Origin of the sequence: Dethiothermospora halolimnae, assembly GCF_037577855.1 — a bacterium.
GTDB classification, from domain to species: domain Bacteria; phylum Bacillota; class Clostridia; order Tissierellales; family VENL01; genus Dethiothermospora; species Dethiothermospora halolimnae.
In genome coordinates this window covers 1-55,270 of the sequence record NZ_JBAKFX010000023.1, presented here as the reverse complement: position 1 = coordinate 55,270, position 55,270 = coordinate 1, and the positions used below count along the sequence as shown (strand labels likewise).

Below are 55,270 nucleotides of genomic sequence, written 5' to 3'. Positions count from 1 at the left end.
AAATTTCATGTCTGCTCTCCTCGTATTTTATTTGTATATTTTAAAGATTCGACATAAAATCTAAAATTCCTTTTTGAGATTTTTTCCATTTCATTTTAATAATTATTTTTCATGCGATAGCCCTGATTCTATAATTGGTGTATAAGCTTTAACATCTAATTTTTATCCATTACTGATGAATTTTATCTAAAATTATAATTGATCAACTACTAGTTATTGGTTATTAGACTGTTAATTTTTTACTATAACTAATACGAATTTTAAAGCATCAAAAAACTACCCTTTTATTTTTTTGGGTAGTTTTTTTCATTCTTTTATCTATCATCTTTCCTCTGGTCTACATGGTTCCAAAGCCTGAAGTCCCTTCTAAATCTCAACAACTTCATACTCATCCTTACCTACAAACACAATAAGGGCTTGCTTTGTATGTTCCCTATCCTTAAACTCCCTACTATCTACATACCCTTTAAGCTGTTTTAATCCTTCTTTCTTTACTTCTTCTAACTTATTTCTTTCACTTTTCTTTATATATTTAAGTTCTATTATCCATTCATAATTAACTTCAGGCATTCTTATATCCTTTTCTAAATAAATATCTATATATCCATTTTCCACTTCCCGTTCACTTATTGGTTTATATACTTTGCTATTTACTAAATATGCAAATAATATTACCTTTATATATCTTTCGTCAAAGTTCATTAAATCCCTATTTGATAATGGTTTTATTACATTTTTATGGATATAATCGATATATGATTTTATATTACCATCATATGCCATATCCTCTATACTAAGTCTAAGGGCTTTTGTCTCAAGTTTTATATTATGATTTTTTTTAAGACTATTCTCTATATACTCCCAGAATATAGTTTTGACTACATAGTTAGGCACCTTAAGAAGTAATCTTGTTCTCTCTTGTCTATCTATTGTAAGTAACCCCATATAAAATAATAGTGACACGAAATAATCCTCATCATACATCCTATCAAAGGAAAATCTTGTTACTATATCAGCAACTATTCCCTCATTTACTATTATTTCATCCAACACTTTTCTATTCTCTTCATTGGAAACTAGCCTATTTAGCCTTCCATAGTCGGTCTTTACATTTTCATCTATAAGTTCTTCTGGATATTCACCAAAAGTTTTATATTGATTAAAAAAATATAGCACCATATCTGGATTATATATCCTATTTTTGCTGTGCTTATTAAATAGATATCCATTATAATTTTTTCTTAATTCTTCTCTATTTTTAGATACATCCTGTATCTGTAACTTTGATATTGTTTCATCAACTTCCCTATCTGTAAATCCCATCATTTCATTTAAATTTCTATCCATTGTAGTATTTGAAGCTATATTAAATCCACTAGTTAGATCATCTAGCATAATAGGGGATATCCCTGTTATAAATATTCTGTCTATAACACTTTTTGTTCCTATCTTTACAGTTTCATAAAAATCCCTTACAAATCCCGATGCTCTTATTATATCTTTGTAAAAGTGACTATCACCCATGGCTATAATATCATTTGCAAAATGATCGTACTCGTCTATTATTAGATATATTTTTTTATCTATCTTTTGAATTTCAGTTGTTAATGTCCCTAGTATTGCCCCTACATCATTCACTTCTTTTATTTCTTTTTCTACTTTTATTATATCGTCAAAATACTGTTTATACTTATATAAAAAACGTATGATTGCTTCTCTTAACTTACTTTTAAATGAATACTCTAAAGTCTCTTTATTACTTGTATTAAGCCCTGAAAAATCAAGTTCCAACATAAAATAACTATTCTTAAGTACAGTAGGATTTTTACTAATATATAGATCTTTAAATATATCATTAAACTCATCACTATAATTCATATCATAATAGTAGGAAAGTGTAGATAAAAATAAACTCTTCCCAAATCTTCTAGGTCTTATAAAAAACATATACTTACTATCATAATCCTCTAGCATCTCTATGTATTTTGTCTTATCTACATACAAATAGCCTTGCTCCCTTAATGTTTTAAAATCCGAAATTCCATATGGTATTCTCATTTTTTCACCTCTTTATATATTATTGCCTCATGATAGGTGTTTTAAAAACAGTCTTAGTTTTATTATATCATAGTGGAATTTAATTTTAAGTAAGTTTGTCTTAAGAGGTATTTGTCAAGTAAGTTATCTAATTTAATTTCAAAAGGAAATTTGGTATGAAATCTATATATCTACTTTAACCCCTAATGCTCGGCACTTCTCCAAAGCTTCTGGGTGTCCATCCATTGCAGCCTTTTTATACCATTCTTTGACCTTTTCAGTGTCTTTTTCTACAACAACGCCTTCAGCATAAAATAACTCTGCAAGGTTATTCTGAGCATCTCTATCGCCATGTTTTGCAGCACGTTCTGTCCAATAGAAAGATTTTTCTAAGTCCTTATCAACACCAATCCCCTCATAATAGAAGTATCCAACTTGACATTCGGCCAGTGGATACCCCTTTTCAGCCAACTTTAGATGACCTTCAAAGCATTTTTCATACTCTTTGGTCAGGAAATATTTCTCAATCAGTTCATTGCACTCATCAAACTCTTTACATGGTTTGTAATAATTTTCTGACATATTATTTCCCCTTTCCTTTAAATCTTTTAATATCATAGTTCTAGTATTTTGTTACAGTCTGCAAGCTTTTAGAGATATGGTACAATATCCCTCCATACGACTCTTAATATGTCATTACCATATTCCTCATAATGACCTGTAATAGTAATCACAGCATCATAATCCTCTAATATTATGCAATATTGTCCATACATACCAGAAGCTCGGTAGCTATTTGGTAATGTACATTTCCATATTTGATAACCATATCCTTGTTGTGACTCGGGATCTAATTTATTTGACGTATCTATCCAGTTTGTGTGCATTCTTTCAACATAATCCGCTGAAATAATCTGATGATTCTGATATATCCCCTTATTAAGTAATAGTACTCCAATTCTAGAAAATTCTTCGGTCTTTAAATATAATCCACCTGAACAGGCAGTATATCCTTTTTCACAAGTATGCCACTGGGGATTTATAATTCCCATCTTATCAAATAATCTAGTTTTCAAATATTCTAATAAAATCTCTCCACTTACTTTATAAATTATTCTTCCTAGCATATAACTGCATAAGTCTTCATAAAAGAATTTTTTTCCAGGTTCTTCTACAACCTCTGTTGTAAAGAATAGCTCTCCACGGTCCATTTCATTATACTTTTCATAGTCCTCACTTAAATGTCCTGATGTCATTTGTAGTAAATGTACAACTTTAATTAACTCTGAGTCTTTGCTTGCAATTGATTTGAACTCTGGGAAAAAATCCAATACAAAATCATCAACCGATAACAAACCTTCTGATTCAGCAATTCCAATAGCTACCCCAACAAATGTTTTAGATGCTGAATATAAGTTTTCCCTATCATCGCTTCTAAATCTATGCTCTGCAATTGTCTTTCCATGTTGATAAACATGAATACCATATACACCAAACTTTCGCTCTAAAACAGAGAGTCTAAAATTTGTTAAAATCCCCATTTGGCACCTCCTGTATTTTATATCTTTGTAAGTATTGTTCCTTCTCTCTATACATAATTTTTTAAACATCCCCATCAGAAATGTTTGTTAGTTAAAGTCCGAAACTAACCCCCTTAAATAGTTACTATATAAAAATCTTCTAATTTTTTAATAAAAAAGCTTTTATGCTAAAATAATTCTTATATAAAATAAAAATTATTACTTAAACCAATTTAATATTTCCTCTACTACTTCATTAGGTTTATCCCAATGAAGCAAATGCCCTGCTCCCTCAATCTTCTTTACCTTAGAACCCGTATTATTCTTGAAATTTTCAGATAAATTCTCTCTGTACTCATTCATAGACTCTGGCAGGGTACTTCGTAATAAATAAATCGAATTTGGAAGATTGTCATAAATAGAATTTGGTGGATAAAGATACATTGATTTTATAGCACCTGTTGCAGTAAAACCATTGGCATGATATTTATACATACCTTCTTCCACCCTTATTAAATCCTTGGCAGCTTCTTCTAATAAACAGGACCATCTAATATAGTTACTCTTTTCCACATCAATATGCTCTTGCAAAGTATCAAAGCAGTATTCATCAAAGTCCTTAAGATAATAATCAATTTCCCTTTGTAATGAATCTATATTTCCAGATATTGAAGTCTGATAAGCATAAAACTCAGTCTTCAAATAATATCCACCATCTAATAACATAGTCTTAATGACTTTTGATGGGTAAGTAGATAGATAGTGAAGGCCAATGTCTGCCCCCCAAGAATGTGCCAATAAATAGAATCTACATTCTGTTAGTTCGGAAATAATTTTGTTAACCCATCTAGTCATATTAGGCATTTCATAATCTTCTACTTTTAAAAATTGAGGTGTCTTCCCATGTCCTGGTAAATTTATTGAAATAATATGATATTCATTTTTCAATAACTGTGCTAACTCAATAAAACTTAGACTTGTACTTCCTAAACCATGTAAACATATAATTGTTGGGTTTTCTGTATTTCCCCACTCATGGATTCTTGCTTTAACCCCTTCTTTGTCTATATAAATCTCTTTCATATTCTCCTCCTCAAAAACATTTTTAATATTTATTATTTGTAAATAAAATACCAATTTTTTTCTTTAATTCCTGTATGTTGATATTTGCATTCATTGTTATTAATTAAGAGGCTATTTTATAGAATTTTAGCTAATTACTTAATCCCTGACTGTAGCTTTTGTCTTCTATGTCAACGGATTAATGACAATTTATCTCGGAAAATTTTATTATGTATGTTTTTTTCTTCCTTTTAATTGTATCATATTATAATATGTTTAACATGTATATTTAGTTGTTCAATATCTCATCTAATTGACTTTTAATATTACCTAAATCTATTTTTTATACATGGGTGTATCTTTCAGTTGTTTTGAGCTTCTATCCCCAATTAGTTCTTAAATATATCTTAAATCCGTACTATCTTTTAATAATTGGGTAGCAACTGAATGGCTAAACACAAAATAATCCCTTATTATTTATAGGAGGTTATCTTTTATATTTAATTCCATTTAACTGTGGTCAATGTCCTAAATGCTTTTTATAGGATATTGGAATCTGTATGTTATATGTAGCAGAAGCTAAAATCCTAACTTATTTAAAGCCTTTTCAATTGATTTAACTTCATTGTGAATCCAAAGATTTGCTTCTTTACTTTTTACTGGTGCAAGATAACATCCGGACATTGCACATAACCTATTTAATATCATGTAAAGATTGATAGCTCTTTCATCTAATGGAATATCATACTCACTAATAAATGCATCTTGCTCCTCCTTTGTGATATTTAAATACGGTGGATAAATCAAATGAGCTACATCAGACATAGGATCCCACCACATAAAATCTGCTAGTGCACTAAATCCTCCAACGGAATACTCTTCATTTTCTCTAATCATATATATACTCCAAGGAAATGGACTTATATGAATAAGAGAAGTAGGACGTTGTTTTAAATAAGATAAATTTTCATCCCATGCTAGACATATTCTTTCAAAAACATTATCACTAATAATATTACTTTCTACTAAATGCTTATTACTGCCACCATAAATTTCAGCATTTCTATAAAAATCAGCAGGATGAATTGGATATTTCTTTTTATGAATGTCACCATCCCATACCCCCGACCATTTATTTTTGATGTTATGAATTAGAGAATATGCTTGTCCTAATGATTTGTATAATTTTTCCCGTTCATTTTTGGAGGCTTTTTTATATTCATCACAAAATCTAGTTCCTCTTTGAGATTCTGAAAGTATATACTTAAATCCATACTTATCTTCATTTTCAGAAAAAGAAAGAATTTTAGGCTGTTTTATTCCTGTAGAATTGATTAGTTCTGTAGCTTTAACCTGATTTAATATAGTTGAAGAATCTGTCCAGTCTGGATTAATACCAATTTTTAACAAAAGCCTTCCTCCATCAGTTAGGTAAATTCGATGTGACTGCATAACCCAAACATTAGGCTCATCAATGTGAGAAATATTATTCTTAATTCCTGCCTCAAGTAAAATTCTCTTTATAACTTCCTTGTCTATTTTCTTAATATTTGGTCTTAGAATCATATTTTCCATAATTTTTTCTCTAGTAAACATAACTTAACTCCTTTTTAAATTATTTTATTTAAGCCTATATAGTGGAATAATACGGATCAGCTACTAATTATACTATTTGCCTATTCTTTTTGTCGTATATCACAACGGTTGCAATTGAAACAAGAATAATCACAGCATTTGCAGCAATGGTTCCCGCCCAAATCATAGTCATGGTGCCAAAGATGGGGGATGCCGCATTGAACATGGTGTGGAATAATACACACATAAACACACGGCCTTTTCCTGATATTTTGTAGATTGCACCGTTAAAAAACCGAAATGCTATGAGTTGAACTGCAAACATCCAAAAGTTAATGAGTCCCTCTCCGTGATTTGTCCCCGGAATGAAGAAGAGAGGTATATGCCATGAAGTCCAAATGATTCCAACCAAAACAGAAGATAAAACAAAGCCATATTTTTTGTCAAGCTCAGGCTGCAATATATACATCCAGCCAGCTTCCTCCAAACCACCGATAATCAGGCCACCAGGCAGGGAAAGGAAAAACGTATAAAATGGAAGCACCATCTCCGTGGGGCCTGAAACTACAATATGTACCAAAAAATACAGTGTAAGCCCTGCAACAACGAACAAATATATATGCAACGAAAAGTCACTTTCCCAACTAGTGATTGGTATAACCATTAGTAATTTAGTATACTTAGCCACTTGCAAGTCCTTCATAATTATTTATCCCTTCTAGTATCAAGATAAGACATTATTATCTCTTCGAAAAAGTTCAACAATATACTTATCAAAATTGTTATAATCAAGATAGATTTTAGCATGTAAATTTTCTCTTATATCAAAAGGCGATAGAAGATGATATCCGCTCTTAATTAAACAATCGCCTTTTTCAGTTTTATAAACGCATTCAATGCGAGCTGTTACATAACTTCCGATCCTAACCCAATGGGTAGGAATTATACTTACCACAGAGCCATCATAACAAATGCCCTCTCTTTTCAAGATTTCAAGTTTCCGTCTATTATAAATGCTTTTAATTTTAAGTCCAACACCAAAAATAATCCACAAAGCACCATTTAATATGAATGCCCAACTTCCGTCTATAATTAAAAATATTACTCCTATTAAGAAAAATGGAATACCAAATAAGAATAAAAAAAACTTATATAGCCTTTTCCAAGGCCTCTCTACAATTTTCACCCAAGCACCTCCTATATATACCTGTTGATTCTACCTGTCAATACATAGATTTTTATGACAACTAACGTTCTTGGGGTTTCTCGTCGTTCTATAATCCTATCCCAACTATGTTATTTTTTCTATCTAAGCAATGATATCCTCATGTCCCAATTAAAATATTAATTTCTTTTAGTACAATGCCCCACCTGCTATAATTTTTTGTTTCAAAATCTTTATACCAATTTATGATTTCCAAAGCTTCTTCACGTTATTTTAAAGGTTCTTGATCATAGAGATATTTGCAAACATCCTTAATTCTTATATAAAATAAAAATTATCACTTAAGCCAATTTAATATTTCCTCTACTACTTCATTAGGTTTAACCCCATTAGATGCATTTAATCCAAATATAAAAATATATTTTACTTCATCTATCTCGTAATGAATTTTAATAATATTGTAATTCATAAAATATTTTTGGTATTGAGTTCTATATCTTTTAAATTTATAACTACATCTTTCATTTTTTTCTAATTTATCATTCATAATACTATTATTCTCAGTACTATAGGGAGCAGTAGAAGCTTCCTCTTCTTTGACCTAAATGCTGATGGATGTTGGGAACACTTCGTTATGCAATGGCAGATTGGACTCTTGACTTAATCATACATTAATATTAAGCTATCCCAACGTCTTTTAATATCTGCATAGTTTTATATTGTTTAAAATCCTTAGATAAATTTAATTCTTCAAGATCATATGTTAAATTAACTTTTCTGTTAAGCTTAATTAATTTTAAATTCAATAATACATCCTCTTTATAATCCAATAACTTTCTCTTAATTCTCTCATTTGTAACATCAGTAATATTATGATATATACTATTTAAATTTCCGTACCCATTAAACAGTTTTTGTGCTGTTTTTATACCTATACCTGGAATTCCTAAAATATTATCTGACTTTAACCCAGATAGCTGTGTAAATGGATTCATATCATCTGATAAACTTGACCAATCCTTAAATCTATTAGCATTATAATTGGAATCCATTTGCTGGCGAAATGAACCTAACTCGCTATCAAATACTACAAGAACCTTTTCAGGTCGAAAATAAGATATTGTTTTCAAAAGTGTTCCTGTGAATCCAACAATCCCGTGAATTAATTAGTCATTTTTTCCACGTATTTTAGCAGGTATTCCAAAAAAACATTCTAAACAATATACTAAATCCATCTATTAATAAAATATCGCATTTCATCCTACCTTCCTCCTTTTATTGAACCCCAAGTTTATTTTTTCTACTGTTGTATAACGTCCAGTGAACTTACGACGTGGGCATACTTCCTTGTCCCTGTCCATGTCGTAAGTTCACTGTTAGCGACGGAATCAATGGAAGTTACCAATAGTCATTAATTAAAATCGTTAGCATATAATACTCTATTTGTAGTAATGAATATCTTAAAGCCTTAACTAAATCTACTGTAGATAAAATGTAAAGTCATAATAAATAGACAAATTGAGATTTGCTAAATAAATTTCCCATAGCTTTGTTTTACTTCGACTACATGATCAAACCCACATACTATACGGATCTATTTTCCCCTATGATTGATAAAATAAAGTTTATAATTCCAAGCTCAACCACAAAGCAGGACGGACTCCGCCGCTGTTATCTCCTGTTGAAGAGTGAATTGTGTTGCTATTGTATCGGAAAGTACCGTTTCCCTGAATGCCTACATTGCCGTCACCGTGGATATATGCGGCTCTTCTATTGTCACGCCCGGGCGACCGAAGCCACCACCACCATACACGCCCATCGAATGTCGATTTTCTCTTATTGTTGTTTTTATCCTTCCTTTGAAACCAGTATCGTTGTTTGGGACTGGGATTTTCAAGGTTTTTACTGCTGTCACCGAAATATTTGCACACTACTTCTTCAATACTTAGCAGAAATATGTAATCCTGAGTATCTTCTCCTCCACTTGAACCGTACCACTGATTGTCGTGGTTTTTGTTTAATACTGGAATGATTCTTGACTGTTCGGTCACGGTGAATTTGTTATAAAACTCACCGTTAAGATATTTCCTCAGCGAGCAGTCAGCCCATGTCACACCCCCCGGGCAATTATTATAGGAATGTTGTTCGATCATATATTCAGTTATAATCAAAGCTGCATTGCCTTGTATATCAAGAATGCGCCAATCATAACTGCCAAATGGCAGGATTGAGCCGATATTAAATTCCCCCATTTTCTTCCTCCTCGTATAATATAGATTTTCTGTAGTTCTGTTTTAATGTTCCTAGGTAGACAATGAACCATGCCCCCAGATCCAGAGACGACCATGGATGGGAGTACCTCTACCGTTCCTATTGAACTATTTACTAAACAAAATAGGAATAATACGAATCAACTACTAATTATGCTTATATTATTCCCCTGTTCTTTTTGTCGTATATCACAACGGTTGCAATTGAAACAAGAATAATCACAGCATTTGCAGCAATGGTTCCCGCCCAAGTCATAGTCATGGTACCAAAGATGGGGGATGCCGCATTGAACATGGTGTGGAATAATACACACATAAACACACGACCTTTTCCTGATATTTTGTAGATTGCACCGTTGAAAAACCGAAATGCTATGAGTTGAACTGCAAACATCCAAAAGTTAATGAGTCCCTCTCCGTGATTTGTCCCCGGAATGAAGAAGAGAGGTATATGCCATGAAGTCCAAATGATTCCAACCAAAACAGAAGATAAAACAAAGCCATATTTTTTGTCAAGCTCAGGCTGCAATATATACATCCAGCCAGCTTCCTCCAAACCACCGATAATAAGGCTAACAGGCAGGGAAAGGAAAAACGTATAAAATGGAAGCACCATCTCCGTGGGGCCTGAAACTACAATATGTACCAAAAAATACAGTGCAAGTCCTGCAACAACGTACAAATATATAGATACGTTATTTGGGGCATAAAAAACAGTTTTCAGCCATTCCTTAAAATCTGCTATTTTTTTATTTTTCTTAAGAACAATATATGAAGCAATAGCGGGAGACAAAATATAAATTGCAAAAGGAATATTCATCCCGAATTGCTGTAACGAATGGACCCAATTATGAACCGAATATCCAAATTGCCCAAGAACAATCAACGCACCTGACACAAGGTAGGCTATGAAAAATGTCAGCATCGTAAATTGTACTATTATTTTTTTGTCTGTCACGATTTTTTCACCTCACATTTTGAAGTATACATTAAATTTTAACGGATCAGCTACACTCTATGTTGGGACATTTTATTATATCTGTTTTTTTCTTCCTTTTGATTATACCATATTATACATTATTTTACACACATGTATTTAGCCGTTGAAAATCTTAAACATAAACAAAGACGCCATTTGTGATCCCATAAATATATGTAAGGCTTCTTTTAGAAGACCTATTATGCAAAGACTATATTTTCAATAAGCTGGGGGATTACGAATCCCCCAGTAACTAATTTTTATTATGAATACCCAGTAACTAAATTTTATTATGAATACCCCAGTAACTAAATTTTACTGTTGCACTATACTGTATGACTTTAAAATCCTCCTGAATATATTCAGGATCTACATAGAAAATTATATGGCTCTTTCTATATAAATAAAAAAAACTACCCTTTTATTTTTTAGAGTAGTTTTTCATTCTCTTATCTATCATCTTTCCTCTGCTCTACTATGGTTCCAAAGCCTGAAGTCCCTTCTAAATCTCAACAACTTCATACTCATCCTTACCTATAAACACAATAAGGGCTTGCTTTATATTTTCCCTATCCTTAAACCCTCTACTATCTATATATCTTTTAAGCTGTTTTAATCCTTCTTTTTTTACTTTTTCTAACTTACTTTTTTCGCCTTTCTTTATATATTTAAGTTCTATTATCCATTCATAATTAACATCAGGCATTCTTATATCCTTTTCTAAATAAATATCTATATATCCATTTTCCACTTCCCGTTCACTTATTGGTTTATATACTTTGCTATTTACTAAATATGCAAATAATATTACCTTTATATATCTTTCATCAAAGTTCATTAAATCCCTATTTGATAGTGATTTTATTACATTTTTATGAACATAATCTATATATGATTTTATATTACCATCATATGCCATATCCTCTATACTAAGTCTAAGGGCTTTTGTCTCAAGTTTTATATTATGATTTTCTTTAAGACTATTCTCTATATACTCCCAAAATATAGTTTTGACTACATAGTTAGGCACCTTAAGAAGTAATCTTGTTCTTTCTTGTCTATCTATTGTAAGTAGTCCCATATAAAATAACAGTGACACGAAATAATCCTCATCATACATCCTATCAAAGGAAAATCTTGTTACTATATCAGCAACTATTCCCTCATTTACTATTATTTCATCCAACACTTTTCTATTCTCTTCATTGGAAACTAGCCTATTTAGTCTTCCATAATCAGTCTTTACATTTTCATCTATAAGTTCTTCTGGATATTCACCAAAAGTTCTATATTGATTAAAAAAGTACAACACCATATCTGGATTATACATCCTATTTTTACTATGTTTATTAAATAGATATCCATTATAATTTTTTCTTAATTCTTCTCTATCTTTAGATACATCCTGTATCTGTAGCTTTGATATTATTTCATCAACTTCCCTATCTGTAAATCCCATCATTTCATTTAGATTTCTATCCATTGTAGTATTTGAAGCTATATTAAATCCACTGGTTAGATCATCTAGCATAATAGGGGATATCCCTGTTATAAATATTCTATCTACTACGCTTTCTGTACCTATCTTTACAGTTTCATAAAAATCCCTCACAAATCCTGATGCCCTTACTACATCCTTATAAAAGCGACTTTCTCCCATAGCTATAATGTCATTTGCAAAATGGTCATACTCATCTACTATTAAATATATCTTCTTATTGGTTCTCTTAACTTCTATTATCAATGTATTTAATATGCCACCTACATCTTCTATTTCATTTATTCTCTCTTCTATATTTGAAATATTATCAAAGTACCTTTTATACTTATGTAAAAATTCTATAATAGAACTCCTCAACCTCATTTTAAATGATTCTTCCAGTTCTTCCTTACTATTGGTATTAAGTGCTGAAAAATTAAATTGTAACATAAAATAACTATTCTTAAGTACAGTAGGATTTTTACTAATATATAAGTCTTTAAATATATCAGTAAACTCATCACTATAATTCATATCATAGTAATAGGAAAGTGTAGACAAAAATAAGCTTTTTCCAAATCTTCTAGGTCGTATAAAAAACATATACTTACTGTCATAATCCTCTAGCATCTCTATATATTTTGTCTTATCTACATATAAATAGCCCTGTTCCCTTAAAGTTTTAAAATCCGAAATCCCATATGGTATCCTCATTTTTTCACCCCTTTATATATTATTGCCTTATGGTAGGTGTTTTAAAAAACAGTCTTAGTTTTAATAAAAGAATCTTGTCAAAGATAAGGTCCTTTTTATCTTCTCTTAGACTCAAACTAAAACTTGATTTTATTATATCATAGTAGAATTTGATTTTAACTTATAACACTTCAAATAAAGGATGTGCAAAAAATGATATTAATACTATTATACAGACTGGTACTTTCTTCATGTAGTCCCCTTTTTAGTTCCCTAAAAATTAATTTTTGGGCAAGTGGATTCTAGCCGCTTTTTATATTACAAGGTATTTCCTCAAATTCTTTCCAACCCCATATTATTAAATCCATACTCTATCAATAATTGTATAGCTTCCGATCCATAAGCTCTTATCTCTATTACAGATCTTTGCAATCCTTAGTCCAATGCTACATAACTGATTTTCCTAATCTACATCTTGTAATGCTAAATCTCCTGCTAAACTTTTATAGTAAAGAAAAAAAGAATATATCTTACATTTATCATTTAATTCTTCTTTTCCCAAATATAACATACAAAAATGGAGCTATTATGCTTGGCAATAAACCTATCCATACCGATATTTCAGTGAATCTTACAAATACTTGATGAATAACCGAATATAATCTTACTGGAATAAATAGCCATAGAAGAATAGATGGATATTGTCCCATAGATACTAATAATTGTTCAAAAGCTACGATCACAATATAGTATAAAGCAACAATAATTGCAGATTTTGCAATATCAGTTTTATCCATATCACGAAAACAAAATATCCCTGTGATTAAAAAAAGAACAACTGCAACTATAATATTCATCCAAAGGATTGTATTTCCCATTTCTAGTGTCCATACATTTGTCCCTTTTACTATAAAATATATATAAGCTGATGTTATAATAGAAATAATAATACCTGTTAAAATCGAAACTAAAGGAACACGCCAAACTTTACTTTTAATCAAACTTTTCATATTTATCTCCTTTCAAAATATAAATAAATTAAACACTATCAAACAACTCAACAATATAAAAAAATTTTATAAAATCTTCTACTATATCCCACAATTTTGTCATATTTCACTTCCAAAATTCCAACTTATTTTTCCTCCCCAAATATAATTAATCCTTACCTCACATTATTAAAGAAAGTCACTCTAATATAAATCCTACAGTTGATGGCATATCATTCCAAACATCTCCATCTGGACGGTAGTACCTTCTTATGACAGAACAATCTGTTTTAGTGTAGTCGATCACAAAAACCTGTCCTGTTTCTATAAGCATAGTACGGCAGTTCAACAAACAAATGTCTCATATCTTGGTTAGTGTAGTATTTATACCATAAATTAAATTCTTTATTTAGGATTTTCTCTACACCATGTGCTTTCCCATATAGGTAAACCTAACCTTTTTTATCGACTAATTGTCTAATTCTCTTTTTAGTTTTTTTCCTTAATTCACTATTTCCTATAGCACTACCACAGGGGATTCCTATCGCCATACCTAAGATTCGATTCATAAGTCTCCTCCCTAAAATAAATAAAATTGAAAAAATTTCAACATGATAATCCTCCCCCAGAGACTTTTCTATTTTCTTCATCAACTTAATATTTAACTATTTTTTCTCAAACTCTTTAGTGTATCTTTTTTCTTCCTTAGAAATAATAATCATAATTTTTAATTTTATCCATTATATCATATTGGAGTATTTACTGTCTATTTAAGTACAACTTATCCATTGTTTTCAATTCCCTTTTATAGTACACTGAATGTAAATACATATACTAAGGGGGAAGGTTATGTCAATTGATAGTAAAAGAGCATTTAAACTTTTAGAAAAAATTGGTTTTATACGAACCAGTGGTTCAGAAGAAGAGTTAAGAGCTGCAAAGATTCTATTAGAAGAAATATCTTCAATAGGATGTCAGGGATATATGGAGGATTTTAAAGCTCCCTCTTCTAAAATCACAAAAGCCACACTAAAGGTAGTTGAACCATATGAAAAAGAGTATGAGATTACACCATATAACTACTCAATCGGTACACCTAAAGGGGGCATAACTACAGATTTTGTATACATAGAAGATGGACATGATGCAAATTTAGTTGATATCAAAGGAAAATTCGTGCTTATAAACAAACGTCCAGACCTTAAACTTTATAAAAAGCTTATAGAGGCTGGTATTGCTGGTTATATAACTATGAGTGGTACTGCAATAGATGAAGAAGATAAAACCGATATAGCTGTATCTAGAGTTGATAAAAAATATACACAATATGGTAAAATACCGGCTGTAAATATGCGCACAAAAGATTGCTTTGACATGGTTAAGAACAAAACTACCAAAATCAAAGTAGAAATAATTATTGAAGATATAGAATTGACTTCTCAAAATGTTGTTGTAACCTTAGAAGGTTCTAAATATCCTGATGAGATAATATCCTTCGGAGCCCATTATGACAGTGTGCCCTTCAGTACAGGTGTATATGACAATGGTGCTGGTTCAGTTATTATAATGGAACTGCTAAGACATTTTAAGGAAAACCCACCAATGAGAACTCTAAAGTTTATGTGGTATGGCTCTGAAGAAGTTGGGCTTCTTGGTAGCAAAGCTTATTTAAAAGCTCATAAAGAGGAACTAAAAAAACATCTGTTGATGATTAATGTAGATGTTGCAGCCTCTGTACTTGGAAGGGAAATGGCTCTAGTCACTGCCGAAGAAAATGTGGTTGATTATGTTGGTCATATGGCTAAGATTAAGGGCTTACCACTTAATGTAAAGCAAAGCATATACTCCAGTGATTCTACAGCTTTTGCTGACAAGGGAATTCCTTCTATTACATTCTGTCGTTTTGCTCCTAAAGGGGGAGCATTTATCCATACCCGTAATGATGTTCTTGATTTTTTAAGTACTGAAGCGTTGGAAAAAACTACTATTATAACTAAAGAGTTTAGTGAATCAGTTATAAACTCAGTAGTATTTCCCTTTGAAAAAAAGATTCCAGATAACATGAAGAAGGACTTAGATAAATACTTTAATAAAGAACCTGATAAAGAGGATTCGGATGAAAATAAGAAATAGTCAAAATAAGGGGTTATCTAAAAATATATAGCCCCTTATTTCTATGTACTTATAATACTTTTATATTTTTCATACAAATTTAACTCATCCTCTTACGCCAACCTACATTGGCTTCATACTTACAAAATAGTACTCTTTACTTCTGTCTGAACAAGTAGAATGGACGCTTTGACTTTTATTACCTAATGTTTCCTTTGTGCCAATTCAATGTTGTCAGTGGCATAAATTTTAAATAATGTTTATTCGTTCTTTTCCAATTCCCTCATGGATGTGTGACCACATTATCATGGTCTTTCGCCTGTAATATAAAATATTATTCAAACTTGATTTTTAAGACTAAAGCAGCCTCTGCTACTTCTAGAGTTTTTTCAATATTGCTATAAGAGATAAAACCATCATTAACTTTTGTTCCAGCTAACCCCCAAATAATAATCTCTTTGTCATCTTGAGTCTTAATTTGTTTATTTAAATTTATAGCATTATAATTTAGATTTATTGGTAAATCAAATTTTTCGGTTGTCATTGCATTTTCAACAATTAGCTTTAACCGATATTTATCATTCTCTAATCTCTTAGCCGATACACTAATATCACTATCAAAAGAGTCTTCTATTCCCTTAAAACTTATACCGTCATATTCTTCAGTTACTTTACCTTTTTCCCATAGTTCATAGATAGCTCTAAAGTTTTTCTTATTGCCTTTGTACGATACTTCAACACAACCTGTTAATAAATCCAAATGTGGCTCTATTTTTTTTAATTCTCCCTCAAATAATGTGCTCGGTGATATTTCTACTATATTCTCCATATTATTATTAGAGCAATTTGTTAATGTAGGCAAACATAATAATAGTATCAGTAAATATATTATCCTCTTCATACTTACATTACCCCCTTATAATCTTAACAATAAAACAATAGGTTTGGTTCCATATTAATTTTATATAATGTGAAAATTATGTCATCTAAACTTCCTAGGATATTATAACGGTCTAATTACAACAGTCTAAAACAATTTTTATTATGTCTATACCTCAAAGGAATTCTCCTTGGTGGAGCTTCGCTCCCGGTGAAGAAATCTTGTCAATCTATTGTTAGCTGATGTTGTGAGCGAAAATAAGCATTCACACTAGTTGTTATCACTTTGCCTCTTTACATAGTGAAGTTCTGCAAATTCATTAAACCTCCGAATACTTTTTAGTTCTAACTCTATTTCCATATTCTGTTTATTGAATAAGGGAATTCCTTTACCAATAATGGTAGGTGCAATTGTAATTATGAACTCATCCACAAGATTTTCTTTAACAAAATTGGATAGTAAGTCTCCTCCACCAACAATCCAAATGTTCTGACCTTCAGCATCTTTTAACATATCTACAAATTCAACTATGTTACCGTCAACAAACTCTACATTATTATTAGGTTCTTGTGTTGACTTAGTGAATACATAGCACTTCTTATTCTTATAGGGGAAATTCTCTTTCTCTACGTTCATGATCCAATCATAGGTTCTTCTACCAAGAACTATTGTATCTATAGTGTCATAGAACTCCGAATACCCATTATCTCCTTCTCCTTCCACCTTAAATAACCAATCTAATGAATCATCTTCAGTAGCTATATACCCATCCAAACTTGTAGCTATATAAACTATCACTTTTCTTCTCATTGTAAATACCTCCTCGATGTTTTAATAAACAGCTCATAATGTCACTTAACGTTTTTAGGCTTCTCATCGTCCTATTTGTTTTTTGTAGGATGTTGAGAAGCCTATGTTAGCCGAAGCTATTTCTAAAACCTAATTCATTCTTTGCCTTATTTCTTCTACTTTTTCTTTTTCTATTCCTTCTTCCTTAGCACTACTTATCATATTTGCCCTTTCATGTAATGCTTTTTCTCTAGCCTTATACATTTCTAAAGTTTTTGGATCACTACTTAGATATTCTAATCTTTCTTCAGCCCTTTTAATATCTTTATCCATATCCATCAACTCCTTTAAAGTTTCATCAGATATATCATTCCTTAATCGAGACTAATATGTTAGCTGTTGTATGTTTCTCATTAATTTTAATCTTTAACCATTTCAACTTCCATAGTTTTTAGATTAATTATAATACCCATTTCTATTAACAAATCTAGTCCTATCAAGCCATTAATTTCACCTGATGGATCTATAACTCCAAAATCTATGTTTATATTTTCAATCTTAGATTCACCAAACTTAATTAAATCAACTGATTTCTCATATGCGTTATGAATACTTCCTTCAACTCCATAATACGAAATGATTTTATCATCTTTCTCTGCAAATATACCTATATCTTCAACTATATCTGGACTTATCATAGTTTCTGCTGCACCTGTATCTATAACAACATTATCTATAGTTTTATATTGCTCATTATACTCAATCTCTATTGAAGTATATAATAAGCCATCTCTATATTCTATTATCATGAAATTATTCCTCTATATCCTTTTATATTTCTTAATTCAATCATAATCTTCTTGTTTGCAGTATGATATACAACTACATCATCCTTAGATCTTACTAATTCTTTTGTAGCTTGTTTGTTATCTTCAAAGGATTGGATAACTGCCATTTCATCTACAATCTTATAACTACCTTCAACATGAGCTTCTAAAATCTTGATTTTGACAAATTTATTAGGGTATAGTTTTCTTACTTCTTGCCATTTCATACCTAACCCTCCTCATTTTATTATTATTTTTATTATATCATAAAGTAGGACTTTTAAATTTTTTAGTGTTTTTATTCTGCATATGATATCTAACGTCTCGTATTTCCGACGTTTCTGAACCGGACCCCCAAAGCCCTTCTCTCTGGCGGTGCTTCAGCACCCGGTGAAGAAATGTGCGTAGCGAACGGAAATATATTGTTATAAGAACTGGTATGCTCCATGACTCAGAACTGACTTTGTCGAACCCCAAAAAAGAACTACATTCCTAACTTCAATATAATAATATATTCAATGCTCAAACACAGATTAACTATTATTTTCAGTTAATAAGTTGTTAAATGATAAGTGTCTATAATATATAGGGGTAATTTATTTCAAATTATTCAATCATTAATTTAATATAAGTTTGACCATCATCAGCAACAAATTCATTATTATAAACATGCTTCCCGATAATTTCTCTTATCTTTTTAATGTCTTCAATATCCGGTGAAGCAAATTCTTGATAACATAGTGTATCACTTTTGTCATTTATCTCTTCATAAAAATCAGAAACATGTACCAAAAATTCATCTAAAATATCTTCTAAAGGATATTGAGAAATAAGCTTAGGTGATGTGCCTTCATTAAATTCTGGTTCTTGTTCAAAAGATAATGACGTTACGTAGTAATCTGGCTCAACTCTAGAGGTCATCATATTTCCATAAACATACATACCATTTTCTATTGAATCATACATATTCTTAAATAAATATATCCCTTCTTCAATAAATGTATATCTATCCTTATTGTCATACTTTTGAGCCTTATAATTTGATATATTTTTCATTTTTTAAATCTCCTTTTTTGTACTTTTTAAATTCGTCTACAAAATCTGATTATTGCATTACCTCATAGTTTTTCTGTCTAGTCACGCTTTCACATAATAGACCTGCTTTATCTACTTAGTTCCACCTCTTCGTGATACCCACACACTCCATTTCACATAACGTTTTGAGGCTTAGCGACGTCGGACTATCCCCAGAAACTACTTTCCGATGTCTGCTAAGCCTCTGTTACACGATGTATTATTACTACATTCTGATTCTCAACTTAATTGTAATTAAATCATTTAATGCTTAATCTTTCAAAATCTAAAATAACTTTATTTTCAACCATGAAGTCTACTCCTAAAATACATTCAAATCCATAGTTTTCTTTAGTCATTCCTAATTGTAATGTAAAATTATTTAGTAAATATTCTCCAACTGTCAAGTTTTCTACATTCTGTTCATAGCATAATTCACTTTCTCCTCCAACTCCATACATTCGTCTTGCCTTGCCTTTCAGAGGGTCAATAACTAGTCCAATATCTTGTACTGAATCAACATCAAGTATAGTATTTGATGATCCTGTATCTATTAAAACATTTCTTAACATCTTTTCTTTGTTATTATACTTAATTTTCACTTCTACAGTAGGTAGTCCATCTATCATTTTAATATTCATTGAGGATTCCTCCTTCTGATCCCCGTGAATTTATCTTCTACTACCTCAATTTTTTCATTTGAAGTATGAAATATATAAAGTTCTCTTCCTGGGTTCGCTAAGTGTAACTCTTTATATCCTTTCCATGCATTTGTAGAATTGGTGTGTTCTGAAATAACTGCCATATCTTCAATTTTTCTTTTGTTATTATGTGAGCTAGCCTTTAATGCTTCAACTAACACCCATTGATTAGGATGTTGATTCCTTACCTCTTGCCATTTCAATCTACTCACCTCCGAAATATCTATACATAAATTATATAATAAAACAGATTTTAACTAAAGTAAGAAGTTAAACCTACTGTATTGTAATATGTTGTGTAACGTATCTTGTAGTTCAGATGTTTTACATGTTCTAGTAAAATGTATGAACTATAATGTTAGACGATGAAAAAATATTCCTATACCACTAAATTTTTTATGAAAACATTTTACAAAACTTCATTATGTAAATTATTTATTATTTATGTTTTTAAAACCTACAGTTTCTGATATAATATTAGTATCAGTAATAGAAAGGTTGTTGGTTTTATGAATAACATAGAGAATTTATTAAAGCAAATATTAGATAATCAAACAGAAATAAAAAATGATATAAAAGAAGTAAAATCAGATATTAAATCTGTTGTAGATCAGACTGCTGATTTAACTGAATTTAGAACGCATACAAATCAAAATTTTACTGATATTAAAGATACTCTTAAATTTTTACTTCATAAAGAAATAGAAACAGAAAAAGAAATTTTTAAACTAAAACAAGTTAAGTCGAATTTATAATTTAGAGCTTTTTTAGCTCTTTTTTTATTTTAAAATCTGTTAAATAGCTTATTTAATGACTTATAATAAGTAAACACAATTTAAATATAAATTCGATTACTTTTAACTAATCCTAACGATTATAGAACATTTTTGTCATTAAGAAAACAGAATCTTTAACACAAGCTTATTTTTTAACTTCACATAAAATATTTTCATTTTATTTTTATAGTTTAATAATTATAATGTTGTATTTCACTATGTTTTTAAATCTTTTTTGTTGTCTAACGTTTCTAGTATATTGCGACGGTTCACATGTCTTTCGTGAACTGTTGGAAATGCTATGTTAGACGAAGTTGAGCCCGGTTTTATTCAATAGTTTTATTTAATCCAATTTTTAAGTATTCAGCCTTAAAGAAATACTCTGAAATATACTCTAAAGCAAGAACATAACCACAGCGATTTATATAATTCTGAACTGACTCTGATCTATATATCAAGTTTCCATGTGCTACATCATTTCGGAATTTAACAATTTCCTTAATATGCTCTTTTATATCACTATTCTCATCGATGATTACACTAATTTTTTTATCCTTAGCAAACTTGACCAACTTCCTTTTTAAATTAATCATATTCTTAAATTCTCTAGTAACATTCTTTAAATCCCCTTTATGTGAAGATTCATCATAAGCTTCACAAAAGTATTTGTTTAGCAATTGTTCATATGTTTGTTTTATTTCATCCTTAAACTGATTAGTTATTTTAGTTTCCCAATATTTTGTAGATATCTTCTCCATAATTTTAGTGAAATTTAACAAAGCATCTTCATAAAAGTTATATTTATAAATAAAATATATTCCCATTGATAGTAGTCGACAACATTGTTCAAAATCTGTTCGATCCGTTTGGTCTAAATCATTAAACTTTTCATTAAATTCTCTGATTCGTTTTCCATTACCTGTTTTCGGCAAATACTCAACATGTTTAATCTCTTCTACTTCTTTGTACGAATCATAACCCACTAAATGCGTTTCAAAATAAAATCCATATAAATATGACATAATCGCATTAGCTCGCTTTATTTTTTTTATTGCCAATTCACCTATAGTAATGTCACTATCTGCTTCTTCTTGAGCAGTTATATATACAGAAGCTTGGATATACTTTCCAAATTCGTCCCAATGATAATTTGAATAATAACAATCACATATTTTGAAGCATGCTTTTTTAGAAAGTGAAAGTTTAAAATCAAAAAAATCCATTCCTAAATCCAATTCTACAGTTATAACTTTCATTTCTTTTCCTCCTAATTCAATTTTGTCTAACTACTTAATCCCCGACTGTCGCTTTTTTACTCTATGTTAACGAATTAGCGACACTTTATGTCGGGAAAATTTTATTATGTCTGTTTTTTTCTTCCTTTTAATTGTACCATATTATGCAACATTTGACATGTATATTTAGCTGTTCAATATCTTATCTAATGAGCTTTTAATGTTACCTAAATTTGTTTTTGATACATGAGTGTATATCTCAGTTGTTTTTGAGCTTTTATGTCCAAGTAGTTCTTGAATATATCTTAAATCAGTACCAGCTTCTAACAAGTGGGTGGCAAATGAATGTCTAAGGGCATGTATAGAAACATTTTTATTTATTTTTGCATTTTCACATGCATTTTTAAATACTCTTTGAATAGTTCTCTCGGTTATATGTTTTCCTTTATTTCCTCCTGGAAACAACCATTCTTTAGGCTTATAAATCTTTGCATATTCTCTCAAAATATTTAGTGCTGCCTCTGAAAGCATAGTGTATCTATCTTTTTTTCCCTTGCCTTGTACTATATGAATCAACATCCTACCGCTATCAATATCATTTATCTTTAAGCTAGCTACTTCAGAAACCCTAAGACCTGATGCATATACTATGTATAACATGGCTTTATGCTTCAAGTTCTTTATATTATTCAGTATACTTTTTACTTCTATTTCACTTAATATATTTGGGAGTTTCCTTTCTTTTTTAGGACGGGGAATATTATATAGTATCTTCCCTTTATTTAATATTTCTTTATAATAGATTTTTAATGAGCTTATGGTTTGATTTACGAATGCATGGGAGTTACTTTTATCTTGTAGTAAATGAAACATATATTTTTCAACATGCTCTTTAGTCAAGTCCTCTGTTTTTACATCATAATACTGTAAAAACCTTTTTAAATGCCCTACATATGATTTTTTAGTTTTTTCACTATAACCTTTTAATGTTAAAAATCTATACATTTTATTTTTTTCCTTATCTGTATCTACTTTATATAAACTGTTGAAATCTATTAGTGTAAACTTAAAAACTTTTTCCCAATCTATATCTTCATTAATAAATAATTTTACTAATTTATTCAAACTTTTTGCCTTATATGGTATGCTCCAATACTTTTCTTCTCCATTCCAAACTCTCCCATTTACTTTTCTTATCTTCTTAACCTTTTCTTTGTCGTATTTGAATTTTATTATTATCCTTTTGTCTATAATTTTTATATCCATATTCATCCTCTTTTCCTTTGTTTTAGGTGTTCGGAAGAAAACGATAAGTCAAAGATGCAAAATAGACTAGCATACTGACTTATTATTTTCTTCCGAATGCCTTATTACTATTATTACAATTTATGCGAACATATATTCCCTTTGCCGCCACAAAACCTTTGATATACTCTAAAAAAACTACCCTTATATACAAGGATAGTTTTTAAACATTGTCAATTTTTATAATTATAAATACTCTATAGCCTCTATCAATTCCATATTTCTAGAACTCTTTACAAGTTCCCTTAGTGTTGCCAAATGTCCCGCTCCGTATATAACCAGTACTCTATCATCTTCCTGTGCTATAGCCTGCAAATTAGAAAAAATACGTATATTCCTTTCATACCACTTAGATAAAACATCTGCTCCGCAATAATTATCCCCTGCCCCTAATTTACAGAAGTCTATATATACTTTATGTTGTTCTTCTATCTCTTTAGGTTCATTTAAATTTTTTAGTATTTCTCCTATAGTTAAGTTATTGTGCATATAATTTGTTTCTTTCTCATGTTCTTTCATCTTTCCATTAAAATGCTCCATAAATTCTTGCTTATTATTATTTGCATACTCAAATGCCTTTTCAAAGGGGATCATACCAACTACATCAATGGGGTATATTTTGTTATGATTAAGACTTTTAGCCAACTTAAACCCAAGTTGTTCCACTTCAGATCTATGGTCAGTAATTCCTTTTCTATCTTCATCACTAAGTAAATCTCCGTTACACCACTTGTCATAATTATTATTTAATACTTCACTATTTTCAACCTGTACTTCTACAGCTATTTTATTAGGCTTAAACTTTCTTAGTTTATCTAAAACTTCCTCTAGCTCTTGTTGAGATTCATCACTCATAATATCCTTTGGCTTCTCTTTAACAGCATGTAAATCATTTTCCTTAAAGTGATATGTACCTAGTATCATTACTTTAGCTTTTTCATCATATACCATACTATTTCTTTTTTCCACTATTAAATCCCCCCTTGATTTATTTGTACTTATTATATCATAATAACATGGGCCTTAGGTCTTCTTATAGAAGACCTATTATGCTAAAGACTGTATTTTTCAATAAGCTGGGGGATTACGAATCCCCTAGCAACAATAAAAATTACGTATCCCTAAGCAACAATAAAAGTTACCAATCCATAAGCAATAACAGAATTTATTAGTTCCCTAAACAATAACAGAATTTATTAGTCCTCTCAGCGATAACAGAATTTATGAGTTCTCTCTATAATAGGAGGGTTTATAAATCTACCTCTATAATGAATAACCATGGGTCTATAGGGTAAAAGATTAATATAGGGCAAATACTTAGTAAAATTCATTAAAAATAAGGAGTGATGTTTTGAGTTTTAACGATGCCTATAAAAAGAAAATAGAAGGTCAAATAGACCAAGCTCGAGGAAAGATTAATGAGTTAAAAGGAAAGGCCAAGGAAGCGCAGGCAGACAGTGACCTTAAGGTTGAATATGAAAAAATGATAAAGGAACTTGAAACTAGAAAAGATTTAGCTGAAGAAAAATTGGACAAGTTAAAAGATAAAGGTGAAAAATCCTGGGACGATATTAAGGAAAGTCTAGATAAAGCATCCGATGATTTAAAAGAAACTATAAATAATTCTATTTCTAGATTTAAATAAAACAAAAGCGGCTTTTGCCACTTTTGTTTTATTTTTTTATACTCTCCTTTTTATCCTCAAAGAATACATTAAAGCTACTATCTATGTTTTTCTTTTGGATATATCTAGAGTTATAATCTTTTAATAATTCTAAAAACTTAGGACTTAATAGTAAAAGAGCCACAACATTAGCAAAAATAGGTAGAGCTGTAGACATATCAGCAAATAACCAAACTTGGATTCCTGGCATACCATAATAGGCGGCTATTACCACCATAAGAAATCCTGGCAAAGGGTAGAACCACTTATATACAGTTAATATTTTTTCTTTCTTTTTAGATTTTTTACCTAGCATATATCTTAATAAAACTTCTATCTGTGCATAAATACCTGATACTGTGGTTAAGCCAAATAAAAATATCCCTATGGTTAGTATCACTCGACCTACTTCCCCTAAACCTGATTCAAAGGCACTTAAGGTGAGAGCTGCTCCATCTAGTCCTGAACTCCATTCCCCGGTAACCATTATTACCAAAGCTGTAATGGTAAGTATAACTATTGTATCCATAAACACTTCAAAAACACCTAATAAACCTTGTTTTACAGGATGATCAGTCCTAGCAGATGCATGAACCATTGGAGATGATCCCCATCCTGCTTCATTACTGAATACTGCCCTTGACATTCCTACTTTTATAGCCTTAGCAACCGTTGCCCCTACAAATCCACCGGTGGCCGCTGTACCATTAAATGCACTATCAAATATTATTCTTATTGATTCAGGTACCATATTTATATTTTTAAATATAATAAATAGTCCCCCTGCCATATAAAAAATAACCATAAATGGCACTAACTTAGCTGCATATTTTGCCAAGGAGCTTAATCCTCCAGCTATGATCATGTATAAAAGTATGGTAAATATTCCACTTACTAAAACAATATTAAAATTAAATGTAGTGGAAATTGCTTCTGATATGGTATAGTTTTGAACTGTAAGAAAAAAGCCTGTAGCAAATCCAGATATAAAAATGAAGTTTAAAACTTTAGATAACTTTTTAAGTTTTCTTTCTTTTCCTAATCCCCTAGATATATAATAAGTTGGGCCACCATAGGCCTCATCTTTATTGTCTTTAGATCTATAGTGAACAGCCAGTGTTATTTCCGCCATTTTTATAATGGGACCTAAAAGTCCAGCAATCCATAGCCAAAATATAGCTCCCGGCCCTCCAAAGGCTATAGCTGTAGCAACTCCACCTATATTTCCAACTCCAATTGTTGCACCTAAAGCTACACTTAGAGCTTCAAATGGAGATATAACTCCGTCCCCTTTTTCCCCATCAACTTTTAAGTTTTTAAATGTAGTCTTTATTGAATGTTTAAACTTTCTAAATTGATAAAATTTAGTCTTTAAAGTCAAATATATTCCTGTAGTCAATATTAAAATCACCAATGGTATTCCCCATAAATAATCATAAACTATAGTTTGTAGCAAATTCACAAATACTCCCCCTTATTAATTTGCACAATAAATTGATTATTCTGAATTTTTAACGGAAGATGTTTTAGTCTGTATAGAGTTTTACTAAAACTCTATACAGACTTGTTCAATTAAAATCTTAATGATAGACAACTTAAACCACCATCTAATTTTCTATATTCTGATGTATCCACTGTAATTACATCATAGCCTGCATCTTCTATGGCTTTTTTAGTTTTTTCGTATCCCTTAGGAACTAAAACCTTATCATTTACCCATATACTATTTGCCGCATATTGTTCATTTTCATCTATTAATATTTTATTGAAGTCTTTAAAGTCTGGATGCTCTATAAATTCACCAGATACTAACATATTATTATTTTCTAGATATGCAACCCCAGTTTTTAAGTGTAGAAATTCTTTCATTTCAACTGCAGACCCTGTTAAACCATATTTTTTAAGAATAGCTATAAACTGATCTATTCCCTCTTGATTGGTTCTATCGGAAAGCCCCACATAAAAATGGTCCCCAACCATCATTACATCTCCACCTTCTAGGGTCCCTGGTGCCTTTATAAATTCAATTTTATCCTTATCATAGAATTTTTCAATTACATTTATAATTTCTTTTTCCTCTCCCTTTCTGCTTTCAGCTCCAGGATTTGTTATTATTGCGCACTTTTTATTAAGAACAGCTACATCCTCTACAAAACAAGAATCTGGATATCTTTCGTCTAAATCTAGTCTTGTCACTTCTACTCCACAAGACTTTAAAGCATTAATATAATTTTCATGTTGCTTCAAAGCCAAATCATAATCAGGTTTTCCTAATTCAGGAGCTGATGTAATACCATCAGCCATACTTTTACTTGGTTTTCTAACTATAACATTCTTAAACATTTTAACCCCTCCATTTTGTATACAATATATTATATATTATACTTTATATATTATATTGTATATTACTGCCATATTTTAGTCAACCTTTTTTCTGAATTTTTAAATAAGTTTATCAAGATTTTTATCTTTTAAACTTTTCTATTTATAGTATAATAATTATAAGGAGGCAGAATATGACCAATTATTTATCTTTAAAAGACCACGTATATAATTTTATACAGGAGAAGGTCAATGATGGCACTTTATCACCAAATGAGAAAATTAGTGAGCAAATGATATGTGAAAAATTAGAAATCAGTAGAACTCCAGTGAGAGAGGCTTTAATCCAACTAGCTACTGAGGGATATTTAGAAAAGTTACCTAGAAGGGGTTTTATAGTAAAACCCATCGATGAAAAAAAAGCAAAGGAACTCTATACCCTTATCGGTACATTAGATTCTTTAGCAGCATTTTTATCTATGGATTTTATAACTACAGAAGATATAAGTATTATGGAAAGAAAAGTTAATGATATTGATGAAGCTATATCAAAAGAAGATTATGAGTTGTATAATAAATTGCAAACTGAATTTCATAATGTTTATATAAATAAGTGTGATAACGAAGAACTTATAAGAGTTGTAAATCAACTAAGAAGGAATTTTATAAAACATTCTTATTCCATGGATGAAAATAACAGAGAAAAAAGTATATATGAAATACTAAAAAAAACCAATACCGAACATAAGACTATAATAGACTTATTTAAATCTAAAAACAAACAAGAATTAGAGAATTACATAAAAAATGTACATTGGGATATTTCCCTAGCTAGCTTAGAAAAACTCTAATATTCTTTCATAAATTAAGGGATTGGAAAAATCCAATCCCTTAATTTATATTTCTTCTTTTTTAATTTTAGATGTAGCGTGGAATTCATTCCACGGTTTCCTTATCTATTCTTTATTATTTATTCTCTATTCTCTGCCTTTAAAACCTAGTATCTCAAAATAGCCCCATAAGGCTTATCCCCTGGTATATTCTCAGCTTCTAGTACATATACATCTCCATCCCTTAACATTGTATGAACTGCTGAAAAGTCCAGTAGGTCTTCCGATTTTTCTTCTTCTTTTATATTTAAATTAACACTATTGGTCTTCTCTTTATATATGCCCCACTGCTTGATACCTTTAGCAACAAATAATGAATCTATCCTTCCATTATATGCAGCGGGGACAATCTTTTCTATATCATTTGACGTATAATCAGTTTTGGATAAATCATTATACTTATTAATAATCTCCTCTTGTTTTTCTTTAAAGTGGTCCTTTACAATGTTCCACCCCTCTTGATGCAATGTCTCAGAGTCTAAGTTATCAGGATTCCCTTCTATTCCTTCATCTAATAAATAGGGATAACTGTTGGCATCTTTATATATAGGTATCATATAATCAACGGCTGCAACTATTAAAGGACATCGTTGGTCTTTAATCATGTCATATACACCATCATCGATCTTGTGGAAATATCTTAAGATGTTTTTCTTTTTATCATCATCACCGGCACCGTTACCATGATAAATATTTGATCCATTACCTCCGCTATGGGACTGAAGCTGTTTTTCAGGATCATCATGCCATAATGCCTCATCAATACTCTCTGGCACATCTTCTAGTTCCACTTCTTCAACACTATAATGGGTACAATTTAAAAGCCTAACTTTATTCTGACTTAGGGCTAAAATATAAAATTCACCGTCTCCACTTAACAAGGACATAAGAGGTTTTATGTGAAATCTATTACTTACAACTACCATTTCATCAAAACTTATTGGGAGTTTATAATAGTAAAAATTATTTTCAGAAAGGAAAATAGCTAGTCCTTCTCTTTGATGACTCCAAAATTTATGATCATCTAAAAACTTTTTTGCTGGACTTAATATCTTATCTATATCTTTGGGACTAAAATCTTTGCCTTCCAATTCCCTTCTGGCTTCACTAATTAAGTTTTTCAGTCTAATTCTCCCCTTATCCACATCGAAATCTGCCACTTCCGTTGGTAAATAAATAGAAATAGAAACCCCATCATTATTATTAATTAACTTCTCAAAATCGTCTCTTGTTACTAAATCCATTAAATTCCTCCTCAAAGTAATAGTTTTATTAAAAATATCTATTATCTTATAAAAGTGTCTATATTAATGGATTACCCGGAGATTATAGTTCTAAACGATTAGGGCAGTCTTTAGGTATTTATAACCTTCCTATAAAAAATGTGTATTTATTTAATTGACAACATATAATAAATACTATATAATTATCGATAAAAATATATGATTTAAAATTTCGATGATGAGAGAAGTATTCATTTTGATTTTCTAACAGCGAATGGGAGTAGAGTGAGAGTCCCATAAGAAATAAAATGGAGAAAAGGGCCTCTGAGAAGTTATCTGAGCGGAAACGTAAAGATAAACCATTAACTGGGTTAAAGTTATTAAGGGGACTATTATTTAGTCAATTTGAGTGGTACCGCGGATTTATACCCGTCTCATATTTTTTATGAGACGGGTTTTTTATATTTATTTGCTTGTTGAAGGTAATTTCCCAATGAATTCGAAGCTACTTACTTCAATGGACAGTTGACAATGGACAATTAAGGTGGAAATAGGCAAAGTCCATTTGAAATATAATATTTTACGAACAGAGTGAGTAAAATCACCTTCAACTGTCAATTGTCCATTGTCAACTGTCAATTCAAAGAAGTAAAAGGGAGTTCATTCTCCAGTATAATAATATAAAGATTCAATATGAATTACAATAAATTAATTAGGAGGTATATGTATGAAAAAAGTTATTGATAAAATAAATGATTTAGTTAAAGACAAATTTGAAAAATGTGGTTATGATAGAAAGTATGGTTTTGTTACGGTATCAAACCGCCCTGACCTATGTCAATTCCAATGTAATGGAGCTTTAGCTGCTGCTAAGGAATACAAAAAATCCCCTAGGGACATTGCAAATGATGTTTTCGGTGAGCTTAAGGACATTGAAATCTTTCAAGATATTTCAATCGCAGGTCCAGGGTTTATAAATATAAACATTACCGATGAATTCCTAACAAACTATATAAATGATATGTATGGTGACAAAAAACTAGGTACTTCTGAAAATGAAGATCCTATGACTATAATGATAGACTATGGTGGGGCCAATGTTGCTAAGCCCCTTCATGTAGGTCACCTTCGTGCCGCAATAATAGGTGAAAGTATTAAAAGAATCTCAAGATATTTAGGTCACAAAGTTATAGGAGATGTTCATTTAGGTGACTGGGGTCTTCAAATAGGTATGGTTATATCAGAAGTTAAAAGAAGAAATCCTGATTTACCATATTTTGATGAAAACTTTAATGGAGAGTATCCAGAAAAAGCTCCCTTTACTATAGATGAACTTGAAGAGATATACCCAGCTGCAAGTAAATTAGCTAAAAGTAACGAGGATGCTATGAAAGAAGCTAGGGAAGCTACTTCTAAACTTCAAAAAGGCCATAGAGGTTATTTAGCTCTTTGGAAACATATACTAAATGTTTCTGTAGCTGACCTTAAAAAGAACTATGGGGATTTAAACGTAGAGTTTGATTTATGGAAGGGTGAAAGTGATTGTCGCCATTATCTAGATGAAATGATTACTTACTTAAAGGATAATAATTATACTGAAGAAAGTGAAGGTGCTTTAGTTATAGATGTAGCTAAAGAAGATGATAAACAACCTATCCCGCCTTTTATGGTATTAAAATCCGATGGTGCTACCCTATATAGTACCACTGACCTTGCTACCATATGGGAAAGGGTTAACGATTATGACCCCAATGAAATTATATATGTTGTTGATAAAAGACAGGGACTTCACTTTGAGCAGGTATTTAGATGTGCTAAAAAAACAAAAATCGTTAATGAAGACCTTAAGTTTGACTTTATTGGTTTCGGTACAATGAATGGTAAAGACGGAAAGCCTTTCAAGACAAGGGAAGGTGGGGTTATGAGACTTAGAGACTTAATAGATATCATCAAAGATAATGTTAAAGACAAACTTAGAAATAACGATTCCTTCACTGCTGAAGAAATGGATGAAATAGCAAGAAAGGTTGGTTTATCAGCCCTTAAATTTGGTGATTTATCAAACCAAGTTACTAAGGATTATGTTTTCGATATGGATAAATTCTCATCCTTTGAAGGAAAAACAGGACCATATATCCTTTACACTGTAGTTAGAATTAAGTCTATATTAAGAAAAGTAGATGTTGATAAGACAAGTAACATTATTAACCCCCATAGTGATATAGAAAGGGATTTAATGTTAAGTTTATCAAAGTTCAACGAAGTAGTTGAATCAGCATTTATTGATAAAGCTCCAAATAAGATGTGTGAATACATTTATGAAGTGGCAAATCAGTTTAATAAATTCTATCACAATAATAAGATGATAACAGAAGAAAATATGGAAAAGAAAATGTCTTGGATAAATCTTAGTAACTTAACTAAAGATGTTTTAGAAACTGGACTTGATTTATTAGGTATTGAAGCTCCTGATAGGATGTAATAAAAATATATGATTTAAAATTTCGATGACGAGAAAAATATCCATTTTAATTTTCTAACAGCGAGTGGGAATAGAGTGGAAGTCCCATAAGAAATAAAATGGAGAAAAGGGCCTCTGAGAATTTACCTGAGCCAATGTGTAAGGGTAAACCATTAACTGGGTTAAAGTTATTAAGGGGACTATTATTTAGTCAATTTGAGTGGTACCGCGGAATTATACCCGTCTCATATTTTTTATGAGACGGGTTTTTTATATTTATTTGCTTGTTGAAGGTAATTTCCCAATGAATTCGAAGCTACTTACTTCAATTTACAATTGACAGTTGACAATGGACAATTAAGGTACAAATGGGCAAAGCCCATTTGAAATATAATATTTTATGAACAGAGTGAGTAAAATCACCTTCAACTGTCAATTGTCCATTGTCAACTGTCAATTCAAACAAGTAAAAGGGAATTCATTCCCTGGTATAATAAAAGATTCTATGTAAAGTTAATAATTAATTAGGAGGTATATTATGAAAAAGGTTATTGATAAGATTAATGATTTAGTTAAAGACAAATTTGAAAAATATGGTTATGATAGAAAATATGGTTTTGTAACTGTATCAAACCGCCCTGACCTATGTCAGTTTCAATGTAATGGAGCTTTAGCTGCTGCTAAAGAATACAAAAAATCCCCTAGGGATATTGCAAATGATGTTCTTAGTGAGATTAAGGACATTCAAATCTTTCAAGATATTTCAATTGCTGGCCCAGGTTTTATAAACATTAACATTACTGATGATTTCCTAACAAATTATATTAACAATATATATAGTGATAAAAAACTAGGAATTACTGAAAGCCAGAACCCTATGACTATAATGATAGATTATGGAGGAGCTAATGTTGCTAAACCCCTTCATGTGGGTCACCTTCGTCCTGCAATAATAGGTGAAAGTCTCAAAAGGACTTCAAGATACCTAGGTCATAGGGTTATAGGAGATGTTCATCTAGGTGACTGGGGTCTTCAAATGGGTATGGTAATTTCAGAGGTTAAAAGAAGAAATCCTGATCTACCATATTTCGATGAAAACTTTAATGGAGAGTATCCAGAGGAAGCTCCCTTTACTATAGATGAACTTGAAGAAATATACCCAGCTGCAAGTAAATTAGCTAAAAGTAACGGGGATGCTATGAAAGAAGCCAGGGAAGCTACTTCTAAGCTTCAAAAAGGCAATAGAGGTTATTTAGCTCTTTGGAAACATATATTAAATGTTTCTGTAAAAGACCTTAAAAAGAATTATAGTGATTTAAATGTAGAGTTTGATTTATGGAAAGGAGAAAGTGATTGCCAACAATATATAGATGAAATGATCGGCTATCTAAAGGACAATAATTATACTGAAGAAAGTGAAGGTACTTTAGTTATAGATGTTGCTAAAGAAGATGATAACCAGCCCATGCCACCTTTTATGGTATTAAAATCCGATGGTTCTACCCTATATAGTACCACTGACCTTGCTACCATATGGGAAAGGGTCAAAGATTATAGTCCCGATGAAATCATATATGTAGTGGATAAAAGACAGGGACTCCACTTTGAACAGGTTTTCAGATGTGCTAAGAAGACAAAAATTGTTGATGAAAATCTGAAATTTTATTTTCTAAGTAATGGTACCATAAATGGTAAAGATGGAAAGCCCTTTAAGACAAGGGACGGAGGAGTTATGAGACTTAGAACCTTGATAGATACCATTACAAACCATGTAAGAAATAAACTAAAAAATAATAATTCCTTAAGTTCCGAAGAAATGAATGACATAGCAAAAAAAGTTGGTTTATCGGCCCTTAAATTTGGTGATTTATCAAATCAAATTACCAAGGATTATATCTTTGATATGGCTAAATTTTCATCCTTTGAAGGTAAAACAGGTCCCTATATTTTATATACTGTTGTCAGAATTAAGTCTATATTAAGAAAAGTGGATGTTGATAAAACTAGTGACATTATTAACCCCCATAGTGATATAGAGAGGGATTTAATGTTAAGTCTGTCAAAGTTCAACGAAGTGGTGGAGTCAGCATTTATTGATAAAGCTCCAAATAAGATGTGTGAATACATTTATGAAGTGGCAAATCAATTTAATAAATTCTATCACAACACTAAGATGATAACAGAAGAAAATATGGAAAAGAAAATGTCTTGGATAAATCTTAGTAACTTAACTAAAGATGTTTTAGAAACTGGACTTGATTTATTAGGTATTGAAGCTCCTGATAGGATGTAGTAAGTTGGGGATTACAAGTCCCCCAACACTAAAATTAGGCGATTATCAACGCATTTAGACCAAAATTTACTAATTTCCAATAGCTTGACAGTTAAATAAAAGCTGGTAAAACAATTAATTGTTTTACCAGCTTTTATTTTTTTATAACATACTTTTATTCCAGTAACACATAATAAATATGTAGTTTATTTTTATCACTATAAAACTACTAAGGAGGATGTTATGACCGAAAATAAAAAAAGAACGGCCCTTTATGATATCCATCTTCAAAGTGGAGGAAAAATTATAGATTTTGCTGGATGGGCATTACCTATCCAATATGAAGGGCTAATTGCAGAGCATGAGGCAGTTAGAAATAATGTTGGTATCTTTGATGTATCCCATATGGGAGAAGTAGAGGTAAAGGGAGCTGATGCCCTGCCCTTTATACAGCATCTAATAACCAATGATGCTTCCACTCTAGAAGATAATCAAGTTTTATATAGCTTAATGTGTTATGACGATGGAGGCATAGTGGATGATTTATTGGTATATAAATTTTCAAATAAATATTTCTATCTAGTAATAAATGCCGGTAACGTAGATAAGGATTATAAATGGATGATAGCTAATAAAGAAGGTTTTGATGTATCAATAGAAAATATATCAGATGACATGGGTCAATTGGCTTTACAGGGACCATTGGCAGAAAAAACCCTTCAGAAACTTACTGATACCGATTTGTCAAAAATAAAGTTTTTTTATTGTGATAGAAATGTGGATATATCAGGAGTTAAATGCCTTGTATCCAGAACTGGTTATACCGGTGAAGATGGGTTTGAAATATATACTAATGAGGAGTCCATAGATAAATTATGGAATAACATTATGGATGCAGGAAAAGAATATGGCATAAAACCTGCTGGTTTAGGTGCAAGGGATACCCTTAGATTTGAAGCTACTTTACCCCTATATGGCCATGAGATTTCTGAAGTTATAACTCCACTGGAGGCTGGTCTAGGATTTTTCGTTAAGTTAGACAAAGACCATTTTGTAGGAAAAGAGGCGCTAGTGAAACAGAAAGAACAAGGGGTTCCAAGAAAAATAGTGGGATTTGAAATGAAGGAAAGGGGTATCCCACGGGAAGGTTATGATGTGGCAATTGATGATAATAAAATAGGTTTTGTCACAACAGGATATTTTTCCCCAACCCTTAAAAAGAATATAGGACTGGCGATAATAGACTCTAAGTATGCAAAGTTAGATACCGAAATATCTATCTTAATAAGAAATAAACCTAAAAAAGCAGTAATTATAAGTAAAAGATTCTATCAGAAAAAATATAAAAAATAACAGGGAGGAAGTAATATGAATATAAAAAAAGATTTACTATACAAACAGTCCCACGAATGGTTAAAGGTAGAGGATAATGAAGCCTATATAGGAATAAGTGAGTATGCACAAAATTCAATGGGTGATATAGTATTTGTGGATTTACCCGACGAGGATGACGAGTTTAAAGCCAAAGAAGATTTTGCTGTAGTAGAATCAGTTAAAGCGGCTTCTGACCTTTATATGCCCGTGGATGGTAAAATACTAGAGGTAAATGAAGAAGTTATGGACGATCCAGCCCTTATTAACTCAAGCCCCTATGATAGCTGGTTAGTGAAAATAGAAATACAGGATAAAAGTCAATTAGATACATTGTTATCTGGTGAGGATTATGAAAAATATTTAAATGAGGAAATGGATGATATAGGCTATGAATCTAAAGAAGACTAAATCATTTCCTTATATACCCAATACCCATGATGATTTAGATGAAATGCTTAAAGAAATAGGAGCAAAGTCTATTAATGAATTATTCGATGATATTCCTAATAATCTAAAACTAAAAAAAGATTTAGATATTGGTGAGTCATTATCAGAGCTTGAAGTCTTAAACTATATGAAACATCTAAGTAATAAAAATAATAATATCAATAATCTAACCTGTTTTTTAGGTGCAGGAGCCTATGATCATTATATTCCGTCGGTTATAGACCATGTTATATCTAGATCAGAGTTTTATACATCATATACACCATACCAACCGGAAATAAGCCAAGGAACTCTTCAAACTATTTTTGAGTTCCAAACTCTAATCTGTAATTTAACCGGAATGGATGCTGCAAATGCGTCAGTTTATGATGGCGCCACAGCCATTGCTGAAGCTATAATTATGGCTTCATTGGACACAAGAAAACAACAAATAATTATATCAAATACAGTTAATCCTGAATATATAAGTGTTGTGAAAACTTATGCTAAGGCATTAAATTTAGAGCTAATAGTAGTGTCAGAAAAGGATGGGGTTACAGATTTGGAAGAACTTGATAGCAAAGTGGGTGATGAGATAGCAGCTGTTATAGTTCAAAGTCCAAATTTCTTCGGCATTATAGAAAATGTATCTGATATTGAAAAAATTACCCATAGGGGTAAAAAAACTAAGCTAATAATGAGTGTTGACCCTATATCCCTAGGTATATTAAAATCTCCAAGGGAATTAGGGGCAGATATAGTCGTAGGTGAAGGTCAATCTCTAGGAAATAGTTTAAGTTTTGGAGGTCCATATTTAGGTTTTATGGCCACAACAAAAAAATTAATGCGTAGACTTCCAGGAAGAATTGTGGGAAAAACAGAGGATTTAGATGGAAATAGAGCTTTTGTTTTAACATTACAAGCTAGAGAACAACATATAAGAAGAGAACGGGCTTCTTCAAATATCTGTTCAAACCAAGCATTAAATGCATTAGCAGCAACAGTCTACTTAACAACTTTAGGTAAAAAAGGCCTTAAAGAAGTTGCATTGCAATGTGCTAAAAAAGCCCAATATGCCTTTAATATACTAACTAAGTCTGAAAAATATAAACCCACATTTACAAAACCATTTTTCAAAGAATTTGCCATAACAAGCAATGTAAATGAAGAAAAAATAAAAGAAACCCTACTTGATAATAATATCTTAGGAGGATTTCATTTGGGAAAAACTTACCCACAATATAAAAACTCTTTATTATATTGTATAACTGAAAAAAGATCAAAAAATGAGATTGATAATCTAGCAGAAATATTGGAGGGAATAAAATGAAAGAATATAACAAATTAATTTTTGAACTATCTAAACCTAATCGAATAGCCCTTTCCCTTCCTAAATGTGATATTGAAGATATGGATATCTCAGATGCTATACCTAAAGATTTATTAAGGAATAAAGAATTGGATTTACCAGAGGTTAGTCAAGGGGACCTCATGAGACACTTTACACTATTATCAAATAAAAACTATGGTGTGGATACAGGTTTCTATCCCTTAGGTTCCTGTACTATGAAGTATAACCCGAAAATAAATGAGGATGTAGCTAGACTAGAGGGTTTTTCCCACATACATCCCCTTCAACCGGAGGAGACTGTACAAGGTGCCTTAGAACTTATGTCTGAACTAAACAACAAGTTAGCTGAAATAACTGGAATGGAGAAAATGTCCCTTCAACCTGCAGCAGGTGCCCAAGGGGAATTAACTGGTCTATTAATCATAAAGTCATATCATGAAAATAGAGGAGACCACAAAAGAAACAAAATAATAATTCCCGATTCAGCCCATGGAACTAACCCTGCCAGTGCTAGAGAAGTGGGATTTGATGTTGTTGAGGTTAAGTCAAATAGAAAGGGATTAGTGGATGTTGAAAAGTTAGAGGAACTATTAGATGATGAAATTGCTGGTTTAATGCTAACCAATCCAAATACCCTAGGTTTATTTGAAAGGGATATAGAAAAAATAGCTGATTTAGTCCATAGGGCAGGTGGATTACTGTATTATGATGGAGCCAATATGAATGCAATAATGGGAATTACAAGACCTGGAGATATGGGATTTGATATAGTACATCTAAATCTTCATAAAACCTTTACAACTCCCCATGGTGGAGGAGGTCCTGGTAGTGGCCCCATTGGTGTGAGAAAAGACTTAGTTGACTTTTTACCAGTTCCAATAATAGAAAAAAATAATAATAAGTATATACTAAACTATGATAAACCTAAATCTGTAGGGAAAATTAAGAGTTTCTATGGTCACTTTGGAACCCTTGTAAGAACCCTTACCTATATACTTACAATGGGGGCAGAAGGATTAAAAAGTGTAAGTGAAACGGCGGTTCTTAATGCAAATTATCTTATGTCTAAACTTAAAGATTATTATCATCTACCTATCGATAATCTTTGTAAACATGAATTTGTCTTAAGTGGATTAAAAGAAAATAGTCTAGTTATATCAACCCTTGATATAGCCAAGAGATTATTGGATTTAGGATATCATCCACCGACAATATATTTTCCACTAATAATAAGTGAAGCTATCATGATAGAACCTACGGAAACCGAAAGTAAAGAAACCCTTGATGCCTTTATTGATGCAATGATACAAATAGCTAAAGAAGCCAAAGAAAACCCCGATATATTAAAATCTGCCCCTTTGACTACTCCAATAAAAAGGGTTAATGAAGCTAAGGCTGCAAGAAGTCCTATTTTAAAATGGGATGAAAATGATATGAAGCTATAAATATGAATAGGAGGATAAGTATATGTTATTTCCACAAAATAATGATATAGAAACTGCTTTAATTAACAGTATTATGGCATCTATCGAACAAAGAAAAAAAGATGCCTGTAATACCTGAAACATGGCAGGTGTCCTTGCACCCCCGTGGGGAGTGAAAGAAGAAGTAAAACCTGATATGGCTGAAGAAATAAATAACTATATTAATAAAGTATCAGGTTCTAATGTTACTTTATCCGATGGTCAACAGGTTACTATTTTAAAGGGGGGAGTTAGAGAGCAAAGAGGAAAGTCAATTCTTATTTATAGATATCAATTAAATATGTAAGTCCTGAATATATTCAGGACTTACATTATACCTAGTACTTATTTAATCGTTTCACATTACTCACTTTATATGCTTCTATTTTATATAAAGCCCTTCTTGTTACTAGTCTTACCCTGCTATTATTATTTAAAGGCTTATCTTTTGTCAGACTCTTTAATATATAGTCATATCCCTTTGACAATACCTTTATTTAATTAGTTGGGGGATTTCGAATCCCCCAACAACAAAACATACGAATCTCACAACAAAAAAAGGCTATAAATTAGGTAAACTAATTTATAGCCTTTTATATTCTCTTTTATTTGTAAGTTTAAAATATATAATAAAATTATATCCCATAATAAACCACAGCTTATATAAATCGATCTATCAAAAAACATATTAGCTCTCTATAAACTGTAGTTACATTATTTATTTTTAAACTTATATAAATAGAGTAAATGTCTATAAATTATGCTATTTCCTAACAATTCTAAAAATGAATCATAAAAAAACCTATTCCTAGGTATAAAATTAATATTTTAATGTGCATTTTTTAGATTAGAATAAGAAATAACATAATCATGACCTGAACTCCCCTTTTTTTCAACTAACCAAAATTATATTAAATAAGTTATATCTTGTCAATAGAACTATGATTAATAAAAGCTGAGGCAAATTTGGCCCCTTTGTCTGAATTCTTATTAGTCATGGTTCTCTTTGAAGATATACAATGATAAAATCTACACCAATAATTATTCCATCAAATAAAACAAATTTATTAAATATTTTGACCATCTCATATTTTTAAAATAAAGTATCTATATTATTGAATTTTGTATAACCCAAACATTAAGCTTATCACCCTAACCTTTTCTTTTCTAAGGCGACCTTCTCCAAATATATTATCATATTCTATCCATTAGTAAATATCTGGTAAACAGAACATTAACTATCATACATTAAGACATTTAAGTATGTCGGTAATAACCATTCTCTACATGTTTCCTCATATGTTCCTTGTAAATTTACTAGTCCTCTCCATAGATTACGAATCTCTACAAATTTTAATGTCTCTTCTCTAGTATATAGTTTGCCATATGAATAGTTGGTTTCCAAGTTATATCTTGATCTTCCTTTTTTTTACTGGAGACTGAAGTAAACATTTTGGGGTTTCCTGTATTTTTTAAATTGTTCAAGTATTTGTAATACAAATTAAGCATAGGCCATATTCCTCTTATTGACCATATGTCATATCTCATTAAAATCTCTAAGAAGTGTGGATAAATTTGTATAAGTTCATCTTCACTTAGATAGTTTACTTCTTCATTTTGATAATTAACTTTATTGAAAAAAGAATAAAGCTTAGGTCTTTTAGCATAGAATTTTAAGGCAAAAAAATCTTGCTCATTAATTTTAATTTTATTTTCTAAGGGTATATAGATGGTTTTCTTATTTTTATCATAAAAGTTAGGGTCGCCAGGAATCAAAACTTTGTCAATATAATCATTTAGACAAATATAATAAATATTGTTATTAATTATGTCAACAATAAATAACAATACAGGGACTGAGTTACTCATTCTTTCTACTGTGTAAAGTTCTGTTGTTTCGATAGGATATTTAACTACATCTATCTCTTTATAAACCTCTTTTTTGCCAATTTTATACTTCTCTACATTACTTCTCTTGTAAACCTTATATTTGCCAATATCAATGCTTTCAGTACCCTTTACTTGAACAAAAATATGTTCCCCAAAAGTATCATAATATTCTTTCCCATCAATTTCAGTTTTTTCAAAAATCTCAATTTCTAAATCAATTCCATAATCAGGCATGTATTTTCTTTTAGTCCAATATTTGGGCAATATATTGTTTATAATCTGTAAAGATTCTTCTTCTATAATATGTGATTTTGACTTTCTCTTTGATCTCATATAGCCATCCTTTCATAAATGTTTATTAATAGGCATTCATGAAACGCCGTAACTCCAATAGTTGCAAATTATTATTTTGTATAAAAAAATATAACTCCTCAGTTTTTAGAAATAAACATTCCATATTCTTTAGGAATATGAATAATTCCAATATCGTCTTTCTTTTGCTGAAAAATATTAAATAAACTTTTTCTATCTAAATCTTTTACGTCAACAATCGAAGAAAGTGAAAATAAATAATCTAACAAATCGTTAATATCAGTAATTTCAAAACTATCAATATAGTCCAATTTTTGGACAGACGAGAATTCTCTATTTAAAATTTCAAAACCATTTTGTAAAGTAAAAGTTCCTTTTGTTTTTATATTAACCCCTTGTTCAACTAATGTATCATTGAAATAATGATTGATTCCATTTTCACCAAATGTAGCACAATAAAAAACACCTCCTGGTTTTAATATACGCCGGACTTCTTTTATTGCCGCCTGCACATTTGAGACATGATAAAGCATCATATTTGCAATAACAAAATCAAACTCTGTTTCGTTGTATGGAATATTCTTAATATCAATTTGTTTATAAACAACATTTGAATGTTCTCCAATGTTCTGTTTAGCTTTCTCAAGCATACCACTTGAAAAATCAGACAAAACAAGTAAGTCCCCGCTACCAATGGCATTTAAGTGACCTTTCCACATTCCACCTGTTCCACAGCCCAGTTCAAGTATTTTACATCCATTGTGAAATTTATAATTTTCAAAAATCCAATTGCCAAATCCCTGTTTGTTTGTACTGTGTTTAGCATGTAGAGTGACTCTTGTTTCTAGATTCTGAGCTGTTTGGTATTGCTTTTTTATTGTTTGAATATCCTGCATTTTATTCAATTCATACCCACTCCAATTCTAAATAGATTTTATTATGTATGTTTTTTCCCTTTTAATTATACCATATTATGTTATTTTTAGACTTTGTATATTCTCTAAAAGTATAGTGTATCTATCTTGTTTTGCTCACAAAGTACATATAAATAATAGAAATTAAAAAATCAAAAGTTATTAAAAATAAAATAAGCCAACTAGAACTATAGTATATATCTATAATCCTAATTGGCTTATTACTTTACTCAAATATAGCCCAGTATTCTTCTCCCCAATGCTTCTTAATAAACTCATCTCTACCTGAAACCTTTCTATCCTCTTTATATTCATCTGGTTTCTTTTTATAAAAGTCCTGATGATATTCTTCTGCATCATAAAACTTGGTGGCTGGTAGGATTTTAGTTACGATTGGATCTTCAAATCTTCCCGATTCATCAAGTTCTTTTCTTGACTTTTCTGCCTTAGTTTTTTGTTCTTCTGTTGTGTAGAAGATAGCTGTTCTATATGAAGGTCCCCTATCATGGAACTGTCCTCCATCATCTGTTGGATCTATTTGAACCCAATAGGCTTTAAGTAGTTTATCATAACTTATGATTGATGGATCATATGTTATTTCTACTGCCTCATAGTGTCCTGATTCTTGAGACTTTACCTTTTCATAGGTTGGATTTTCCACTTCTCCCCCTATGTAACCTGACTTTACTTCTATTATTCCATCTAATACATGAAATGGAGATACCATACACCAAAAACATCCCCCTGCAAAAATCCCAGTTTGATAATTTTTATTTGTATTTTCCTCTTTCAATATAACCCCTCCTTTAATTTTAAAGAAAAAATCTTTTTGATAATTCCTCTAAAAATATAATAGAATGTTTCTTGGTTTCTTCACTGGCCCCTATAGAATCCCTTTCTTTTATGGAAATTGCAATTGCATTTAGAGATTCTTTATACCAGCTGATATCCTCTACTTTATACTTTATATGTCTAATAAATCTTGAGGTTTTTGTATTTAGATCTTCTAGGTATTGAATAAGCATAGGATTTTTTGAAGCTTCTCTAATTTTTTTTCGAAATAAATAATCATACTCTATATATTTTTCATAATCCCTATCTGGGTCATATTGTTCCATCTCTTCTACTATTGAGACTATTTGATCTATTTCATCCTCTGTGGCCCTTAGCGCAGCAAGTTCTGCTGCTAGGGCCTCCATATATTTCTTTATTTCATAGGCATGCCTTATACTATTTAGATCTATTTGAGATACATATGTTCCAACTCTAGGTACCATCTCAACTAATCCCTTTTCAGATAATTTAAGTAATGCCTCTCTAATAGGTGTTCTACTTACTTCAAACTCTTCTATTAATTGCTTTTCATTTAACAGTTCCCCTGGCTTATAATTAAGGGTTACTATTCTATTTTCTATCTCATTATATATCTCTACACTATTCATCTTTCCATCCTTTATAACCAGTTTTTGCGGATTTTCTCCCACTTTTTATCTCTATTTTCAATTATGCCACTTATCTCTTCATCTTTCAAGTGCTTAAATCTACCTTGTTTCTTTAAATAATCCTTAACTGATTTAAATTCCTTTGGATTTTTATTTAACTTAAATTCATCATTTTCATATTCAGCAAGGTACCATAATCCACAGTCAACCGCTTCCTTTGCTATATCTATCGAGGTATTTGTAGGTGTTCCCCATCCTGTAGGACAGGATGCAAAGATATGAATATATGATGTTCCATCTACATTTTTAGCCTTTTCTAGTTTATTTAAAAAGTCTTGAGGATATCCTATACTAGCTGTTGCTGCATAGTCAATGCCATGGGCTGCTATTATCTCAAACATATTTTTCTTCGGTCTTACTGCTCCAGGTAAATTCTCTCCAGCTGGAGATGTTGTAGTTTTACTTCCATAGGGAGTTAATCCACTTTTTTGTATTCCAGTATTCATATACGCCTCATTATCATAGCATATATATATTATTTTATCTCCCCTATCTATAGCTCCCGATAGTGCCTGAAATCCTATGTCTGCAGTACCACCATCTCCTGCAAATCCCACTGCATGGAAATCTTTTATTCCTAAAGATTTAGCCCCTACTGCTACTCCCGATAACATAGCACCTGTTGCTGGAAATGGCGCAATCATTGCATTTGTTGTAAAAGCCATCTGGGGATATATAAATCCAACTGCTGACATACATCCTGCAGGTAAAACTGAATAGGTTCTCTTTCCTAAAACTTTTAGGGCCAACCTAACTGCTACACTTCCCCCACATCCGGCACAGGCCTTATGACCATAAAAATACTCATCATCTGTTATATTTCTTGCATTTACCTTAGCTTTACTCATCTATCTCACACCCCATTCCTATAAACTGAACTCTTTTTTGCTCTTTTCCATTTATTCCATCTAAAAGATTTTTAAACATTTCCTCTATATTTTCTTTAGATATATCTCGGCCTCCCATACCACCTATGAAGTTTATAGAAAGGGGTAATTTGTCCATTTGACAAAGAGCCGAATTTACATTGGTAAAAATAGTCCCTTCATATCCATAGGAAATATTTTTATCTATTGTACCTATAGCCTTTACTTTTTTAGCCAATTCCCTTATTTCTTTATCTGGGAAAGGTCTTAGATATCTTAGCTTTAATAATCCTACCTTTTCCCCTTCACTTCTCATTTTGTCAACAACAACTCTAGTGGTTCCAGTTATACTTCCTGTAGTTATAAGTACTACATCTGCATCATCACATTTATATTCTTTAACTAATCCTCCATAATATCTTCCAAATTGATCTCCAAATTCCTTATCAACAGTATTTATCACTTCTTTAGAATCCATCATTGCCTTATGTTGCTGATATTTAAACTCTAGGTTATCCGCTGGAGTTGTACTAAAGCAAAGACTATTTGGGTTGTCTAGGTCCATTTTATTTACTGTTTCATACTTAGGTAAAAATCTATCCACATCATTTTGGTCCGGTAACTCTATTAACTCATAGGTATGGGTTAATATAAATCCATCTAAGTTCACCATAAATGGAGTTAAAACCTTTGGATTTTCAGCTATTTTATAGGCCTGTATAACCATATCCAGTGCCTCTTGGGCATCTTCAACATATACTTGAATCCATCCACTATTTAGTTGGGACATTGAGTCCGATTGATCCCCATATATACTCCATGGTACTGCCAAAGCCCTATTAGCATTCATCATAACTATTGGAAATCTAGCTCCACTGGCATAATGCATAGCCTCACTCATATGTAATAACCCTTGAGACGACGTAGCTGTAAAAGCCCTTGCTCCAACGGAACTAACCCCCATTGCAGCTGACATAGCAGAGTGTTCAGATTCCACATGCATAAATTCTGCATCTAAAGAACCATCTTCCACATAGTCAGATAATCTCTCAACAACTATAGTTTGGGGAGTTATAGGATATGCAGAAATAACATTAGGTCTTGCTAGTCTTGCCCCTAAAGCTACAGCATCATCTCCTGATACAAATAATTTTTCTTTACTCATTTATTTCTCCTCCTTTACCATAGTAATAGCTCCTGGCTTACATTCATACTCACAAACCCCACAGCCTTTACAAAAATCATAATCTATATCAACTTTTCCCTCTGATTTATATATAACTCCATCGGGACATACTAAATAACATCTTAAGCAATTAACACATTTGTCCTTATCAACAACTGGCTTAAATGTTCTCCATCCTGCATTTTTTTGTACTAAATGTCCACTTTCAAAACAGGTTCCCACAGGATAATCCTTTATATGCTCTGGCTTTTTATATTTTTTTACCTTTGGTCTAGACAACTAGATTACCCCCTTTACAGTTTCATAAGACTTTTTAATTACTTCTACATTTTTCTCTACTATTGATGGCTTCAACTCAGACTTAACTGCCTTTATTGCAGAGTCTAAACTAACTATTTCAGATACTGCTATTAAAGCCCCTAACATCGCTGTATTAGTTATAGGTCTTTTCAAAATATCTAAGGCTATTTTAGTTGCATCTATTGAAACTACCCTATGATCTGTCATATCTTCATATTTTTTAGGATTTTCCGTATTAATTATAATTATTGCATTTTCCTTTAACCCATTAAAAGTATTATCTTCAATAAGGGTTTCATCTAATACAACTACATAATCACATGCCTTAACTTCACTTCTGTCAACTATTTTTTTATCATCGATTTTGGTAAAGCCAAGTACCGGAGCTCCCCTTCTTTCTGGGCCAAATGATGGAAAGGCTAATCCATATTTATCTTCATATAATGCAGCCGTAGCTCCTAATAATCTAGCCACTGTAAAACTACCCTGTCCACCTCTTCCATGCCATCTTACTTCTATCATGTTACTTCTCCCCTTTTTATAAATTTTATGCGTGATATTATACTGATATATCAGTATAATATTAATTATACTTTATTTATAATATTTTGAAAAGTTTTTTATGGCAACGGAACCTTAGGTGCTTCTTTATTCGTGCAAAGTGCAAGGTGCAAAGAGCAGAGAATTGGTAATCCCATGAATATATGTAGGCCGCAATATATTCATGACCTATATATAGTGATTTATGACTTAGCTTTGTAAATGCTAAAATTTTTCATAATCTTTATATAGATTGATATTACTTTATTATGCCACCTGATTTTTTATAAAAAATTAACCTTTCTAAATATAAAAAAGTCCTAGTCTAAAATTAACCTTCAGACTAGAACTCTTTTATAAAAATATTAATTTCTTTTGCTGTTATATTAAGAGCACGACCATTAAATTTATATATTTTTATTATTTCACAAGTTCAAATGAATCAAAAAACTTATCTAGGTTTTCATTATCAACATTTATTGCTTGTATTTGATACAATCTATTACCAACTAAGAAAATTTTACTATTAAAATTAACTTTAGTTCCTTCCTTCTCTGTTTCTACTACAAGATGTTTCCCAGGATAATCATCTAAAGTAATATCCTTTGATTCAACCACTTCGCCACCTAAGCTGGCTACTTGTCCTTGTACTCCCCCAGCCAACATATCTTCTGGCTTAGATGCTTTAACTATCTCTTCTGGATAGTCAGAGTACAGAACAGTATAAGCTGTATCTCCATCTTCAAGGGCAACTATATTCATATCTAATCCCATTGCGGATTGTACAGATTCTTCTGGTTTCCCTGGAAAATCTATAGAGAATTTTCCCTCTTCTGACTTAAATGTTTCAAAGGTCTCTTCAGATCCTTTATCAGATGAACCACAACCTACTAAACTTCCAACTATCACAAGTACAATTAATAAAACTCCTATTGATTTTTTCATAAGTATTCCTCCATGTATGTATAATTTTTTACTTGGTCTTATTCTTTAATATATACAGCTTTTATATAAGGGTAAACAAAGCTGTGTAGCATATTGGAAAGTATATTACATTTTACCACTTATATAGAAAATCTATAAATACTTGAAAAGTATACCTTAATATTTTATAAAATTCAACAAATAAATACAAAATAGTCCCTTCGTACTATTATTTTGTTCATTTGTTAAATAATATTATCATTTTCAAACTTTGGAAAACATTTTCCTAAATGAAATCTATAAGCATTTGATCGTCTATAGAAAAATTCTATTTGACTTTAATTTCAATTAATTATAAAGTGATAATTTGATATTAGTAAATTTTAATATAAAGGATGATTTATATGGATAAAGTAAAAAAAGTTATATTATTGTCCCACTGTGTACTTAATGAAAAGTCTAAGGTTAAAAAATCAGAAATAAATCCACCTGGGGATATTTCAAATTTTTTAAATATACTTCTAGAAAAAGAAATAGGCATAATTCAACTTCCCTGCCCTGAGCTTACCTGTTATGGATTAAAAAGATGGGGCCATGTTAAGGAACAGTTTGATACAATACACTATAGAAAACATTGTAGAAATCTTTTTAATATATACTTAGATCAATTAAAAGAATATATTAAAAATGATTATGAAATAGTGGCTTTAATTGGTATAGAGGGAAGCCCTACCTGTGGCATATATAAATCATGTACCGGTGAGTGGATGGGTGAGATAGGTAGTAATGAAAGCTTACCAGAAATGCTAAGTACAATAAAACTTTCAAATACCAGTGGAATCCTTATGGAAGAAATAAAATGTATATTAGATAAAAACAATATTGAAATTCCCTATATAGATTTTAATAAAAATTATATAGATGATTTTTTAGTTAAATTAAAAAAGCTGATATAAAACCTAGAAGTTATTCTGTTTTTTTATTAATAATATTTGTAGCGATTCAATATATTGAATCCTTCAAGTCTTTCTCTGGAAGCCCTATTGCGCTATATACTATTCTATCCAAAATAGTTTTGTTATTATCCATAATACTGGGCATCAAATTGGGCCTGAATATATTCAGGCCCTACATAATTAATTTCTAATTCCTTCTAGCTTCTTTCATAGCTTTTTCTCCACGTTCTTGTGCATCTTTTAATGCTTCATCTATTGACTTTTTATTCATAAATACTTGATCTAATTCTTCTCCTAATACATCAAGGGCATTTATTTCACCAATATTTCTTGCCCCCTGAAATCCTATATCAAAACTTTTAAGTCCTACTCCCTTTATAGGATTTTCTTTGATGTAAGCCTTATAACTTTCTAACTCTTTAGCAGATTCTCTAACTGGTAAGTATCCAGTTTGACTAGAGAAATATGCTGTATTCTCTGTGTTTGTTAAAAAGCTTATATATTTCCATGCCGCAAGTTTTACTTCTTTATCATGGGTATTAAACATAGCAACATTTGTACCATAATATAACTGGTCATTAGTTTTATGGGCTGGAAGGGGAGCTGCAAACCAATTCATATCTCCTTCTATTCCACTTTCTATATAAGGTATAGCTGATGTTGATGCAACACACATAGCCGCTCTCCCTTGGGAAAATGGTACATTGGCATGTTTATCTTCCCCTGCAAGCCTTGCTATATTATCCTGTATCATTCCATTTATAAACTCAACAGCTTCCTTAGTTTCTGGTGTATTAAAATTAATTTGATCCTTCCCTTCATCTATAATAACTCCACCGGCTTGTTTAACCCATGGTGCTATATCCGTTGATATGTTGTTGGCAAAGACCATACCATAAATCTCTGGAGTACCATCTCCATCTTTATCAACAGTTAACTTCTTAGAAACCTCTCTCCATTCCTCCCAAGTTTTAGGAACTTCTAATCCGGCATCTTCAAACATATCTACATTATAGTATAATACCATTTGACTTTTATTAAAGGGAAAGGCATATTGCTTTCCATCCCATATACCATCATTTAAAAATAGTTCTGGTACATCTTCTTTTTCCTCTTTAGTAAATCCAACCTTTTCATTATCCATATATGGATTTAAATTCTCCACTAACCCTTTAGAAACATACCAAGATAGTCTATTGGAATATACTTGAGTTAACGTTGGAAGTTGTTTTGCCTTAGCAGCTCCCATTAACTTTTGAAATAGATCCCTGTATCCCCCTTGATGAACTAGCTTAACAGTTATATTATCATTTTTTTCATTAAACTCGTCGGTCATTTTCTTTAGGGCCTTTTCCTTAGCTCCTCCCATCGCATGCCAGAATTCAAATTCAACAGGTTCTGTAACTTCAGTTGCTATAGTGATTTCTTCTTTTGCATCCTTTGTTTCTTTTACCTTTTCTGTCTCGTCCTTTGATGTCTCAGTGTCTTCTGAACTACCACAAGCAACAAGACTGAATATTAATGTCACTACTAATAGTAAAGATAAAAACTTTTTCATAATAAATCCCTCCATGTATTTATATTTTTTTATATTTCAAAGTCTACAGATAGCAAACTTTGTTATCCCTTTATTCCAGTTTTAGAAACTCCTGATATTATATGTTTTTGTAAAATTATATAAAGTATTATCATAGGTAATATAATCATTGTGGCAGCTGCCATAAGAATATGATACTCTGTCCCAGCCTCTGAGCTAAAGTTTGAAAGGGCCACAGGTAAAGTCCTCATCTCCTCTGAATTTGTCATAATTAAGGGCCATATGAAGGAATTCCAACTACCTATAACCTTTAATATAACTAATGTTATAATTGCTGGTTTGGCTATGGGAACCATAATAAGCCATAGATATTTAAAATCTGTACATCCATCTATCTTAGCAGCATAATATAGTTCATCGGGTATACTAAAAAAGTGTTGTCTCAATAAAAATATTGCAAATATACTTCCACACCATGGTATTATTAAGGCCTTATAACTATCAATCCACCCTAATTTACTCAATGTTACAAAGTTTGGTATAATCAAAACTTCCCCTGGTACCATCATAGTAGCTATTAAAAGGGAAAATATTATATGTTTACCCTTAAAATCCACTTTAGCAAAGGCATAGGCTGCTAGTATTGTAGTTATAAGCTCCCCTACTGTAACCATTACTGTTACAAAAACACTATTAAAAAAGTATCTTTTAAATGGTGCCGATTTAAAGGCTATTTTAAAGTTTTCCCATCTAATTTCCGATGGTACCCACTTAGGAGTTACAGTTAAAACCTCATTAGCTGGTTTAAGGGATGTGGATATCATCCATATAAAGGGCAGTAATATAAATGCTGCACCAATTATAAGTATTAAATATATAAAACCTTTAGATATAAATTTACTCTTCATATTAATTACTCCCTAATCCATTTTTCTTCTACCTAACTTAAGCTGAATAATAGTAAATATAAATATTATTAAAAATAATACAAATGATGCCGCTGCAGCTATGGAAAACTGCCAGTATCTATAAAATTTATTAAATATATAATAAACAATAGTCAGTCCACTTTTTAATGGACCCATATCTTTATCATAAAGAATAAAAACTTCATCAAATATTTTAAAAGACCCTATAACCGAAGTTATTGACACGAAAAATATAGTTGGTCTTAATAATGGTAAAGTTATATTTTTAAATCGTTCCCATCTTGATGCCCCATCTATTTTGGCTGATAAATAATATTTTTCATCTATATTTTGAAGTCCCGCTAAAAATATTATTATTTTATATCCCATTCCCTTCCATACACTTAATAAGACTAGTATTGGAATGGTCATATTAGGATTTGTTAACCAATTCACCTTATCTATTCCTAAAAGGTTTAAAAAATGATTAATGAGTCCATATTCCCCGTTAAACATCCATCTCCAAACAATTGACACAGCCACTAAAGAGGTTACAAAGGGTAAAAAATATACACTTCTAAAAAATCCTTTAAACTTTATTTTAGAGTTAAGTAATAGGGCAAATCCTAAGGATACTATTATGGATAATGGAACAACTCCTAATACAAATAGAAAAGTATTTTTAAGGGCTAAATAAAAATCAGGATCTGACAATACATATTTAAAATTATCTAAACCCCTTTCATAAACTGTTCCCTCTAAATAATCAAAGTCAGTATAAAAGCTCATAGCCAATGATTTAACTATTGGATATATTTGAAAAACAGATAGTATAATAAGAGCTGGCAATATATATAATATCCCCTTGATTTCATTATTTTTTAATATATTTTTAAAGTTTATCTTTTTTTTCACAAAATCACTCCAAAATAAAAACTAAAATAAGTGAACTCTCTTTATATCCAAACCTATACTATCTCCTAACTTTAAATCATAATCCCATGAAATAACTGTAGTTATAACTTTTATTCCTACTTTTATATCTACATATAGTTCTTTTCCCATTTGCTGTATTCCCACTATTAATCCTTTAATAATTCCTTTAGATGATATAATTAAATCCTCCGGTCTAATTCCCACTGTTACTTTATTTTTAACTATCGCCTTATTGTAGAGCTTATTTTTATCTAAAATAATTTCTATATCCTTTATTTTAATTAGATTATCCTTTACTTCTCCTTCTAATAAATTTATAGGTGGATTACCTAAAAATTTAGCTACAAATTTATTGGATGGATTTCTATACATTTCTTTAGGTGTAGCATATTGTTGAAATTCTCCATCCTTCATAAGTAATATTTTATCCGATATACTCATGGCCTCTTCTTGGTCATGGGTTACAAGTATGGTTGTTATCTTAGTTTTCTGTTGTATCCGTTTAATTTCTTCCCTCATTTTTATCCTAAGCCTTGCATCTAGGTTAGATAAAGGTTCATCCAATAATAATATCTTAGGCTCTTTTACAAGGGCCCTTGCTATGGCTACCCTCTGCTGCTGTCCCCCTGAAAGCTGGGATGGTTTTCTATTTAATAAATCTTCAATCTGGGTTAGTCTAGCCATTTCTATTGCCCTTTTTTTAGCTTGTCTTTTTTTAACTTTAGACATTTTAAGGGGAAACATGATATTTTTGAGGACAGTCATATGGGGGTATAATGCATAATTTTGAAATACCATTCCTATCTTTCTGTTTTCAGGCTCAATATTATTTACTAATTTATCTCCAAAAAATATTTCACCACTAGTGGACTTATATAATCCAGCTATTAGAAAAAGGGTAGTACTTTTCCCACAACCACTGGGTCCTAATATGGTTATTAACTTCCCATCATCTATATTAATATTCAAGTTATTTACCGCTTCTATATCTCCAAAAGTTTTGGTTAAATTATTAATCTTAATTTCCATAAGTACACCCCAATTTAGTTACTCTTTTTAAGCCAAATCAAATCAAATTATAGATTACCATGTTTACCGTTAAAAAGAAAATAGAATATTTTTATATTCAAATGTGAATTATAAAATTTCTCTATGAATAAAGATGATGTTACACTCCTTTATTCAATACAAAGTACAAGGAGCAGGGAGTTGGTAAGCTGTGGGATTACGAATCCCCCAGCAACTAAATTGGATTACCAATCTCCAGCAACTAAATTGGGTTACCAATCTCTAGCAACTAAATTGGGTTACCAACCTCTAGCAACTAAATTTTACTGTTATACTATATTATTATAAGACATTAATGTAGGCCTGAATATATTCAGGCCTACATATAAAGAAGCGCAACTTCTGTATCCTCATATTTATTCTTTCCTCTTTACACTTTCTTCTTTAATTCATCATATCGTTATCTTTTTTAATTCTTCACTACTAGAGTACTTTTCCATATTCCAAATGTCCGTTACCCACTCTTCATAAAAGGCTTTCTCATGGCTCACTATAAGGATAGTTCCTTTATAGGACCTTAGTTCTTCTTTTAATGCTTCTTTAGCATGAATGTCTAAGTGATTGGTAGGTTCATCTAAAAGTAACCAATTAGAATGTTTCATCATAAGTTTACATAGCCTTACTTTAGACTGTTCTCCACCACTTAATTCATACATCTTTTGTCTAACATGTTTCTCTGTTAATCCACACATAGCCAGAGATGATCTAATTTCCCTTCTAGTTTTTCTAGGAAATTCATTCCATACATCTTCTATAGGTGTTTTATTTTTTCCCTTTACTTCCTGTTCAAAATATGCTGGAAAAAGAAATTGACCTAATTTTACATTCCCATTTAAAGGTCTAATCTCACCCATTATGGTTTTTAATAATGTGGATTTTCCCACACCATTACACCCTGTAATAGCTACCTTTTCCCCTCTTTTAAGTTTAAGGTTTATATTTCTTAATATAGGATAGGTATAACCTATATCCATATTAGAACTTCTAAATACAACATCAGATGATTCTCTAGCTATGTTAAAATTAAATGAAGACTTTGGATTCCCCTTAGGTTTTTCCATTTTATCCATTTTAGCTAATTTTTTCTGTCTACTTTTTGCCCTTTTAGACGTTGATGCTCTAGATATATTGCTCCTAATAAATTCCTCCATTTTTTTAATTTCTTTCTGTTGTTTTTTATACTGTTTCAGATACTCTTCCCTATTTTTTTCCCTTAATTTAAGAAAAGTATTATAATTTCCCGGATATCGTTTCATTGAAGAAAACTCAATGTTATAAATCACATTGGTTATCTTATTTAAAAACTTAGTATCATGGGATATAACGATAAAACTATTTGGATAATTCTCAAGGTATTCCCCTAGCCAAGATACATGCTCTTTATCTAAGTAATTGGTTGGCTCATCTAAAAGTAAAATATCTGCCCTTTCAAGGAGAAGTTTACCTAGCTTCACCTTTGTCCTTTGTCCTCCACTGAGTTTTTCCACTGGTCTATCCATACCTAATCCATCTAGCCCCAAACCATTGGCCACATTGTCAATATGCTTATCAATACTATAGAAATTTTCTGATTCTAATATGCTTTGTAATTTTCCAAATCTCTCTATAAGTTTCTCTGTTTCTTTTCCAGAACAACTGGATAACTTATCTCCAATAGAAATCATATCCTTTTCAATAGAGTATAGATTATGAAAAGCTGATTTTAAGACTTCTCTTATTGTTGACTTTCCTTCTAACTCTGTATGTTGATCAAGATATCCTATATTTATTGATGATGGACTGTTTATCTTCCCTTCATCGGGTATTAACTTTCCAGTAAGAATATTTAAAAATGTAGTTTTCCCTGATCCATTTACACCTACTAAACCTACATGTTCTTCCCTTAAAAGCCTAAAGGAAATATCTTTAAACAACACTTTATCTCCGAAACTAAAACTTATATTTTCTACATTTAATATGCTCATATTTATTCCTCCCTATATTACAAATCATTTAATAATTTAAATTTAATACAAAAAAACAGGAAAAAGGAGATAGTCTCCTCTTTCCTGTTTTTATTATAAAGCCCACAATAGAGCCAATATTATTTTCTATACATATAAACTAAACTATCTATTAATCACAGAAAATAACTTTAATATTTTATAGATATATTGAAGTAGTCTATAAAATTAGATATCAAAAAAAGAGTCAAATCATCCATTACGTAATTCTTATTTAGTTTAATTAGCTAAAAAAGGACATAGTTATCCTAGGATAAAGCTAATTAACTACAAAGAACTACGTAATTACTCATGATTGACTCTCATCTCCTTTATACTAATAGATAGTTTTATTATACTATATTATATACAAATAACATAAAAATGTAAAGGTTAATATTGCTAGCCCAGAAATTTCGCATCTAATTTCCAGTAAAAATTTTACTCATACAAAAAATGTTTATTATACACATTTTACTATTAATGGGTATCAAAAGACCGTTTGGCCCTAAAAAAGGATACACTTTCCCCCTCC

General features: G+C 30.9%; 54 protein-coding genes and 2 other annotated features. Of the genes, 12 read left to right on the top strand and 42 right to left on the bottom strand.

Features of this window, described 5'->3' with window-relative positions; translation table 11 throughout:
- Positions 1-366: 366 nt before the first annotated feature.
- The 14 genes from V6137_RS10820 to V6137_RS10755 all read right to left on the bottom strand — a co-directional run bounded on the left by V6137_RS10820 (position 367) and on the right by V6137_RS10755 (position 14,122).
- Positions 367-2,058 (bottom strand): AAA family ATPase, encoded by a 1,692-nt coding sequence (locus V6137_RS10820; protein WP_425447946.1) that lies wholly within the window; start codon positions 2,056-2,058, stop codon positions 367-369.
- Positions 2,059-2,220: 162 nt separating this feature from the next.
- Positions 2,221-2,655: a tetratricopeptide repeat protein gene (locus V6137_RS10815; RefSeq protein ID WP_425447945.1), complete on the bottom strand. Its 435-nt coding sequence runs from the start codon at positions 2,653-2,655 to the stop codon at positions 2,221-2,223.
- A 32-nt stretch (positions 2,656-2,687) separates the two neighbouring features.
- Complete coding sequence (locus V6137_RS10810) at positions 2,688-3,578, bottom strand: serine hydrolase domain-containing protein (RefSeq protein WP_425447944.1); 891 nt, start codon at positions 3,576-3,578, stop codon at positions 2,688-2,690.
- A 198-nt stretch (positions 3,579-3,776) separates the two neighbouring features.
- On the bottom strand, positions 3,777-4,640 hold the full coding sequence (locus V6137_RS10805) for an alpha/beta fold hydrolase (protein ID WP_425447943.1): 864 nt from the start codon (positions 4,638-4,640) through the stop codon (positions 3,777-3,779).
- A 558-nt stretch (positions 4,641-5,198) separates the two neighbouring features.
- The gene (locus tag V6137_RS10800) at positions 5,199-6,215 is read right to left on the bottom strand and encodes a hypothetical protein (protein ID WP_425447942.1); all 1,017 of its coding nucleotides are present in this window, start codon (positions 6,213-6,215) and stop codon (positions 5,199-5,201) included.
- Positions 6,216-6,282: 67 nt separating this feature from the next.
- A complete protein-coding gene (locus V6137_RS10795; protein ID WP_425447941.1) occupies positions 6,283-6,882 on the bottom strand; it encodes a CPBP family intramembrane glutamic endopeptidase in 600 nt (199 codons plus the stop codon).
- A 36-nt stretch (positions 6,883-6,918) separates the two neighbouring features.
- The gene (locus tag V6137_RS10790; protein WP_425447940.1) at positions 6,919-7,380 is read right to left on the bottom strand and encodes a hypothetical protein; all 462 of its coding nucleotides are present in this window, start codon (positions 7,378-7,380) and stop codon (positions 6,919-6,921) included.
- A 316-nt stretch (positions 7,381-7,696) separates the two neighbouring features.
- Positions 7,697-7,906: a hypothetical protein gene (locus V6137_RS10785; protein ID WP_425447939.1), complete on the bottom strand. Its 210-nt coding sequence runs from the start codon at positions 7,904-7,906 to the stop codon at positions 7,697-7,699.
- Positions 7,907-8,036: 130 nt separating this feature from the next.
- Positions 8,037-8,489, bottom strand: coding sequence for a 5'-3' exonuclease H3TH domain-containing protein (locus V6137_RS10780; RefSeq protein WP_425447938.1), 453 nt, complete (start codon positions 8,487-8,489; stop codon positions 8,037-8,039).
- Between the two features lie 495 nt (positions 8,490-8,984).
- A complete protein-coding gene (locus tag V6137_RS10775) occupies positions 8,985-9,611 on the bottom strand; it encodes a DUF6273 domain-containing protein (RefSeq protein ID WP_425447937.1) in 627 nt (208 codons plus the stop codon).
- A 175-nt stretch (positions 9,612-9,786) separates the two neighbouring features.
- Entirely contained in the window at positions 9,787-10,587 is an 801-nt protein-coding gene (locus tag V6137_RS10770; protein ID WP_425447936.1) for a CPBP family intramembrane glutamic endopeptidase, read from the bottom strand.
- 523 nt (positions 10,588-11,110) lie between these two features.
- Positions 11,111-12,802: an AAA family ATPase gene (locus V6137_RS10765; RefSeq protein WP_425447935.1), complete on the bottom strand. Its 1,692-nt coding sequence runs from the start codon at positions 12,800-12,802 to the stop codon at positions 11,111-11,113.
- A gap of 518 nt (positions 12,803-13,320) precedes the next feature.
- The gene (locus V6137_RS10760) at positions 13,321-13,791 is read right to left on the bottom strand and encodes a hypothetical protein (RefSeq protein WP_425447934.1); all 471 of its coding nucleotides are present in this window, start codon (positions 13,789-13,791) and stop codon (positions 13,321-13,323) included.
- 178 nt (positions 13,792-13,969) lie between these two features.
- A complete protein-coding gene (locus V6137_RS10755) occupies positions 13,970-14,122 on the bottom strand; it encodes a hypothetical protein (RefSeq protein WP_425447933.1) in 153 nt (50 codons plus the stop codon).
- A 497-nt stretch (positions 14,123-14,619) separates the two neighbouring features.
- On the opposite strand from V6137_RS10755, the gene V6137_RS10750 reads away from it, so the two are divergent.
- Complete coding sequence (locus V6137_RS10750) at positions 14,620-15,903, top strand: M28 family metallopeptidase (RefSeq protein ID WP_425447932.1); 1,284 nt, start codon at positions 14,620-14,622, stop codon at positions 15,901-15,903.
- Between the two features lie 313 nt (positions 15,904-16,216).
- Here V6137_RS10750 and V6137_RS10745 read toward each other — a convergent pair whose 3' ends face one another.
- From V6137_RS10745 to V6137_RS10710, 8 genes are all read right to left on the bottom strand, one after another.
- The gene (locus tag V6137_RS10745; RefSeq protein ID WP_425447931.1) at positions 16,217-16,783 is read right to left on the bottom strand and encodes a hypothetical protein; all 567 of its coding nucleotides are present in this window, start codon (positions 16,781-16,783) and stop codon (positions 16,217-16,219) included.
- Positions 16,784-17,032: 249 nt separating this feature from the next.
- Complete coding sequence (locus V6137_RS10740; protein WP_425447930.1) at positions 17,033-17,572, bottom strand: dihydrofolate reductase family protein; 540 nt, start codon at positions 17,570-17,572, stop codon at positions 17,033-17,035.
- A gap of 129 nt (positions 17,573-17,701) precedes the next feature.
- On the bottom strand, positions 17,702-17,884 hold the full coding sequence (locus tag V6137_RS10735; RefSeq protein WP_425447929.1) for a hypothetical protein: 183 nt from the start codon (positions 17,882-17,884) through the stop codon (positions 17,702-17,704).
- A gap of 86 nt (positions 17,885-17,970) precedes the next feature.
- Positions 17,971-18,360, bottom strand: coding sequence for a retropepsin-like aspartic protease (locus V6137_RS10730; protein ID WP_425447928.1), 390 nt, complete (start codon positions 18,358-18,360; stop codon positions 17,971-17,973).
- Positions 18,357-18,605: a hypothetical protein gene (locus tag V6137_RS10725; protein WP_425447927.1), complete on the bottom strand. Its 249-nt coding sequence runs from the start codon at positions 18,603-18,605 to the stop codon at positions 18,357-18,359. Before V6137_RS10725 ends, V6137_RS10730 begins: the two co-directional genes overlap by 4 nt.
- A gap of 379 nt (positions 18,606-18,984) precedes the next feature.
- Positions 18,985-19,434: a hypothetical protein gene (locus V6137_RS10720; protein WP_425447926.1), complete on the bottom strand. Its 450-nt coding sequence runs from the start codon at positions 19,432-19,434 to the stop codon at positions 18,985-18,987.
- A gap of 278 nt (positions 19,435-19,712) precedes the next feature.
- Positions 19,713-20,093, bottom strand: a complete 381-nt coding sequence (locus V6137_RS10715; protein WP_425447925.1) for an aspartyl protease family protein — start codon at positions 20,091-20,093, stop codon at positions 19,713-19,715.
- The gene (locus tag V6137_RS10710; RefSeq protein ID WP_425447924.1) at positions 20,090-20,356 is read right to left on the bottom strand and encodes a hypothetical protein; all 267 of its coding nucleotides are present in this window, start codon (positions 20,354-20,356) and stop codon (positions 20,090-20,092) included. The genes V6137_RS10715 and V6137_RS10710 overlap by 4 nt, the downstream gene beginning before the upstream one ends.
- Positions 20,357-20,662: 306 nt before the next feature.
- Here V6137_RS10710 and V6137_RS10705 point away from each other — a divergent pair, with 306 nt between their 5' ends.
- Positions 20,663-20,908 (top strand): hypothetical protein, encoded by a 246-nt coding sequence (locus V6137_RS10705; RefSeq protein WP_425447923.1) that lies wholly within the window; start codon positions 20,663-20,665, stop codon positions 20,906-20,908.
- A gap of 347 nt (positions 20,909-21,255) precedes the next feature.
- Here V6137_RS10705 and V6137_RS10700 read toward each other — a convergent pair whose 3' ends face one another.
- The 3 genes from V6137_RS10700 to V6137_RS10690 all read right to left on the bottom strand — a co-directional run bounded on the left by V6137_RS10700 (position 21,256) and on the right by V6137_RS10690 (position 24,438).
- Positions 21,256-22,185 carry a HEPN domain-containing protein gene (locus V6137_RS10700; RefSeq protein WP_425447922.1) on the bottom strand — a complete coding sequence of 310 codons (930 nt, stop codon included), beginning with the start codon at positions 22,183-22,185 and terminating at the stop codon, positions 21,256-21,258.
- Positions 22,186-22,350: 165 nt separating this feature from the next.
- A complete protein-coding gene (gene xerA, locus V6137_RS10695; RefSeq protein WP_425447921.1) occupies positions 22,351-23,430 on the bottom strand; it encodes a site-specific tyrosine recombinase/integron integrase in 1,080 nt (359 codons plus the stop codon).
- A 225-nt stretch (positions 23,431-23,655) separates the two neighbouring features.
- Positions 23,656-24,438 carry a DUF5694 domain-containing protein gene (locus V6137_RS10690; protein WP_425447920.1) on the bottom strand — a complete coding sequence of 261 codons (783 nt, stop codon included), beginning with the start codon at positions 24,436-24,438 and terminating at the stop codon, positions 23,656-23,658.
- A 382-nt stretch (positions 24,439-24,820) separates the two neighbouring features.
- Here V6137_RS10690 and V6137_RS10685 point away from each other — a divergent pair, with 382 nt between their 5' ends.
- Positions 24,821-25,114, top strand: a complete 294-nt coding sequence (locus V6137_RS10685; RefSeq protein ID WP_425447919.1) for a sll1863 family stress response protein — start codon at positions 24,821-24,823, stop codon at positions 25,112-25,114.
- Between the two features lie 28 nt (positions 25,115-25,142).
- Here V6137_RS10685 and V6137_RS10680 read toward each other — a convergent pair whose 3' ends face one another.
- Complete coding sequence (locus V6137_RS10680) at positions 25,143-26,594, bottom strand: alanine/glycine:cation symporter family protein (RefSeq protein ID WP_425447918.1); 1,452 nt, start codon at positions 26,592-26,594, stop codon at positions 25,143-25,145.
- Between the two features lie 110 nt (positions 26,595-26,704).
- A complete protein-coding gene (locus tag V6137_RS10675) occupies positions 26,705-27,475 on the bottom strand; it encodes a dimethylarginine dimethylaminohydrolase family protein (RefSeq protein ID WP_425447917.1) in 771 nt (256 codons plus the stop codon).
- A 173-nt stretch (positions 27,476-27,648) separates the two neighbouring features.
- Here V6137_RS10675 and V6137_RS10670 point away from each other — a divergent pair, with 173 nt between their 5' ends.
- On the top strand, positions 27,649-28,305 hold the full coding sequence (locus V6137_RS10670) for a GntR family transcriptional regulator (protein WP_425447916.1): 657 nt from the start codon (positions 27,649-27,651) through the stop codon (positions 28,303-28,305).
- A gap of 146 nt (positions 28,306-28,451) precedes the next feature.
- Here the strand turns inward: V6137_RS10670 and V6137_RS10665 are convergent, their stop codons facing one another.
- Complete coding sequence (locus V6137_RS10665) at positions 28,452-29,588, bottom strand: baeRF7 domain-containing protein (RefSeq protein WP_425447915.1); 1,137 nt, start codon at positions 29,586-29,588, stop codon at positions 28,452-28,454.
- Between the two features lie 205 nt (positions 29,589-29,793).
- Positions 29,794-30,007: a binding site (T-box leader), on the top strand.
- 287 nt (positions 30,008-30,294) lie between these two features.
- On the opposite strand from V6137_RS10665, the gene argS (V6137_RS10660) reads away from it, so the two are divergent.
- The 7 genes from argS (V6137_RS10660) to V6137_RS10630 all read left to right on the top strand — a co-directional run bounded on the left by argS (V6137_RS10660) (position 30,295) and on the right by V6137_RS10630 (position 39,221).
- Entirely contained in the window at positions 30,295-32,049 is a 1,755-nt protein-coding gene (gene argS, locus V6137_RS10660) for an arginine--tRNA ligase (protein WP_425447914.1), read from the top strand.
- 16 nt (positions 32,050-32,065) lie between these two features.
- Positions 32,066-32,279: a binding site (T-box leader), on the top strand.
- A 287-nt stretch (positions 32,280-32,566) separates the two neighbouring features.
- A complete protein-coding gene (gene argS, locus V6137_RS10655; protein WP_425447913.1) occupies positions 32,567-34,321 on the top strand; it encodes an arginine--tRNA ligase in 1,755 nt (584 codons plus the stop codon).
- 222 nt (positions 34,322-34,543) lie between these two features.
- Positions 34,544-35,653, top strand: a complete 1,110-nt coding sequence (gene gcvT / locus V6137_RS10650; protein WP_425447912.1) for a glycine cleavage system aminomethyltransferase GcvT — start codon at positions 34,544-34,546, stop codon at positions 35,651-35,653.
- A gap of 15 nt (positions 35,654-35,668) precedes the next feature.
- The gene (gcvH, locus tag V6137_RS10645) at positions 35,669-36,082 is read left to right on the top strand and encodes a glycine cleavage system protein GcvH (protein WP_425447911.1); all 414 of its coding nucleotides are present in this window, start codon (positions 35,669-35,671) and stop codon (positions 36,080-36,082) included.
- Positions 36,063-37,430 (top strand): aminomethyl-transferring glycine dehydrogenase subunit GcvPA, encoded by a 1,368-nt coding sequence (gene gcvPA, locus V6137_RS10640; protein ID WP_425447910.1) that lies wholly within the window; start codon positions 36,063-36,065, stop codon positions 37,428-37,430. The genes gcvH and gcvPA overlap by 20 nt, the downstream gene beginning before the upstream one ends.
- Positions 37,427-38,896: an aminomethyl-transferring glycine dehydrogenase subunit GcvPB gene (gcvPB, locus tag V6137_RS10635; RefSeq protein WP_425447909.1), complete on the top strand. Its 1,470-nt coding sequence runs from the start codon at positions 37,427-37,429 to the stop codon at positions 38,894-38,896. The genes gcvPA and gcvPB overlap by 4 nt, the downstream gene beginning before the upstream one ends.
- Before the next feature lie 151 nt (positions 38,897-39,047).
- The gene (locus V6137_RS10630) at positions 39,048-39,221 is read left to right on the top strand and encodes a hypothetical protein (protein WP_425447908.1); all 174 of its coding nucleotides are present in this window, start codon (positions 39,048-39,050) and stop codon (positions 39,219-39,221) included.
- Positions 39,222-40,267: 1,046 nt separating this feature from the next.
- On the opposite strand, the gene V6137_RS10625 is transcribed toward V6137_RS10630, so the two are convergent.
- The 9 genes from V6137_RS10625 to V6137_RS10585 form a co-directional block, all read right to left on the bottom strand.
- Positions 40,268-41,137 (bottom strand): DUF4365 domain-containing protein, encoded by an 870-nt coding sequence (locus V6137_RS10625; protein WP_425447907.1) that lies wholly within the window; start codon positions 41,135-41,137, stop codon positions 40,268-40,270.
- Between the two features lie 98 nt (positions 41,138-41,235).
- Positions 41,236-42,012 carry a class I SAM-dependent methyltransferase gene (locus V6137_RS10620; protein WP_425447947.1) on the bottom strand — a complete coding sequence of 259 codons (777 nt, stop codon included), beginning with the start codon at positions 42,010-42,012 and terminating at the stop codon, positions 41,236-41,238.
- A gap of 244 nt (positions 42,013-42,256) precedes the next feature.
- Positions 42,257-42,823, bottom strand: coding sequence for a peptide-methionine (S)-S-oxide reductase MsrA (gene msrA / locus V6137_RS10615; RefSeq protein ID WP_425447906.1), 567 nt, complete (start codon positions 42,821-42,823; stop codon positions 42,257-42,259).
- A 19-nt stretch (positions 42,824-42,842) separates the two neighbouring features.
- Complete coding sequence (locus tag V6137_RS10610) at positions 42,843-43,514, bottom strand: GntR family transcriptional regulator (RefSeq protein ID WP_425447905.1); 672 nt, start codon at positions 43,512-43,514, stop codon at positions 42,843-42,845.
- Positions 43,484-44,380: a thiamine pyrophosphate-dependent enzyme gene (locus tag V6137_RS10605; protein ID WP_425447904.1), complete on the bottom strand. Its 897-nt coding sequence runs from the start codon at positions 44,378-44,380 to the stop codon at positions 43,484-43,486. Before V6137_RS10605 ends, V6137_RS10610 begins: the two co-directional genes overlap by 31 nt.
- Entirely contained in the window at positions 44,373-45,563 is a 1,191-nt protein-coding gene (locus V6137_RS10600; RefSeq protein WP_425447903.1) for a transketolase C-terminal domain-containing protein, read from the bottom strand. The genes V6137_RS10605 and V6137_RS10600 overlap by 8 nt, the downstream gene beginning before the upstream one ends.
- Positions 45,564-45,863 (bottom strand): 4Fe-4S binding protein, encoded by a 300-nt coding sequence (locus tag V6137_RS10595; RefSeq protein ID WP_425447902.1) that lies wholly within the window; start codon positions 45,861-45,863, stop codon positions 45,564-45,566.
- Entirely contained in the window at positions 45,864-46,406 is a 543-nt protein-coding gene (locus V6137_RS10590) for a 2-oxoacid:acceptor oxidoreductase family protein (protein WP_425447901.1), read from the bottom strand.
- A 438-nt stretch (positions 46,407-46,844) separates the two neighbouring features.
- The gene (locus tag V6137_RS10585) at positions 46,845-47,369 is read right to left on the bottom strand and encodes a PsbP-related protein (protein WP_425447900.1); all 525 of its coding nucleotides are present in this window, start codon (positions 47,367-47,369) and stop codon (positions 46,845-46,847) included.
- 383 nt (positions 47,370-47,752) lie between these two features.
- Here V6137_RS10585 and V6137_RS10580 point away from each other — a divergent pair, with 383 nt between their 5' ends.
- Positions 47,753-48,304 (top strand): CD3072 family TudS-related putative desulfidase, encoded by a 552-nt coding sequence (locus V6137_RS10580; protein WP_425447899.1) that lies wholly within the window; start codon positions 47,753-47,755, stop codon positions 48,302-48,304.
- A 187-nt stretch (positions 48,305-48,491) separates the two neighbouring features.
- Here V6137_RS10580 and V6137_RS10575 read toward each other — a convergent pair whose 3' ends face one another.
- From V6137_RS10575 to V6137_RS10555, 5 genes are all read right to left on the bottom strand, one after another.
- Entirely contained in the window at positions 48,492-49,862 is a 1,371-nt protein-coding gene (locus tag V6137_RS10575; RefSeq protein ID WP_425447898.1) for an ABC transporter substrate-binding protein, read from the bottom strand.
- A 62-nt stretch (positions 49,863-49,924) separates the two neighbouring features.
- On the bottom strand, positions 49,925-50,749 hold the full coding sequence (locus V6137_RS10570; protein WP_425447897.1) for a carbohydrate ABC transporter permease: 825 nt from the start codon (positions 50,747-50,749) through the stop codon (positions 49,925-49,927).
- Positions 50,750-50,761: 12 nt separating this feature from the next.
- On the bottom strand, positions 50,762-51,664 hold the full coding sequence (locus V6137_RS10565) for a carbohydrate ABC transporter permease (protein WP_425447896.1): 903 nt from the start codon (positions 51,662-51,664) through the stop codon (positions 50,762-50,764).
- A gap of 21 nt (positions 51,665-51,685) precedes the next feature.
- Positions 51,686-52,714 carry an ABC transporter ATP-binding protein gene (locus tag V6137_RS10560; RefSeq protein ID WP_425447895.1) on the bottom strand — a complete coding sequence of 343 codons (1,029 nt, stop codon included), beginning with the start codon at positions 52,712-52,714 and terminating at the stop codon, positions 51,686-51,688.
- 431 nt (positions 52,715-53,145) lie between these two features.
- A complete protein-coding gene (locus V6137_RS10555; RefSeq protein ID WP_425447894.1) occupies positions 53,146-54,717 on the bottom strand; it encodes an ABC-F family ATP-binding cassette domain-containing protein in 1,572 nt (523 codons plus the stop codon).
- Between the last annotated feature and the right edge of the window lie 553 nt (positions 54,718-55,270).

What these genes read in the sequence shown, in the direction of transcription:
- V6137_RS10820 (WP_425447946.1), bottom strand. Translation starts at nt 2,058, where the DNA reads ATGAGAATACCATATGGAATTTCGGATTTTAAAACATTAAGGGAGCAA.
- V6137_RS10815 (WP_425447945.1), bottom strand. Translation starts at nt 2,655, where the DNA reads ATGATATTAAAAGATTTAAAGGAAAGGGGAAATAATATGTCAGAAAAT.
- V6137_RS10810 (WP_425447944.1), bottom strand. Translation starts at nt 3,578, where the DNA reads ATGGGGATTTTAACAAATTTTAGACTCTCTGTTTTAGAGCGAAAGTTT.
- V6137_RS10805 (WP_425447943.1), bottom strand. Translation starts at nt 4,640, where the DNA reads ATGAAAGAGATTTATATAGACAAAGAAGGGGTTAAAGCAAGAATCCAT.
- V6137_RS10800 (WP_425447942.1), bottom strand. Translation starts at nt 6,215, where the DNA reads ATGTTTACTAGAGAAAAAATTATGGAAAATATGATTCTAAGACCAAAT.
- V6137_RS10785 (WP_425447939.1), bottom strand. Translation starts at nt 7,906, where the DNA reads ATGAATGATAAATTAGAAAAAAATGAAAGATGTAGTTATAAATTTAAA.
- V6137_RS10775 (WP_425447937.1), bottom strand. Translation starts at nt 9,611, where the DNA reads ATGGGGGAATTTAATATCGGCTCAATCCTGCCATTTGGCAGTTATGAT.
- V6137_RS10765 (WP_425447935.1), bottom strand. Translation starts at nt 12,802, where the DNA reads ATGAGGATACCATATGGGATTTCGGATTTTAAAACTTTAAGGGAACAG.
- V6137_RS10760 (WP_425447934.1), bottom strand. Translation starts at nt 13,791, where the DNA reads ATGAAAAGTTTGATTAAAAGTAAAGTTTGGCGTGTTCCTTTAGTTTCG.
- V6137_RS10750 (WP_425447932.1), top strand. Translation starts at nt 14,620, where the DNA reads ATGTCAATTGATAGTAAAAGAGCATTTAAACTTTTAGAAAAAATTGGT.
- V6137_RS10745 (WP_425447931.1), bottom strand. Translation starts at nt 16,783, where the DNA reads ATGAAGAGGATAATATATTTACTGATACTATTATTATGTTTGCCTACA.
- V6137_RS10740 (WP_425447930.1), bottom strand. Translation starts at nt 17,572, where the DNA reads ATGAGAAGAAAAGTGATAGTTTATATAGCTACAAGTTTGGATGGGTAT.
- V6137_RS10735 (WP_425447929.1), bottom strand. Translation starts at nt 17,884, where the DNA reads ATGGATAAAGATATTAAAAGGGCTGAAGAAAGATTAGAATATCTAAGT.
- V6137_RS10730 (WP_425447928.1), bottom strand. Translation starts at nt 18,360, where the DNA reads ATGATAATAGAATATAGAGATGGCTTATTATATACTTCAATAGAGATT.
- V6137_RS10725 (WP_425447927.1), bottom strand. Translation starts at nt 18,605, where the DNA reads ATGAAATGGCAAGAAGTAAGAAAACTATACCCTAATAAATTTGTCAAA.
- V6137_RS10720 (WP_425447926.1), bottom strand. Translation starts at nt 19,434, where the DNA reads ATGAAAAATATATCAAATTATAAGGCTCAAAAGTATGACAATAAGGAT.
- V6137_RS10715 (WP_425447925.1), bottom strand. Translation starts at nt 20,093, where the DNA reads ATGAATATTAAAATGATAGATGGACTACCTACTGTAGAAGTGAAAATT.
- V6137_RS10705 (WP_425447923.1), top strand. Translation starts at nt 20,663, where the DNA reads ATGAATAACATAGAGAATTTATTAAAGCAAATATTAGATAATCAAACA.
- V6137_RS10700 (WP_425447922.1), bottom strand. Translation starts at nt 22,185, where the DNA reads ATGAAAGTTATAACTGTAGAATTGGATTTAGGAATGGATTTTTTTGAT.
- xerA (WP_425447921.1), bottom strand. Translation starts at nt 23,430, where the DNA reads ATGGATATAAAAATTATAGACAAAAGGATAATAATAAAATTCAAATAC.
- V6137_RS10675 (WP_425447917.1), bottom strand. Translation starts at nt 27,475, where the DNA reads ATGTTTAAGAATGTTATAGTTAGAAAACCAAGTAAAAGTATGGCTGAT.
- V6137_RS10670 (WP_425447916.1), top strand. Translation starts at nt 27,649, where the DNA reads ATGACCAATTATTTATCTTTAAAAGACCACGTATATAATTTTATACAG.
- V6137_RS10665 (WP_425447915.1), bottom strand. Translation starts at nt 29,588, where the DNA reads ATGGATTTAGTAACAAGAGACGATTTTGAGAAGTTAATTAATAATAAT.
- argS (WP_425447914.1), top strand. Translation starts at nt 30,295, where the DNA reads ATGAAAAAAGTTATTGATAAAATAAATGATTTAGTTAAAGACAAATTT.
- argS (WP_425447913.1), top strand. Translation starts at nt 32,567, where the DNA reads ATGAAAAAGGTTATTGATAAGATTAATGATTTAGTTAAAGACAAATTT.
- gcvT (WP_425447912.1), top strand. Translation starts at nt 34,544, where the DNA reads ATGACCGAAAATAAAAAAAGAACGGCCCTTTATGATATCCATCTTCAA.
- gcvH (WP_425447911.1), top strand. Translation starts at nt 35,669, where the DNA reads ATGAATATAAAAAAAGATTTACTATACAAACAGTCCCACGAATGGTTA.
- gcvPA (WP_425447910.1), top strand. Translation starts at nt 36,063, where the DNA reads ATGAATCTAAAGAAGACTAAATCATTTCCTTATATACCCAATACCCAT.
- gcvPB (WP_425447909.1), top strand. Translation starts at nt 37,427, where the DNA reads ATGAAAGAATATAACAAATTAATTTTTGAACTATCTAAACCTAATCGA.
- V6137_RS10625 (WP_425447907.1), bottom strand. Translation starts at nt 41,137, where the DNA reads ATGAGATCAAAGAGAAAGTCAAAATCACATATTATAGAAGAAGAATCT.
- V6137_RS10620 (WP_425447947.1), bottom strand. Translation starts at nt 42,012, where the DNA reads ATGCAGGATATTCAAACAATAAAAAAGCAATACCAAACAGCTCAGAAT.
- V6137_RS10605 (WP_425447904.1), bottom strand. Translation starts at nt 44,380, where the DNA reads ATGAGTAAAGCTAAGGTAAATGCAAGAAATATAACAGATGATGAGTAT.
- V6137_RS10600 (WP_425447903.1), bottom strand. Translation starts at nt 45,563, where the DNA reads ATGAGTAAAGAAAAATTATTTGTATCAGGAGATGATGCTGTAGCTTTA.
- V6137_RS10590 (WP_425447901.1), bottom strand. Translation starts at nt 46,406, where the DNA reads ATGATAGAAGTAAGATGGCATGGAAGAGGTGGACAGGGTAGTTTTACA.
- V6137_RS10585 (WP_425447900.1), bottom strand. Translation starts at nt 47,369, where the DNA reads ATGAAAAAATCAATAGGAGTTTTATTAATTGTACTTGTGATAGTTGGA.
- V6137_RS10580 (WP_425447899.1), top strand. Translation starts at nt 47,753, where the DNA reads ATGGATAAAGTAAAAAAAGTTATATTATTGTCCCACTGTGTACTTAAT.
- V6137_RS10575 (WP_425447898.1), bottom strand. Translation starts at nt 49,862, where the DNA reads ATGAAAAAGTTTTTATCTTTACTATTAGTAGTGACATTAATATTCAGT.
- V6137_RS10570 (WP_425447897.1), bottom strand. Translation starts at nt 50,749, where the DNA reads ATGAAGAGTAAATTTATATCTAAAGGTTTTATATATTTAATACTTATA.
- V6137_RS10560 (WP_425447895.1), bottom strand. Translation starts at nt 52,714, where the DNA reads ATGGAAATTAAGATTAATAATTTAACCAAAACTTTTGGAGATATAGAA.
- V6137_RS10555 (WP_425447894.1), bottom strand. Translation starts at nt 54,717, where the DNA reads ATGAGCATATTAAATGTAGAAAATATAAGTTTTAGTTTCGGAGATAAA.